49 protein-coding genes and 1 other annotated feature (2 of these 50 cut by a window edge) are annotated in these 57,671 nt (G+C 49.2%); of the genes, 25 read left to right on the top strand and 24 right to left on the bottom strand.

Annotated features, from left to right (window positions below):
* On the bottom strand, window positions 1-74 hold the 5' end (the start) of the coding sequence (locus M0415_RS16700) for a sigma-54 interaction domain-containing protein (protein ID WP_088212171.1). The gene continues 1,453 nt to the left of window position 1, outside the view; only the first 74 of its 1,527 coding nucleotides appear in the window; it begins with the start codon at window positions 72-74; its stop codon lies off the left edge, out of view.
* 165 nt (window positions 75-239) lie between these two features.
* Between M0415_RS16700 and M0415_RS16695 the strand changes: the two genes are divergently transcribed.
* The 3 genes from M0415_RS16695 to M0415_RS16685 are packed head-to-tail and all read left to right on the top strand — an operon-like array spanning window position 240 to window position 3,892.
* Window positions 240-1,793, top strand: coding sequence for a flavocytochrome c (locus tag M0415_RS16695; RefSeq protein WP_249554665.1), 1,554 nt, complete (start codon window positions 240-242; stop codon window positions 1,791-1,793).
* A 36-nt stretch (window positions 1,794-1,829) separates the two neighbouring features.
* Window positions 1,830-3,467: an HAL/PAL/TAL family ammonia-lyase gene (locus M0415_RS16690; protein WP_249554668.1), complete on the top strand. Its 1,638-nt coding sequence runs from the start codon at window positions 1,830-1,832 to the stop codon at window positions 3,465-3,467.
* Between the two features lie 41 nt (window positions 3,468-3,508).
* Window positions 3,509-3,892 (top strand): cytochrome c3 family protein, encoded by a 384-nt coding sequence (locus M0415_RS16685; RefSeq protein WP_088212168.1) that lies wholly within the window; start codon window positions 3,509-3,511, stop codon window positions 3,890-3,892.
* Window positions 3,893-4,113: 221 nt separating this feature from the next.
* Here M0415_RS16685 and M0415_RS16680 read toward each other — a convergent pair whose 3' ends face one another.
* Window positions 4,114-5,403 carry an alpha/beta fold hydrolase gene (locus M0415_RS16680; RefSeq protein ID WP_088212167.1) on the bottom strand — a complete coding sequence of 430 codons (1,290 nt, stop codon included), beginning with the start codon at window positions 5,401-5,403 and terminating at the stop codon, window positions 4,114-4,116.
* A 179-nt stretch (window positions 5,404-5,582) separates the two neighbouring features.
* Between M0415_RS16680 and M0415_RS16675 the strand changes: the two genes are divergently transcribed.
* The 10 genes from M0415_RS16675 (at window position 5,583) to M0415_RS16630 (ending at window position 15,475) form a co-directional block, all read left to right on the top strand.
* Window positions 5,583-6,227 (top strand): MBL fold metallo-hydrolase, encoded by a 645-nt coding sequence (locus tag M0415_RS16675; RefSeq protein ID WP_088212166.1) that lies wholly within the window; start codon window positions 5,583-5,585, stop codon window positions 6,225-6,227.
* Between the two features lie 226 nt (window positions 6,228-6,453).
* The gene (locus tag M0415_RS16670; protein WP_088212165.1) at window positions 6,454-7,467 is read left to right on the top strand and encodes an XdhC family protein; all 1,014 of its coding nucleotides are present in this window, start codon (window positions 6,454-6,456) and stop codon (window positions 7,465-7,467) included.
* Window positions 7,467-8,174 (top strand): nucleotidyltransferase family protein, encoded by a 708-nt coding sequence (locus M0415_RS16665; RefSeq protein WP_088212164.1) that lies wholly within the window; start codon window positions 7,467-7,469, stop codon window positions 8,172-8,174. Before M0415_RS16670 ends, M0415_RS16665 begins: the two co-directional genes overlap by 1 nt.
* A 3-nt stretch (window positions 8,175-8,177) precedes the next feature.
* A complete protein-coding gene (locus M0415_RS16660; protein WP_088212163.1) occupies window positions 8,178-8,675 on the top strand; it encodes a (2Fe-2S)-binding protein in 498 nt (165 codons plus the stop codon).
* Window position 8,676: 1 nt separating this feature from the next.
* Window positions 8,677-10,923 (top strand): xanthine dehydrogenase family protein molybdopterin-binding subunit, encoded by a 2,247-nt coding sequence (locus M0415_RS16655; protein WP_088212162.1) that lies wholly within the window; start codon window positions 8,677-8,679, stop codon window positions 10,921-10,923.
* Between the two features lie 370 nt (window positions 10,924-11,293).
* Window positions 11,294-11,785 carry a DUF1097 domain-containing protein gene (locus M0415_RS16650; protein WP_011622224.1) on the top strand — a complete coding sequence of 164 codons (492 nt, stop codon included), beginning with the start codon at window positions 11,294-11,296 and terminating at the stop codon, window positions 11,783-11,785.
* Between the two features lie 114 nt (window positions 11,786-11,899).
* The gene (locus M0415_RS16645; RefSeq protein ID WP_088212161.1) at window positions 11,900-13,354 is read left to right on the top strand and encodes a methyl-accepting chemotaxis protein; all 1,455 of its coding nucleotides are present in this window, start codon (window positions 11,900-11,902) and stop codon (window positions 13,352-13,354) included.
* 397 nt (window positions 13,355-13,751) lie between these two features.
* Complete coding sequence (locus M0415_RS16640) at window positions 13,752-14,159, top strand: hypothetical protein (RefSeq protein ID WP_088212160.1); 408 nt, start codon at window positions 13,752-13,754, stop codon at window positions 14,157-14,159.
* Between the two features lie 213 nt (window positions 14,160-14,372).
* On the top strand, window positions 14,373-14,915 hold the full coding sequence (locus tag M0415_RS16635; RefSeq protein ID WP_088212159.1) for a GNAT family N-acetyltransferase: 543 nt from the start codon (window positions 14,373-14,375) through the stop codon (window positions 14,913-14,915).
* 128 nt (window positions 14,916-15,043) lie between these two features.
* Window positions 15,044-15,475 (top strand): nuclear transport factor 2 family protein, encoded by a 432-nt coding sequence (locus M0415_RS16630; RefSeq protein WP_088212158.1) that lies wholly within the window; start codon window positions 15,044-15,046, stop codon window positions 15,473-15,475.
* Window positions 15,476-15,712: 237 nt separating this feature from the next.
* On the opposite strand, the gene xthA is transcribed toward M0415_RS16630, so the two are convergent.
* The 11 genes from xthA to M0415_RS16575 form a co-directional block, all read right to left on the bottom strand.
* Window positions 15,713-16,525, bottom strand: a complete 813-nt coding sequence (gene xthA / locus M0415_RS16625; protein WP_088212157.1) for an exodeoxyribonuclease III — start codon at window positions 16,523-16,525, stop codon at window positions 15,713-15,715.
* The gene (locus tag M0415_RS16620) at window positions 16,525-16,824 is read right to left on the bottom strand and encodes a YciI family protein (RefSeq protein ID WP_011072939.1); all 300 of its coding nucleotides are present in this window, start codon (window positions 16,822-16,824) and stop codon (window positions 16,525-16,527) included. The genes xthA and M0415_RS16620 overlap by 1 nt, the downstream gene beginning before the upstream one ends.
* Window positions 16,824-17,369 carry a septation protein A gene (locus tag M0415_RS16615; RefSeq protein ID WP_011716559.1) on the bottom strand — a complete coding sequence of 182 codons (546 nt, stop codon included), beginning with the start codon at window positions 17,367-17,369 and terminating at the stop codon, window positions 16,824-16,826. Before M0415_RS16615 ends, M0415_RS16620 begins: the two co-directional genes overlap by 1 nt.
* Before the next feature lie 163 nt (window positions 17,370-17,532).
* Window positions 17,533-18,552 (bottom strand): siderophore-iron reductase FhuF, encoded by a 1,020-nt coding sequence (fhuF, locus tag M0415_RS16610; protein WP_088212156.1) that lies wholly within the window; start codon window positions 18,550-18,552, stop codon window positions 17,533-17,535.
* A gap of 88 nt (window positions 18,553-18,640) precedes the next feature.
* Entirely contained in the window at window positions 18,641-20,854 is a 2,214-nt protein-coding gene (locus M0415_RS16605; RefSeq protein ID WP_176399963.1) for a TonB-dependent siderophore receptor, read from the bottom strand.
* A gap of 84 nt (window positions 20,855-20,938) precedes the next feature.
* Window positions 20,939-22,834 (bottom strand): putrebactin synthase, encoded by a 1,896-nt coding sequence (pubC, locus tag M0415_RS16600; protein ID WP_088212155.1) that lies wholly within the window; start codon window positions 22,832-22,834, stop codon window positions 20,939-20,941.
* Complete coding sequence (locus M0415_RS16595) at window positions 22,831-23,487, bottom strand: GNAT family N-acetyltransferase (protein ID WP_088212154.1); 657 nt, start codon at window positions 23,485-23,487, stop codon at window positions 22,831-22,833. Before M0415_RS16595 ends, pubC begins: the two co-directional genes overlap by 4 nt.
* Window positions 23,487-24,977 carry a lysine N(6)-hydroxylase/L-ornithine N(5)-oxygenase family protein gene (locus tag M0415_RS16590; protein WP_249554669.1) on the bottom strand — a complete coding sequence of 497 codons (1,491 nt, stop codon included), beginning with the start codon at window positions 24,975-24,977 and terminating at the stop codon, window positions 23,487-23,489. The genes M0415_RS16595 and M0415_RS16590 overlap by 1 nt, the downstream gene beginning before the upstream one ends.
* A gap of 579 nt (window positions 24,978-25,556) precedes the next feature.
* Entirely contained in the window at window positions 25,557-25,838 is a 282-nt protein-coding gene (locus M0415_RS16585; RefSeq protein ID WP_088212152.1) for a DUF2798 domain-containing protein, read from the bottom strand.
* A gap of 181 nt (window positions 25,839-26,019) precedes the next feature.
* A complete protein-coding gene (locus M0415_RS16580) occupies window positions 26,020-26,445 on the bottom strand; it encodes a glycerate kinase (protein WP_088212151.1) in 426 nt (141 codons plus the stop codon).
* A gap of 230 nt (window positions 26,446-26,675) precedes the next feature.
* On the bottom strand, window positions 26,676-28,604 hold the full coding sequence (locus M0415_RS16575; RefSeq protein WP_176399962.1) for a TonB-dependent receptor domain-containing protein: 1,929 nt from the start codon (window positions 28,602-28,604) through the stop codon (window positions 26,676-26,678).
* Window positions 28,605-28,893: 289 nt separating this feature from the next.
* On the opposite strand from M0415_RS16575, the gene M0415_RS16570 reads away from it, so the two are divergent.
* Window positions 28,894-29,949 carry an alpha/beta hydrolase gene (locus tag M0415_RS16570; RefSeq protein ID WP_088212149.1) on the top strand — a complete coding sequence of 352 codons (1,056 nt, stop codon included), beginning with the start codon at window positions 28,894-28,896 and terminating at the stop codon, window positions 29,947-29,949.
* Between the two features lie 100 nt (window positions 29,950-30,049).
* On the opposite strand, the gene trpA is transcribed toward M0415_RS16570, so the two are convergent.
* From trpA to M0415_RS16540, 6 genes are all read right to left on the bottom strand, one after another.
* Window positions 30,050-30,886 carry a tryptophan synthase subunit alpha gene (trpA, locus tag M0415_RS16565; protein ID WP_088212148.1) on the bottom strand — a complete coding sequence of 279 codons (837 nt, stop codon included), beginning with the start codon at window positions 30,884-30,886 and terminating at the stop codon, window positions 30,050-30,052.
* A 5-nt stretch (window positions 30,887-30,891) separates the two neighbouring features.
* Entirely contained in the window at window positions 30,892-32,082 is a 1,191-nt protein-coding gene (gene trpB, locus M0415_RS16560; protein ID WP_011622240.1) for a tryptophan synthase subunit beta, read from the bottom strand.
* Between the two features lie 108 nt (window positions 32,083-32,190).
* Window positions 32,191-33,600: a bifunctional indole-3-glycerol-phosphate synthase TrpC/phosphoribosylanthranilate isomerase TrpF gene (trpCF, locus tag M0415_RS16555; protein WP_425383220.1), complete on the bottom strand. Its 1,410-nt coding sequence runs from the start codon at window positions 33,598-33,600 to the stop codon at window positions 32,191-32,193.
* A 77-nt stretch (window positions 33,601-33,677) separates the two neighbouring features.
* Window positions 33,678-34,721, bottom strand: a complete 1,044-nt coding sequence (gene trpD, locus M0415_RS16550; protein WP_088212146.1) for an anthranilate phosphoribosyltransferase — start codon at window positions 34,719-34,721, stop codon at window positions 33,678-33,680.
* Window positions 34,721-35,329: an aminodeoxychorismate/anthranilate synthase component II gene (locus tag M0415_RS16545; protein ID WP_088212145.1), complete on the bottom strand. Its 609-nt coding sequence runs from the start codon at window positions 35,327-35,329 to the stop codon at window positions 34,721-34,723. The genes trpD and M0415_RS16545 overlap by 1 nt, the downstream gene beginning before the upstream one ends.
* Before the next feature lie 16 nt (window positions 35,330-35,345).
* A complete protein-coding gene (locus M0415_RS16540) occupies window positions 35,346-37,031 on the bottom strand; it encodes an anthranilate synthase component 1 (protein WP_088212144.1) in 1,686 nt (561 codons plus the stop codon).
* Between the two features lie 51 nt (window positions 37,032-37,082).
* Window positions 37,083-37,190 (bottom strand) — a sequence feature (Trp leader region).
* Window positions 37,191-37,400: 210 nt separating this feature from the next.
* On the opposite strand from M0415_RS16540, the gene rnm reads away from it, so the two are divergent.
* The 5 genes from rnm to rluB all read left to right on the top strand — a co-directional run bounded on the left by rnm (window position 37,401) and on the right by rluB (window position 41,324).
* Entirely contained in the window at window positions 37,401-38,261 is an 861-nt protein-coding gene (rnm, locus tag M0415_RS16535; protein WP_088212143.1) for an RNase RNM, read from the top strand.
* Complete coding sequence (locus M0415_RS16530) at window positions 38,258-38,878, top strand: L-threonylcarbamoyladenylate synthase (protein WP_086904495.1); 621 nt, start codon at window positions 38,258-38,260, stop codon at window positions 38,876-38,878. Before rnm ends, M0415_RS16530 begins: the two co-directional genes overlap by 4 nt.
* Before the next feature lie 189 nt (window positions 38,879-39,067).
* The gene (locus M0415_RS16525) at window positions 39,068-39,856 is read left to right on the top strand and encodes a segregation and condensation protein A (protein WP_011622247.1); all 789 of its coding nucleotides are present in this window, start codon (window positions 39,068-39,070) and stop codon (window positions 39,854-39,856) included.
* A 3-nt stretch (window positions 39,857-39,859) separates the two neighbouring features.
* Window positions 39,860-40,456 (top strand): SMC-Scp complex subunit ScpB, encoded by a 597-nt coding sequence (gene scpB, locus M0415_RS16520; RefSeq protein ID WP_011622248.1) that lies wholly within the window; start codon window positions 39,860-39,862, stop codon window positions 40,454-40,456.
* Window positions 40,449-41,324: a 23S rRNA pseudouridine(2605) synthase RluB gene (gene rluB / locus M0415_RS16515; RefSeq protein ID WP_011716577.1), complete on the top strand. Its 876-nt coding sequence runs from the start codon at window positions 40,449-40,451 to the stop codon at window positions 41,322-41,324. Before scpB ends, rluB begins: the two co-directional genes overlap by 8 nt.
* 134 nt (window positions 41,325-41,458) lie before the next feature.
* Here rluB and M0415_RS16510 read toward each other — a convergent pair whose 3' ends face one another.
* A complete protein-coding gene (locus M0415_RS16510) occupies window positions 41,459-42,196 on the bottom strand; it encodes a YciK family oxidoreductase (RefSeq protein ID WP_088212142.1) in 738 nt (245 codons plus the stop codon).
* Window positions 42,197-42,457: 261 nt separating this feature from the next.
* Here M0415_RS16510 and M0415_RS16505 point away from each other — a divergent pair, with 261 nt between their 5' ends.
* The 3 genes from M0415_RS16505 to M0415_RS16495 all read left to right on the top strand — a co-directional run bounded on the left by M0415_RS16505 (window position 42,458) and on the right by M0415_RS16495 (window position 47,283).
* A complete protein-coding gene (locus tag M0415_RS16505; RefSeq protein ID WP_249554671.1) occupies window positions 42,458-44,941 on the top strand; it encodes a VolA/Pla-1 family phospholipase in 2,484 nt (827 codons plus the stop codon).
* Window positions 44,942-45,053: 112 nt separating this feature from the next.
* The gene (gene sohB / locus M0415_RS16500) at window positions 45,054-46,070 is read left to right on the top strand and encodes a protease SohB (RefSeq protein WP_088212140.1); all 1,017 of its coding nucleotides are present in this window, start codon (window positions 45,054-45,056) and stop codon (window positions 46,068-46,070) included.
* Window positions 46,071-46,263: 193 nt separating this feature from the next.
* Entirely contained in the window at window positions 46,264-47,283 is a 1,020-nt protein-coding gene (locus M0415_RS16495) for an AraC family transcriptional regulator (RefSeq protein ID WP_088212139.1), read from the top strand.
* 151 nt (window positions 47,284-47,434) lie between these two features.
* On the opposite strand, the gene M0415_RS16490 is transcribed toward M0415_RS16495, so the two are convergent.
* Window positions 47,435-48,619, bottom strand: a complete 1,185-nt coding sequence (locus tag M0415_RS16490; RefSeq protein ID WP_088212138.1) for an SO2930 family diheme c-type cytochrome — start codon at window positions 48,617-48,619, stop codon at window positions 47,435-47,437.
* 138 nt (window positions 48,620-48,757) lie between these two features.
* Window positions 48,758-51,493: an SO2930 family diheme c-type cytochrome gene (locus M0415_RS16485; protein ID WP_249554673.1), complete on the bottom strand. Its 2,736-nt coding sequence runs from the start codon at window positions 51,491-51,493 to the stop codon at window positions 48,758-48,760.
* 437 nt (window positions 51,494-51,930) lie between these two features.
* Here M0415_RS16485 and mprF point away from each other — a divergent pair, with 437 nt between their 5' ends.
* Both mprF and M0415_RS16475 read left to right on the top strand, forming a co-directional pair.
* Window positions 51,931-54,483 carry a bifunctional lysylphosphatidylglycerol flippase/synthetase MprF gene (gene mprF / locus M0415_RS16480; protein ID WP_088212136.1) on the top strand — a complete coding sequence of 851 codons (2,553 nt, stop codon included), beginning with the start codon at window positions 51,931-51,933 and terminating at the stop codon, window positions 54,481-54,483.
* Window positions 54,484-54,490: 7 nt separating this feature from the next.
* Window positions 54,491-55,222, top strand: coding sequence for an AcvB/VirJ family lysyl-phosphatidylglycerol hydrolase (locus tag M0415_RS16475; RefSeq protein ID WP_088212135.1), 732 nt, complete (start codon window positions 54,491-54,493; stop codon window positions 55,220-55,222).
* A 101-nt stretch (window positions 55,223-55,323) separates the two neighbouring features.
* Here the strand turns inward: M0415_RS16475 and M0415_RS16470 are convergent, their stop codons facing one another.
* On the bottom strand, window positions 55,324-56,391 hold the full coding sequence (locus M0415_RS16470; RefSeq protein WP_069455216.1) for a DUF3083 family protein: 1,068 nt from the start codon (window positions 56,389-56,391) through the stop codon (window positions 55,324-55,326).
* 144 nt (window positions 56,392-56,535) lie between these two features.
* Window positions 56,536-57,135 carry an arylesterase gene (locus M0415_RS16465; protein ID WP_011716589.1) on the bottom strand — a complete coding sequence of 200 codons (600 nt, stop codon included), beginning with the start codon at window positions 57,133-57,135 and terminating at the stop codon, window positions 56,536-56,538.
* A 52-nt stretch (window positions 57,136-57,187) separates the two neighbouring features.
* On the opposite strand from M0415_RS16465, the gene M0415_RS16460 reads away from it, so the two are divergent.
* Window positions 57,188-57,671 carry the 5' portion of an ABC transporter ATP-binding protein gene (locus tag M0415_RS16460; protein WP_088212134.1) on the top strand. The gene runs 266 nt beyond the window's last position, so 484 of the gene's 750 nt are visible here — the first part of the coding sequence; its start codon is at window positions 57,188-57,190; its stop codon lies beyond the right edge, outside the window.

Genomic DNA, 57,671 nt, shown 5'->3' with positions numbered 1-57,671 from the left:
CTGTGCAACGATTTTTCGAGCTGCAGACTGCTACAGAGTCTTAGGGTTGATTCGTAATAGAAGTGTTTTTCCATTGATATTTCAAGTTAATCACTAAGTATCGTGATTGTAGATCTTTATATTTCGTGATTTTGTGCCTGCAATCAAAGTTCACCGCATAAATACCTCTTTTTAGGTGCTTGGCACAGCATCTGCACTTTCACGCTGACAAGTTCCAATGATTATTGAAGGAAATCAGCATGAGTAAAACCCAAGGTATTAATTCGGGGCGTCGACAATTATTAAAGGGCGGTATGGTCATGGCCGCAGGGCTCGGGGCGAGTATCGCGTTGCCTAGCTCTGCCAGCTGTGACTCGGCTCCTGTTAACTTCGATGAAATCGTAGATGTGCTCGTGGTAGGCAGCGGTTTTGCGGGTATGTCTGCGGCGTTGCAGGCCAGAGAAGCCGGCGTGAGCGTGATGGTTATCGATAAGATGCCCGTATTTGGTGGCAACTCGACCATCAACGGCGGCGCCATGGCGGTCGCGGGTTCTGCCCTACAGAAGCAGGCAGGGATTGAAGATTCGGTCGATGCCATGGTGGCGGACATGCTGCGGGCTGGTCGCGGCATGAACGATGTGGAAATGCTCAAACTGGTATGTAACGGCACCGCAGAATCCTGCCAGTGGCTGATCGATTACGGCGTGAACTGGAAACCTTTTGTACAGCACTTTGGCGGCCACTCGGTACAACGAGTGCTACAAACCGTTGAAAGTTCAGGCGCTGGCATTATTCGCCCCCTAATTAAAGCTGCCCGAGACAAGGGCGTCATCATGAAAAATCAGACCAAGCTCGAAGGCTTTGTACAAGATGAGGCCGGACGGGTGATCGGTGTCGAAGTTCGCGAAGGTTTTTATTTTCCCAATGAGCGCACGGGTAAAATACGTCGTATCGGCGCGCGCCGTGGCGTGATTATGGCGACTGGCGGTTTTGGTCGCGATATTGAATACCGTATGATGCAATTACCTGAGTTAAATAGTGATTTAGATTCAACCAACCATGCAGGTGCCACCTCTGAGGCGCTCAAGCAGATGATGCTCATTGGGGCCAATCCCATTCATTTAGACCAAATTCAGCTTGGCCCATGGGCATCCCCCGACGAGAAGGGCTTTGGCACGGCTTCCCAGTTCAACACTATCGCCACCTATCCCCACGGCATTGTGGTGGATGTGCGCACCGGAGAGCGTTTCTTCAATGAATTAGCCGACCGTAAAGCCCGTGCAGACGCCATCATGACCCGACGGGATGAGAAGGGGCAGCCTGTCTATCCCATTGGTTTTACTAATGCTGCCGGAGCCAGTAAGGCACAGACCTTAGATTGGGGTCTGAAATACAAGGTCATAAGCAAGGCCGAGACCTTAGACGAACTGGCCACGATTTACGGCATGCCAGCTAAGGCATTAAAGGCGCAGGTGGCGCGTTGGAATGAAGCGGTAAAAACAGGGGTAGATAAAGAGTTCGACCGCCCTATGCAGGAGGCGATAGTGCTCGATAAAGGGCCTTGGTATGCGGTGCGCATGTGGCCGAAGGTGCATTATTGCATGGGCGGCGTGAAGGTGAATACCCAATCCGAAGTGCTGCATTTGGTCAGCAATAAAGCCATTCCCGGATTATACGCCGCAGGCGAAGCCACGGGCGGTATCCACGGAGCGAGTCGATTAGGCGCCTGTGCCGTGGCTGAAGGGGTCGTCACTGGGCGTAATGCTGGTCGTAACTGCGCCGCGGCAAACGCTGTGACGCTCAAGCAAGCTTAGATTTTATTAAAAATAACAAAATGTTGGAGAATGATAATGAATAAATCCATGTTGATGGCCTCACTCACCTTGAGTCTACTTTCAGGCAGCGCGCTCGCGATGGAGCAAGTAGTACTCGACGGTAAACATTTAACCCAAGACCAAGCCTGGGCAATTGCCGATGGCGCAAAAGTGAAGATTGCACCTCAGGCCAAGACCCAACTCGTGAAAGCCAACGCGCTACTAATGGAAGCGGCCCGTCTGGGCAAACCTGTGTATGGCTTAACCGTGGGCGTTGGGCTAAACAAAGACCACAAGCTGTTCGATGCCAACGGCAAGTTGAGTGATGCGGTGCTCGACGCCTCTCGAAGCTTCAACCTCAGCACCCTGCGTGCCCACAGTGCCGGTGTCGGTGAAGCTGCGCCCATCCGCTTAACACGCTTAGCCTTAGCCGTACGGTTAAATACTATGCTAGCCGGACAAACCGGTGTGCAACCTGTGGTGGCCGAGCTTTATGAAGCCTATCTTAATCAGGGACTGACCCCTGTGATCCCAGCCAAAGGCACTGTAGGTGAGGCGGATATTCTGCTGTCATCCCATGTCGGTTTAGCCATGATTGGTGAATGGGAGGTATTCTACAAAGGTCAGCGTGTGAGCAGTAAAGAGGCGATGGCCGATGCAGGGATCACCCCCTTAGCACCTATGGGCAAAGACGCGCTATCGATTCTGTCTAACAATGCCTTTGCCGTCGCGTATGCCATGCAAGGTTACCGTGAGGCGAAGCAATTGTTGTCCGTATCGCCCACCGTCTTTGGTTTAAGCCTTGAGGGATTAAACGGTAACGTGGCGCCATTCTTGCCGCAAACCAACGACATCCGTCCATTCCCTTACATTAAATCGGCCACCAGTGACATTCTCAAGCAGCTCGATGGCAGTTATTTATGGCAGCTTAACGATGAGCGTCCATTACAGGATCCATTAAGCTTTAGAACCACGGCTTACACTTTTGCAGGCGCCGAGCAGGCTTTAGCCTCACTGGATGAAGTGATCAATATCCAAATCAACCATTCAGACGATAACCCAGCAGTGATTGTGGGCGCGTCGAACCAGTATGCCCAGTTCCCACAAGTGGCTAAATATATGGTTGAAGGACAGGGCGGTGTGTTCCCTACCACTAACTTTGAGCCGCTGCCTGTGGCACTCGCGGTGCAAAACCTGAGTGTCGCCCTGACCCATGTGTCCCACAACAGTGTGATGCGTACGATTCATCTGTCCGATGATCACTTTACTAAGCTGACGCGTTTCCTGAGTGCGCCGGAAAACCAAGGCCATGCCTTCGGTGCGATTCAAAAAGCCTTTGTGGATATGCAAGTGCGTAATAAGCAGTTAGCTACGCCAGTATCCTTCGATGGGATCTCTATCGCAGGAGGGATTGAAGATACCTTCACTAACCTTAAGTTGGCCTCGGACAACCTGATCCAAATCGTGGATAACACCCGAGTCATCTACGGTTTAGAACTGCTGCACTCTACTCAAGCGATTGATTTACGTAAGCAAGCTCACCCAGATCTGCAACTGGGCAAGGCCACGCAAGCCATGTACAAGTCCTACCGTGAAAAAGTGCCTTTTGTCGCCAAGGACCGTCCGTTTACCCCCGATATCCAAGCGTCAACTTACTTTATTGCAAACTATTAATCTACGATGCGGGGCGCGATGCCCCGCCTAGGAAGACTCTGATGTTAAAACCCGTATTTATTCTATTACTCGGTGTCATGCTGGCAACGCCTATGGCCGCTAATGCATTGAATATCAAGGATTACCATAAAGAGGTGATGACTGGGGCCGATGGTAAAGTCGATTGCGCGGCATGCCACGGTGATGCAAAACGTAAAACCGTTCCCGATGCAGCGACTTGCAGTAGCTGCCATGGTTCACCTGAGGAGGTGGCTAAGCTGACTGAGCGCCCAGCCGATGCGGGCCATTCGGTTGAGCCGAATCCCCATAACAGTCTGCACTACGGCACTGATCTGCCATGTACTTACTGCCATCAGGAACACAAAGAAAGTAAAGTCTATTGCAATCAATGCCATGAATTTACTTATCCTCAGATGAAACGTTAATTTCATCTCGATTAGAAACTCGCTCCCCTGCTTTTTTTGACTATCTTTGTCATGCACTCAACCCGGTTGAGTGCATTTTTTTAGGCAAAAAAAAGAGTAAGCCAATACGGATTACTCTTACGGAAAATTGGTCGTTGAATGTTGTAGCCAAAATCACTCATATGGATGAGGAGCCAGCACACAATGACAGCTTTTACTTAATTAACCCTTAAAATTAACATTTATCTTAAGCTGTCACCGCGGTTGAGACTGATGAGCTTATCTAAGATCCGCTCGCCATCCATTCGAATGCCATTGTGCTCATATTCCGAGGTTAACCAATATCTTAGATGCGCTACTTGTTTGGCCGTTTCTAGGCTGTAGTCCATCTCGACATACATATCTTCGCTGTAAATCGCGGCCGCAACCGGGACGCGGTTTTGGCTGAGCTGCTCAAGATTGTATAACGTCGGCCAGTCCGTCTTATGGGCAAGGAGATTGGCCGCGGCTTGGAGTGGGGCTAAATGGCTAAATTGCTCAAACATCCAAGGGTAAATCATCTCGCCAGTAAACAGGAAAGGCTTACCGACTTGATAGTTAAAGGCCGGATACTGCTCACGCACCCTATGGGCAGACCACTGTGACGCACTGTGTTGGCAGTAGATGGCCTCGTGTAACAGGGCAAAAATTGGGTTGGTGTTATAGTCGAGCAATTGGCCGAAATGATTTAAAAACAGTGGGTTGACATAATCACCTTGGGGCGAGTGCACCAGTGCTTGTTCAAGCAAATAGTAAACCGACTCTGGGCCTTGCTCCATGCCCAAGTTAATACCGAGCAGTTGCAACATTTCAACCGTGAGGCGCTCACCCGTGGCTAACTGCACTGGGTGCTCGAGTAAATGTTTGGCGAGGCGAGTCACGAGATGCTGCGCATCGTGGAAGCGCTGGAAGAAGTCCTTATTCTTGGCGAGCACGCGCTGATAGGTGGCCTGATAGACTTCATCACTGCTGCGCGTGAGGGAAGGTATGCCGCCGGTGATATAAGCTTCACTCACGCCCTGAGGCGCGGCGCTCAAATAATGTAGCACGCAGAAACCACCAAAGCTTTGACCTAGAATCGCCCACTTATCGGCGGGGCAGAGCTGGGCGCGAATTGATTCGGCATCACGGACGATATTGTCGGTCCTAAAATGGCTTAAATAATCGGCCTGCTGTTCAGGCGTTAAGTGCCCGAGGCTTTGGTAATTAATGGGGCTAGAAAGCCCAGTTCCCCGTTGGTCGAGCAATAATACTCTAAACTCTTTGAGTGCGCGGCGGATCCAACCGCTGTTATTCGCTGGGCGCATGGCAGCAAAGCCGGGGCCACCCTGAAAAAAGACGATATAAGGTAGTTTTTTATCTTTATTTTCAATGGCGCAGAGCTCCCGCGCGAACACACTGATCTGTTCACCAATCGGTTGTTGATAATCAAGTGGCAGGTTGAATGTGTGTTTTTTGGCGAGGACACCGGCGAGCATCATATCGGGTTTCATCAATTAACCTTAAGGGTAGGGTCTGTTGTTTATGGCAGATTGTATACAAAAGCCCTGTTGTCGCAAGTTAGGATTATTTGATTCGCCTTTGGTCAAGATCAATTTTTATTGTAAAAATTTGAGCCATGATAAGCCTCTTAGCGTAATCTATCGGCTATGGATAACACGAGATTGAAGCTATGAAGTACCAAATTATTCCTGTGACACCTTTCCAGCAGAATTGCAGCTTGATCTGGTGTGAAAAAACGAAGCGTGCCGCGGTTGTCGATCCGGGAGGGAATGTCGACCGTATTCTAGGCGAAATGAACAAATTGGGGCTCACGCTCGAAAAAATCTTACTCACTCATGGTCATATTGACCATGTGGGTGGCGCTAAATTATTAGCCCAGCAAACAAATGTGCCCATAGTGGGCCCCCATGTAGCGGATAAGTTTTGGATTGATAATCTGCCCAAACAGAGCCAAAACTTTGGGTTTCCCCATTGTGATGCCTTTGAGCCCGAGCAATATTTGCAGGATGGCGATGTAGTTACCGTGGGTGAGCAAAGCTTAAAAGTGTTGCATTGCCCTGGGCATACTCCGGGTCACGTGGCATTTTATTCTGCGGACGCGCATCTGGCTTGGGTGGGCGATATTCTGTTTAGAAGCTCGATTGGCCGTACGGATTTTCCGCAATCTAATCATCAGGATTTAATCCAATCCATCACCACTAAACTCTGGCCTTTAGGGGCGGATGTGGAATTTATTCCTGGCCATGGTCCTATGTCGACCTTTGGGGAAGAGCGCGAGCACAACCCCTTTGTCGCCGATCAATTATTACTCTAGGTAGACGCTTCTTCATCGCGACGCATGCCCATGCGTCGCGAGCAATCCATTTAGCCCATTAACTTTCGCTGGCCATTGCCGCCTATCTTCGTTTCGCTCGCCGCAATATTTTGTTCACCATTTCCCCTATCAATGCGAGTTCAGCTTTGTTAACTTGTTAAGTCGAATGTCATTTATTGGCTTCACTCATCTCTCTAGTCGCAGGTGCAAGCATGGAGTGTTGTGCATGGTTCAGCAAATTGAAGACTTATTAGAGCATTGGTTGCCCTTAGCCGATGATGCTTGGGTGCTGGCGGTGATCACCCATATTCAAGGCTCGTCCTACCGTAAACCCGGTGCCATGATGCTGTTCCATGAATTTGGCCAAGGCGCCGGAATATTAAGCGGTGGTTGTTTAGAGGCGGATCTGCGTCGCCATGCGCAAAATGCCATGCAGTCGCAACAGATTGCCTGCGTCACCTACGATGCGACGGATGAATCCGATGCCAGCTACCGCCTAGGTTGTGGTGGAAAAGTCGATATCATGTTGATCCCACTACTAAAAGAAAATCACGATCTAGGGCTTGTCGAAGTAGCAAAAGCGCTGCGTAAGAGGCAATCAGGTTTTTATCAATTGCCTCTCGCACCTGCGGGCAGCGATGCTCGCAGTTACTCGGCGCAGTTTTATTCGGTGGATAACGCACCTTTTCCCACTGCAGATTTTGCAAAATCAGGGATATTCAGCGCCCCCGAAGGGGATATGTTAATCATGCCCTTAAGACCGCGATTTCATTTAGGGATTTTTGGCGGCGGAATTGATGCCCAGCCTGTGGCGGCAATTGCCCATAGTTTAGGTTGGCAGGTAAGCGTATTTGATACTCGCACCGCGTATGCGCGAACTGCCGATTTTCCCCACGCCCATATCGTTAAGCAAGGCCTTGATGAGGTCGAAGGGCTTATCGCGCAGTTGGACTGTGCCGTTGTGATGCACCATAACTTGAACTTGGATGCCGCAACGCTTAAAGCCATTCAAGCTTATGATCTTAAATATGTTGCGCTCTTGGGGCCTGCCCATAGGCGGGACAAAGTGTTGGCGATGGCCGACCTCAGTACAGACTCATTTAGCGGTTACTTCTCGGCGCCTGCGGGACTTGCTCTTGGCGGCGAGTTACCCAGCGCTGTGGCATTGAGCATTTTAGCCCAATGCCATGGGGTGCTACACGGCGCGCCATGTTCGACCCTCGATGGGATCATGCCTTAATGCTGAGTCGCCAACGGCTGTTAATTGTCGTGCTGGCCGCGGGTGAGAGCCGGCGATTTCAGGGGATTAAACTGGCGCAGCCATTATCCACGCCCTCGAGTGCAAATAGCGGGCAAAGCATCTTACAAGGCCATATCGACCGTCTGGCTCGTTTTACCTCGGCGCCATTGGTAATGGGTGCATCCAACAATCAAGTCAGCGCTTCGCTGCTGGTGGTGCTTGGTGCCCATGCTAACGAGCTGCTTTCTCAACTTGAGGCTCTTGGGGCGAATCAATTCACGCTACTGCATAATGCCGACTGGCAGACAGGCCTGTCATCGTCGCTGCGAGTCGCGGCGGATTATGCAAAAGCGCAGCAGTTTGATGGCATGTTACTCACCTTAGCGGATCAGGTCGCGCTGACATTTGAAGACTATCGGCAGTTGATTGAGACTTGGCAGATGAGTCAGCAATCTGTGGCCGCGCTTTATCATCACGAAGCAGGGACCTTGAATGGACAAGATAAGTTGGATGAATTAGGCGCCCCTGCTATTTTTAATGCCTCAATACTCGATTTATTAACGGATTTGACCGGCGATCGCGGCGCCAAATCCATCTTAAAACAACTGGCAAATGTGGGTGAGTTAGTGGCTGTTCCCTTACCCCATGCCGCGATTGATATTGATACTAAAGCCGATCTTGCGTCGTGGTTGGCACTTAAGGAGTGAGTTATGGCAATACCATCCTCGGAGGCGGCAAAGGACCAGAGTCTTGTGATGCCATCCCAAAACCTGACCATTAACGGCAGATCTTTTACCTTAAATGCGGATCCGAATATGCCCATCCTCTGGGCGTTACGGGATATTTTAGGCTTAACGGGCACTAAGTATGGCTGTGGGGCCGGGCTCTGCGGCGCGTGTACCGTGCATTTAGATGGTCAGCCTGTGCGCGCCTGTTTAACCAGCGTATCCCAGGCGCAAGGCAAACAACTGACCACGATTGAAGGGCTGGATAATCAAAAGCTTAAAAATGCTTGGGCCGAACACAATGTGCCCCAGTGTGGTTATTGTCAGGCCGGGCAATTAATGTCGGCGGCGGCCTTAGTCACTCAGCATCCCAAACCGTCGGCGGAGCAAATTGATGCTGCCATGTCGGGGAATTTGTGTCGCTGCGGTACCTATCCTCGGATAAAAGCGGCGCTGCAAAGCTATGCCAAAGAGGAGGGCTAAGATGAGTACATTCACCGCAGTTGAAAATATCAGTCGCCGCGATGTGTTAAAACTCTTCGGCGCCGTCGGGGGGGGCCTCGCACTGGGGGCGAGTGGCCTCAGTTGGAGTCCCATGGCATTGGCGCAGGATCAGCAGGCGCGGCTCAATCTATTTATCGCCATCGGTGAGGATGACAAGGTCTATTTGACCTGCCACCGCTCCGAAATGGGTCAGGGGATCCGCACGGGGATTTTACAAATCTTGGCCGAAGAGCTGGAGGCCGATTGGGATAAAATTGTGCCTATTCAAGGGCTCGCCGATAAACGCTACGCCAGCCAAAATACCGATGGTAGCCGCAGTATCCGCGAAAACTATGACCGCATGCGTGAGATGGGCGCGATGGCTCGAACCATGCTTGAGCAAGCCGCCGCCGCCCGCTGGAAAGTCCCCGTGAGTGAGGTGCAGGCCAAAGATCATCAAGTGCTGCATGCCAAATCTGGCCGTGCTGCGCGCTTTGGCGAATTAGCCCTCGATGCGGCGGGATTACCACTGCCCGCGGCCGATTCGCTGCGGTTAAAGGCGGTTAAGGATTTCAAGCAAATTGGGGCTTCGCGTCAGATAGTCGATATGCAGGCCATGCTCACGGGTAAGGCTGTCTATGGCTATGACATCCAAGTGGATAACATGCTTTATGCCTGCATTATGCGCCCACCCGTATTGGGGAGCGATGTGGCAAGTCTTGACGATAGTGCGGCGCGCAAAGTAGCGGGGGTGGTCGATGTATACCGTTTGCCAACGTCCAAGGGCGCTCCGGCTTTTCAAGCCTTAGGCGGCGTAGCTGTGGTGGCGACAAACACTTGGAGCGCGCTGCAGGGACGTAAAGCTTTGCAAGTGAGCTGGACTCAGTCTGCCAACAGCAGCCACGATTCTAAAACTTACCTTAAAGAGCTGGTGGACAAGGTACAAGCCCCTGGTAAGGTGGTGCGTCAAGTTGGGGATGAGGTCAAAGCCTGGCCGAAGGACGATACCCTCAAGGCGATTTATACCGTGCCTTACCTTATCCATTCCTCCATCGAACCGCCCGTAGCCACCGCCAATGTGACCGATAAGGGCTGCGAAATTTGGGCATCGACACAAACACCGCAGAGTACCCAGCAAAATGTGGCTGTGGCCTTAGGTATTGCCGAAGATGCGGTGAAAGTGAATGTGACGCTGCTGGGCGGCGGCTTTGGGCGCAAGTCCAAACCAGATTTTAGTGTGGAGGCGGCGCTACTCTCCAAACAATTTAAACGGCCGGTGAAGGTGAGTTGGAGCCGTGAGGATGAAATCCAAAACGGTTATTATCACGCCATCAGTGCCCAGTGTTATCAGGCCTTGTTCGATGCCAATAACAAACCCACGGCGCTACTGGCGCGTACAGGCTTCCCGTCGATCAGCTCCACCTTTGCCGAGGGCGTTGAGTATCCATCCGGCGGAGAGTTGGACTTAGGTTTTGTCGATGTGCCCTTAGCCCTGGCAAATTTACGCTACGAGGCCGTGAAGGCCAGCGCCCACAGCCGTATCGGTTGGATGCGCTCGGTATGTAACATTCAACATGGGTTTGGCGTGGGCAGTTTTGTCGATGAAATGGCCCATAAAGCCAAGTTATCTTGTCCCGATATGTGGCGTAGCTTACTGGGCCAAGCGAGGCGAGAGACCTTTGAGAACCAAGGCTTTAAATATGGCAACTATGGCGAAGACTTAAACCGTCATCCCGTTGATGTCGGCCGTTACCTCAAGGTGATTGAGGCGGTTGAACAAGCCCAAGCCAAGGCGCCTAAAGCGGGTAAGAATCAAGGTTGGGGCTTTGCCGTGCATCGCAGCTTTGTGAGTGTGGTGGCGGTGGCGATGCGGGTTGAGGTCGGTGAGGATAAACAACTTAAAGTGCTTAATGCCATTGCTGCGATTGATGCCGGCACTGTGGTTAACCCCGACAGGGTGAAAGCGCAGACCGAAGGCGCGATAGTCTTTGGGTTAAGCTTGGCGCTAATGGGGGAGATCAGTTACCAACAGGGTAAGGTGATGCAGTCTAACTTCCATGATTATCCGCTTCTACGTTTACCCCAAGTGCCAGAGATGGAGATCATCATTATCGACTCGGATGCACCGCCTGCGGGTGTGGGTGAGCCCGGCGTGCCGCCGGTGGCACCAAGCCTGACCAACGCGATATTTGCCGCAACAGGCCTTAGGATCCGTGATCTGCCGGTTAATAAACAGTTAAAGGTGTGATGCTGTAAACCACACCTAAGTGAGCAAAAAAGCGCCTAATAAGCGCTTTTTTCGTTTTTTTACCACAAATAAATTGCTTGTTAGCAAATTTACGGGCATTAATGCCGAAAATTAGCAATAGATCAGGTTTTTGTTACCAGAATAGAGGTAATTTAACCAATATGTTTACTCAAGTGACCTAAGGTATGCGGACTCGCGTACACATTCATTTGAATCGGTTCCTAGTCGGCCTGTGAGTCAGTTTTCGATTGCAGATCCTTACTAAAAATTGATCGACACGGAAGTGAAGGGCGCTATAACACCATAATACAGCCGCACCTTAAGCGCATTTGAGTATTAACTTCCGTGAAAACAATACAAAGGGGTCATCATGGAAAATCGTTGGCAAGTCGCTATTTCGGCGGGGCTATTAGCCGCTGTCTGGTGTGGTATCGCAGATGCCTTTCATCTCGTTACTTGGATTGGCTTTTTAGGTTGTAGCACCTTCTTTGCTCAGCCGAAGGCCGGTTTTCAAGGCGTGATGATGGCGTGGTGCACCAATCTCTCCGGTGTGTTTTGGGCTTGGCTCATTATCAGCGGTAGCAGTTTCTTCGTATCGCCTGTGGCAGGTTATCTGTTTACGGGTATCGCGACCTCGGCAATGTGCCTGCAGGCCAGTTATCAAAAATTAAGCTTTATTCCCGGCGCCTTTATTGGCTGTTGTATTACCTTTGCTATGGCAGGGGATGTCGCCAATATTGTGCCATCCTTAGTGTTGGGCGCGCTGTTAGGTTTTTGCATGAGTTTGTTAACGGCGCAGTTAGTTACTCTTCGCCAAAAATGGTCAGCATCAACAGGTTCTGAAATCGCCAGTGCCGATTAAATTCATCATTTTTTAATCTGCAGATGATGCCTATGCGGTAAAAAAGTGATGGAATAGATGAGCTATAATGCTGATTTAGTACCCGATAGCCTTTAGGTCTTAGGAAATATCAAGATGAAACAAATCCAGTTTCGCACCATTGATGCCATATTGATCAAATTCAGTCTCAACGGAAAGTTTTGGGTTGTCTGTTCTATGGTGGCGCTGATCACCGCTGCCGTTGCACTCGTCAATTACCAACATGCTCACCGCAACCTTGAAGCCGCTTCTTTGGCTCGGGTGCAGGCGACCGTCGAAGCCTTTGCCCAAGTCGCGAATGCGCAAAAGTTGCAGGGTGATGCCCTGTCACAGTTTGCCCGTGATAATGGTTTAAGTGTTGTCACTCGCCAAGCAGAGGCGCAGCGCCAAAGGGATAATGTAACCGCCAGTGCCAGCGTGGGAGCAGGCGGCGCACTCGAGCTGTCGCAAAATGTTGCTCAATGGGAAAGCGAGGGCCGCAGCGATGCCAACTTAATGTTTTGGCTCGCGTTAATCGGTTTATTGCCCTTATTCCAACTCAGTTATTGGATTTCAACTTCCCTCGGCGGTGGTTTGTGGGATATGTACATGGCCATCAAACGCTTAGCCGATGGCGACTTAAGTTTCAGATTAAACTTTTTCGGCACCGATGACTTCAGCTTAATCGCCCGCGAAATTGACCGCTGCGCCGATAACATGAGTGAAATGGTGAGCGCTATCCGCAGCAATGCGCAGACGCTCTCCCTCGCCGCCGATGAGTTTAATCAGCAGGCCAAAAGCAGTGGCCAGTTAATTGGTGCCCAGCATCAATTTTTAGACTCAGTTGCCGTGGCCATGGCGCAGATGACTTCGGCGATTGAAGAAGTGTCGGTCAATGCCAGCAACACCTCGCTCCAGACCAAAGATAACGCCAGCCAAATGAGTGCCAGCCAAGGACGTATTAGCCACACGGTGGACAGTATCGGGCAGCTCTCAACCAAGATTGGCGCGGCATTTTCATCGGTAGAACAGTTATCTAAGGATGCGGCGGGTATCGATGCTGTGGTGACAACCATCAACAGTATTTCTGAGCAGACCAATTTGCTGGCGCTGAATGCGGCGATTGAAGCTGCCCGTGCGGGTGAGCAAGGCCGCGGTTTTGCGGTGGTTGCCGATGAAGTCCGTACCTTAGCAGGACGTACTCAACAAGCGACAGTTGAGATCCAAGCGATGATCGAAGGATTGCAATCGGGCACTCGTCAGCTCTCCAATATCACCACTGAGATTGTGGATCGCGCCGATGAAGGCCGTAGCGCCATTATTGCCGTGGGCGACGATGTCGAGGGGATGGCGCAATCGGTTAATGCCGTATTCGATATGAGCAGCCAGATTGCCGCATCGGCGGAAGAGCAGAGCGTCGCCGCCCGAGATATCGCCGGTCAGCTTAATGAGATCCGTCATCAATCCGATACCATTAAACAAACGGCGCAGCGCAGTGTCACCCTAGCGCATGATTTGCAACATGCCTCGGTTGAACTTGAAGGGATCCTTAAGCAGTACCGCACTAGCTAAGCCTCGGCTTTTATGGATTGGTTCTCATTAGTATAAAAGCGAAACGGTGGTTCGCTGGCGAGGCTTAGTCGCCAAATCCAAATATTCAAATTCAAATGGCGGTTGCATCTAATGCAGTCGCCATTTTTTATGCTTATTTACATCCGATATCGTTATTGCCTTTGCTGCGACACGCCAAAGTTAACCAAGGCCTTACAGACTTTCATTTAACCGCTTAGCATTGAAACTACAACTTGGTTTAAATTCAACTCATTGTTACTAAAAGGTAAAAACGTCATCAGTCTAAAGCGTGACTTTGGTTTCATTATCAAAATACCGTTGGAGAGGAGCTGAAACTGGGGTAGGTTATCAGCCCTATATGCCCCTGTGATTAGGGGCGAAGGGATGAGAGTAACATATGCAAAGGGTTGAGAGAGCCGCCTGCGTGGTTAAAGAGGCACTTGATGGCTACCGAGAGGAATTTGATGGCTTGGTGAGAGAATATGCGAATTTCTCCTATACCCAAGGGGAAGCTTACTGCGATTTTTTTGTTGATATAGCATCTATGATGAATGGTTCATGGCTATTAACGGCCGAGCTTGAGTCCGACACGATTGCTAATTTTAAATCCTTCGACTGGTACCGTATCTTGGCCATTGATGAAGCGCATACGCCAGAAGATGAATTGATCACATTATTACAGACGGCCTATAAAATCGGCTATCTCTGGTTAATAAAACGTTTGTCATTACTAAAACAGCAAATAGAGATGATTGAAATCCGGCTGTATCACAATGGCAGTCTTGATTATCAAGCTTTGAATTAGCGGGATGAGGTTGATTTGCCAAGCTCAATATCTGCCTTTTAAAAGTGATTTAGTTATGTCTCCTTTAGCCGACTATTGCCTACTGTCGCAAAAGTCTAATGGCCTTATTTCACTATCTATTCGGTAGCTATGTTTTTGATAAACTAAATAAATCTCTTTGCATATAGTGACTCCGTGTGCATTTCCAACTTAAACAGTAAATGGATAGCTTTAATGTTAGGAATAAAAATTGAAACAGAGCGTTTAGTTCTTAGAGCATTTAATGAAGATGACTCGACAGCATTATTTGACATTTTTTCCGATCCTGAGGTGATGAAATATTGGAATACTCCCCCTTGGAAAACATTCGATGATGCCGCTGCATTTATAAATAATAGTTCCGACTCCATGTGTGATTCCCGCGGAATGACATTAGGGGTTTATAAAAAACATAGTGGCGAACTGCTAGGTAAAGTGATGCTCTTTAATTATGACAAAGAGTCAAAGCGAGCTGAAATTGGATTTGGAATAAGCCCCAAATATTGGGGAAAAGGCATCGTTTCCGAGGCTGGGACAGCATTAATTAAATTTGCATTCAATACATTAGGTTTGCGTCGAATTGAAGCCGAGATTGACCCAGAGAATGTTTCTTCTGCCAAGGTGTTGGAGCGTATGGGGTTTATCAAAGAAGGTCATCTAAGGCAGCGCTGGGAGGTGAGTAGCATTATCTCGGATTCTGCTCTTTATGGGCTACTTGCTGAAGATTTAAGAGCCTAAGGGCAACTGATTTGAACAAGTGGTTAATGTCAGAAATATCCGTGGTTTGACTCTATATTGTCATGGACTCTTTAGTGCCCCTCTAGATGGAATTTTGTTTAAAAATCAGTATATATACAGGAAAAATGATGGAAAAGGATGCATTAGTTAAGCTTGCCATTGAATACTTTAAGAAAGTTGATGCGGGTGATGCGAGTTACTTAGATTTATTTAGCGAAGAGGTCGACTTTTTCTTCCCCAAATTTGGACGCGCTATGGGTAAGGACAGCTTAGTTGAGTTTGGCAATCGCATCGGCAGTTCACTTAGCAGTATTTGGCATGATATCGACGGTTTTAACATCACTGTTTCTGGCAATAAAGTTATCGTTGAAGGGCAAGAAGGTGGGGTCATGAGTGATGGCACCGTTTGGCCAGACAACAAGATTTCAACTGGTCGTTTTTGCAGTGTTTTTGAGTTTACTGACCATCTTATTAGCCGCATGTACGTGTACGTCGACCCTGACTTCCCAAGCCTCGATGTAGCGAGGATCTCTGTATTGTCAGGTCAGCAACAGGCCTAATGAGTAGCATTGTGTAGGTGAGCAGTACGTTAAACCCTCATCGAGAACAAGTCATCGCAATGGAGTATGTAGTGACAACGAGAACGGAATTACTCAATACATTAAACGCGTTATCGGCGGCTGATCCAGATCATTATCCGGCAGTGACATTAGATGGGTACTTTATTGGACTCTATAACAAAAAAACATCGGCCTAGGCCGATGTTTTATATCGATTAAAGAATTCACTCGAGCGAGTTAGGCTTCTTTAAAGGTGCTCCAAATTGGCGCGTGATCTGAGGGTTTATCGATGCCGCGCAGATCGTAATCGACGTCGGATTCGACTAAACGAGCAGCCAGTGACGGCGTGGCTAAGATCACATCGATGCGTAGGCCACGGTTATCATCGAAGCCTTTGCTGCGGTAATCGAACCATGAATAACGCTCGCTGCGGTCGGGGTGCAGTTGACGGAAGGTATCCACCAATCCCCAATCCTGCAGGGTTTTGAGCCATTCACGCTCTTCGGGTTGGAAGCTGCATTTACCGGTTTTTAGCCAACGTTTGCGGTTGACTTCACCGATGCCGATATCCAAATCTATGGGCGAAATATTGATATCCCCAATGATGGCGATATCTTCGTCGTTGCTATGATTTGCGTGCAAATGCGCCATTAAGTCCTGATAAAACTTACGCTTAGCAGGATACTTTGTCGGATGGTCAATGCTTTCGCCCTGAGGGAAATAACCATTCAGTACAGTTAGCGGTCGGCCATTGGCCTGAGCAAAGGTGCCGATAATCATGCGGCGCTGGGCATCTTCTTCATCGGTTGCAAACCCCTTTTGCACCTTAATTGGGGCGGCTTTGGAGAGCATGGCTACGCCATAGTGTGCCTTGCCACCGTGGTAATGCACGTGATAGCCCATGGCTTCGACTTCGGCGAGCGGGAAGGCTTCATCGTGCACTTTGGTTTCTTGCAGGCCGATAATGTCGGGCTGATGGCTGTCGATTAACGCTTGCAATTGATGCAGGCGAGAACGCAATCCATTGATATTGAAAGAAACGATTTTCATTAAGGGAGAACTCGTTTAAAGGGTTTAACCACAACGCTTTGATATACGCCCGCCGCGAAGTAAGGATCGGCATCAGCCCAGGCTTGAGCCGTGGCTAACGAATCGAAATCCGCAACCACTAATGAGCCGCTAAAACCCGCATCGCCTGGGTTTTCGCTATCGATAGCGGGGTGTGGACCCGCAACCAGCAAACGACCTTCATCGGCCAGTTCCTGTAAGCGAGCTAAATGCGCAGGGCGCGCCGCTAAACGTTTTTCTAAGCTGTTCTCAACATCCTGAGCTGAAATCATATACCACATTATTTGAGTTCCTTGCGTTGATCTTCGGGAAGATGTTTATAAAGGTAAAAGACGGTGATAACGGTATTTATCAGGGTTAAGGCGGTGAGGCCAAACACTTTAAAGTTCACCCAAGTTTCTAACGGCAGTCTAAAGGCGACATAGATATTGACTAGGCCACAGATGGCAAAAAAGCTCACCCAGTACCAAGTTACGTGTGCCCAAATCTTATCGGCCACCTTCATCTCTTTACCCAACATGGACTTTAAAATCGACTTGTTGAGTAGCTGGCTCACGCCAAGAGCTAGGGCAAATAAAGCATAAATAATAGTGACTTTCCACTTGATAAAGGCATCGTCATGGAACACTAAGGTGAGTGTGCCAAACACTGTCACCATAGCGAAGGTAATTAGGTGCATCTTCTCCAATTTTTTGTACAGCGCATAGGTCACGACTAATTGCAGTGCGGTGGCTGCGATTAAGGCGCCACTGGCGATATAAATATCGAAAAATTTATAGACGGCAAAAAAGATAATGAGGGGCAGAAAATCAAGCAGTTGTTTCATAAATAATCGTGTTAAGAAGACGTGGGCTTGAGTGTAGCACGGGGGGCTAGAGGGAAAAAGCCGTGAAAGGTGACCGATTGCTAACTGTTGCATTAAAGCGGCGGCAACGGCTGTTGCAATCCACCATGTAGCCCTTATAAGTAAGAGTGCCTGACCGATAAGGCTAAGCTTGCGCGGCACGTTTTGCTTGGGCGCGCGTGGCTAACGGGCAATCACCGCAGCGATGACTGTTGGTGAGTTGATACCTTAAGCAGCATACGCGGCGAATATTGTCAGCGTGAGGTGCTGAGTCGGGCAGCAGATTAATGCTGTTATAGAGTGGATTAGCCTCGCCATCTTCAAAGGATTTTGTGTTAAATAGCAGCGCCTTAAGGCGCTCAAATTCAATTTCTGGCAATGCCATTTCGCCTAAATACCAGTGAATAAGGTAGCCTAAATGGCTCCAATACAGCTTGGTGGGTGTTGGGCTTAAACCGGTTAATCGCTCAACACTAGGGACTAGATGGCTTTGAATCCACTTTATAAGTCGTTCGCGGTGGGGCGTTAAGACCGTGGTTTTAACTCTGGCGGCTTTATCCCGAGGAGTGGGAGTTAATTGAAACTCAAAACCTGCGACTCTGCCCGAATCGTGGGGCCTAAGGTAAAAATGCTCAGGCGCTATCTCAATTTGCTCAATCTGCTCAAGGGTGCTTGCGAGCGAGTGCGGCGCGTTAATAATCCATTCCAGCATAGGCGGCACTAACAGACCGAAATACCACTGCCCCCAGAGCGAGTGCAGGGCTTTGGAATTATGGCTATGGCTGAGCAATATCTGCTCGGGATTATTTTCTAATGGGCTGGAAGATGTGGTTTTTCCCAAAGGAGGGTAGGTCTTGGCAAAATCCAGTAATAGCTGCTGATACACGGCTGACTGACTCCAAGCATCAAAACTGAGTCCTTGGGGCTTAGTGGTAGCCACAAAGTGCTGTGCATAAAAAGGGGCGCGCAGCGCCAGTTGTTGATTAAACTCCTGGGCTACTTGCGTTAAATCTATTTGGCTCTTTGTTAAACCGAGTGCTGTTTGCTTGGCACTCGCAGTGTTTAAACTTTGCGAGCATTTGCTATGGCAGTGCTTGGTAGCACTCGGTTTAGTCTTACTGGAAAGCTTGACTAAGGCAGGGACTGATTCTCCTTGGCGCGCCATAATCACTCCTTAGGCTTGAATTGATTAAACTGCGGTGAGTCTACTCACCGCAGTTTTCATTGATGAACAACTGGTTAACGACAGCCTGTTAGAAGCGATAATCCAAATTCACGCTCATGCTGCGTGGGGCGCCGTATTGGAACTGGCTATATTGACCCACTTGGCTGTAATAGGTTTTATCTAAGGCGTTGTGCAAATTGGCGCTTAGCTTTAGCTGCTCGGTAAAGGCATAACTTGCCATTAAGCTGGCTAACGCGTAGGAGTCTTGCTCAACCTCGACTCTGCCTAAGGGCGAGTTCACGGTTTGATAGACTCGGCTTTGCCAATTGACCCCAGCGCCAAGCTGCAACTTGTTCCAATCGCCGCTAAAGGTATAAGTGGTAAAGAGTTTTAGCTGCTGGCGAGGGGTGGTGGTGTTGAGGCGATTGCCCTTAGGATCGTCGGTGCTGAATTGGGTGTAGCCGAAGTAGATATTCCAGTCATCGGTGATTTTGCCTGTGGATTCAAACTCAAAACCTTGGGTCTTCGTACCGTTAACCTCTCGATACACAGGAATAGTGGTGCCCGGCAACACATCACCAGTGCGTTCGCCAACATTATCTTGGCGAATTTCAAATACCGACAACGACATATCTAAGCTTTCATCCATCAAGCTGGCCTTAATGCCCGCCTCGTAGTTTTTGCCTTTGACGGGGTCGATGTAACTGGCATCGATGCGCTGCAAGGTTTGCGGCGCAAAAATATCCGTATAACTGGCGTAAAGGGAGTATTGCTCTCCGAGTGCGTAGGTCAGGCCAAAATAAGTGGTGAGCTCATTGTCGACCTTAAAATCATACTTGCTGCCAAAGTTATCTTGGTCGGTTTGCCACTGGTTCAGGCGCAGCCCCGCAAGCAATGCCAAGGCATCGGTCAGATTAAGCTGCGTGGCCACATAGGCGGCGCTTTGTTCGGTTTCGCCGAAGGATCCCGTGGTGTGAGTCTCCTTCCACTGAGGTTTTGGATACTGGAAGTTAGGATCGCGAAAATCCCCTAAGGGCGGTACGGCGGCCGTAGGATAATAGTAAGGGTTGGCAAACTCTTGGCGCTGACCCGTCCAACCAAAGGTGAGTTGGTGCTCTTGGCCAAACAGGGCAAACATTCCCTGTGCCCGTAAGTCGAGGTTATGTTGGGTACGGCTACCGTCGACATAGGCGATTGAGCCTGCGGTTGCGCCTATGTTTGTTACCGGATCGGGATAGCCTGTAGCCCAGAGTACATCGTATTTCAGTGCGTTATCGCCGTAACTGTAGGTGCCTTTTAGCTCCCAACCGTTATCAAAACGATGTTCAAGGCTGGCGAAGATATTGAGCCCTTGGGTATGCGCCGAGGCCCAATCGGGGGCGGTGGAGGTAGCGCGATCGTAATTTGTACGGCTGCCATCACTGTGGAACAGCGGCAGACCGCCGGACATTGTGCCTTCGGGGGTGGTGTCTTGATAATCCACTCCTAAAGTCAGCAGTGTGCTGGCGGTAATATCGGCTTCAACAATGCCATAGAGGGTGGTGCGTTGCTGCTCGTATCTGTCTTGGAAGGATTCTTTATCCTGATAGGCGGCGACAACACGGCCACGAATGCTACCACTGTCATTTAAGCCGCTGGATAAATCCACCATACCGCGCAGATTGTTCCATGAGCCGATACTCACTGAGGTGCTGCCCATAAATTCTTGTGTCGGGCGTTTACGAATAAGGTTAATCGCGGCCGAGGGATTACCCGCACCCGTCATTAACCCTGTGGCGCCACGGACAATTTCCACCCGCTCGTAGATGGCGGTATCGATAAGGTTATCGCCGTAGTTAAAACGGGTGTCATAGGTGGTGGGAACGCCATCATAAAGAATGCTAGTGACCGCAATCCCCCGCGAGCTGATGCTGTATCTGTCGTTGTCCATCGGCCGAGCATTGATGCCGGCCACGCTGGTCATGGCGTCGATCACGCTGTTTAGTTGTTGATCGTGCATCATTTGGCTAGTCACTGAGGTGACGGATTGCGGCGTCTCTAAATAGGACAAATCTAAGCCCGTTGCCGTATTCATCGCCTGGGTTTTGTAGCGCTTATCGTGGAGATCCTTAGCGCCAACGACATTAATGATTTCAATGTCTTTGGTGGATTTTTTCTGGGTGCCGCTGGCATCGGCATAAGCATAGGGCATGCTGAGTATGGCAGAGCAGAGGATAAGCTCAGGGCGGGTGATGGCGAGTTGGCAGTGCGCCGCGAGGCGGTTGAGGGGGAAGGTTTTCATAATAATGATCTTAAATTCCATTTAGGCTGTTTGATTGACTAGGTTGTTTTTGGGCACAGACGCGTGCCCAGAGTGGGCGCGGGCCCACTCAAGGTTAAAAGTGATTTAGGGGTTGGGTTTTAGCTTCTGATTTGCTGAGCCAAAGGCATGGCTTTGCCTAAAGGCGGCCAGCGGATTAACAATTTCGCCCGCAAAGCGCAGATTTTTTTCCCTGTCGGCAAGGTCAATCATCTGCTGGTTGTTATTAAGCTGAATGCGATTCAGGCAAGTGCGAACGAAGCTGTCTTTAAAGAGATCGTATTGTGCAAATTTGTCCGCCAACTGCGGATGCTGCGCTTGATAGTCGCGCACATTGTCTGCCACCAACTCCCAAAATTGCGTTTCGCTGACCTCGGTTTGCTTATCCAGAATGGGCGCTAAATAACGGAAAATACAGTCGAAAATATCGAGCAATATATAGTTGAGCTTCATCTCTTCCTCAAGCTCGACCGCAAGGCGCTGCACCTCTTGCGGCAGTGGCTCGCTACCGTTGAGTACTGCGACTTCTTCGCCGATATCCTTCATCAAAATTTTGACAGGGATGCCAGCATCGAGCACTAAAATCAGGTTCTCGCCATGAGGCATAAACACCAGATTGTAGGCAAAGAAGGCGTGCAATAGCGGTGATAAGTAGAGGTTGAGATAGCGCTTGACCCACTCCTTGGCGCTTAAGCCCGAGTGCGCGATTAAGGCGGCAAGCAGGGCTTGCTCCTGATGATCGACGTGTAATAGCGTCGCCATGGTCATCAGGGTTTGCTGCGGCTCAATATGCGGCAACGGACTCTCGCGCCACAGCGCCGACAGCATTTTCTTATAGGCGCTATCTTGGGTGAGTGCTTCTTCGTAATACCTGTGGTGATAACCGATTGCGGCGATTTCTTTTAGGATCACAAAACCTTGCTCGGCAAAATAGCTGTCGCTTTCGATAAGCTTGGCCACCCAAGCGTTGATCTGCGGGGTGCAGCTCATATACAGCGGCGAAAGCCCGCGCATAAAGCCCATGTTTAGGATAGAAAGCGCGGTTTTGACGTAGCATTTTTGCGGCGCAGTTAAGTTAAAGAAGGTGCGGATAGATTGTTGAACTTGGTAGCAATCTTGGCTTTCGCCGAGGTAAATAATGTCGCCACGGGCGATTTCGCCAGCAAAAGTGCGGGCAATTTTTTCGCGCCACTGCCAAGGATGAACGGGCATAAAATAAAAGCTATCGGCCGCTTGTCCCTTTGCGCTTAAGTGTTGTTGAAACTCGGTGAACTGTTCGCCAAGCTCCTGTTTTAACAAGCTATCATGGTCCAATCCTTCGAGGGCGGAGAAGGTGGTTTTGTCCTTACGCACCGCAATCCACACTAGCTTAAGCGCGCTGGCACTCTCGGGAGCAAATTGGTCATAGTCCTGCATATCAAAACCAATGCGGCCATTATTGGCGATAAACACTGGGTGCCCCTCGGTCATGCCCGCCTCAATCGTTTGATAGTCGGCTTTAGCGAGTGTTGCGACGGGGATGGCTTGATGGGCCAACTTGTAAGCCTTGCTGTAGAGGGTACTGGTGATTTCTTCAAGGTAAGTGGGCAGCAGAGTTTCACTCATGCCTAAGGCATCTTTCAGTTTGATAATCAAACTCATGGCATCGAGTGGCTTGTCTTGGCCCGCGCTGCTGACCCGAATCGACCCGGTTTCTATCTCAAGGTGGTCGAGCTGATAATGGCGCGCACTGAAGTAATAGGTGCAGTCCTTGAGCCTCAGTTCATAGTGATTGATACCTGCCGCTTGGCGGTAAATTTGTGGGGTGATGATCTTCTCATGGGTAAATTCGCAGAGAATTTTTTTCACCAAATGGCGATTGGCCGCCAGCCAATATTCCGGTATTAAGTGGGCGGGAACATGCGTGTGGGCAGCGGCCTCCAGAGCGGGGAATTCGGCTTGAGTGAATGGCTTAAGTAATGTGCGGTTAGTGGCTAAGTTCATCGGGTTACCTGCAAAGTGATAGGGTTAACTGCGGTTGCATGGGTTACTTGAGTTGCAGTGCGTTGCATAAAAGGGGCGCTGGTTTTTTGCGCTAATTGGCGACTCTGGGCGCTACAAAAACCGAGGAATGCGGCTTTGCTGCGCAGTTGAATGGCTTTTTGGTAGCGGATCCCAACTTGGCTGTTTAAGCGGTGGATTTTGTGATTTTGCTGATCCGGCTCGACAACCATTCGTTTAAAGGCAAGCTTTTCGAGAATGAGCTCAGCAATAGCCTGCATCACTTGACCGGACAAGCCATGAACAGGCTTACCCTCAAGCGGCGCGAGGATGAGGTGCATACCGCAATCGAGTCGCTCCACGGCATAGTGCTCACCCACTTCATCCTGGGCGGGATCGTACAACTCCACCATAAACAGCGGTTTGGCTTGCCATTCACCTATTAGCGCAACCTTGTGCTCGCTTGGCGCCAACGCCTCAGCAAGTGCATCGAGACTCATGCCCTGCATACCCCAAAAGCGGGCATAGTCTTGGTTAAACCAGCTCTGCAACATAGCGAGGTGTTGCGGGAGATTGAGCGGTTTAAACACAAACTCATCAATCACAATGGGTGTTGAGAGTGAGGCCGCACAGTGGCGACTCCAATGTCTGGCCATTACTGCGCCTCCTTGTGGGGTGCCATCAACACCGACACACTGCCGCCCGAAGGACTTATCCGCAGCGCAGTTTGTGGTTCAAGGCCGCGATGCTGCGCAGGTTGCACCGCCGAAGATATAGTCTTGCTTGGTGTGGCTGTTATGGCTGAATGGGTGCTGCTTGTGGGTTGGTTTTGCTGCGCGCGGATTTTGCTGGGATCGAAGGTTTGGAAGGCGATACTGTCTTCAATCGGATAGGGTGCGTAACCTAAAACCGCTTGCAGAATCGTCGCATTGCGGTAGCAGCCCATGCCCAGATCCGGTGAGCTGATGCCATGGGTATGCAGGCCCGCATTTTGGATAAAAATATCGCCTCTGATATCGATGCCATAATCCCGCTGAATGGCGAGTTGGCCGCGATCATCAAATTCAATTTGTGATTTAATTCCTTGAATAAATTCGGGTAAACGATATTGATAGCCAGTGCCTAACACTACGGCGCCCGTCTGTTGCTCGAGGGCATATTCCTGTTCGAGATGGTTGAATTTGAGGGTTAGCTTGTCGCCCGAGGTCTCTATCTTATCGAGTGCCACATTGGTCAGCAGTTGGCATTGGATATCGCTGACTAAGCGTTTTTGGTAAAGCAGGTCATAAATATCGTTGATTAACTCGGCATTGATCCCCTTGTAGAGAGATTTTTGATTTGCAATCAAGCGGCTGCGTTTCTCTGGCGTCAGTTCGTGGAAGTAATCCACATAATCTGGCGAAGTCATTTCTAGGGTGAGTTTGGTGTATTCCAGCGGATAGAAGCGTGGCGAGCGGGTCATCCAATTTAATTGATAACCATAGGTATCAATATCTTGCAGCAGATCGTAAAAGATTTCCGCCGCGCTTTGACCACTGCCGATCACGGTAATGGCGCTTTGGCTCTGCAGGTAAGTTTTCTGCTGCATATAGCTGGCGCTGTGCATCACGCGGGGATCGTGCATCGGGCAATTGTCTGGCACGTAGGGCGTGGTGCCCGTGCCGAGCACCAGTTTACGGCACAAATAGGTTTGGGGCTGGCCGCTGCGTCTATCAACCCCCGTAACATGGTAGATACCTTCACCGGCGTTGTAATCTAATTGGGTGACCTTAAAACCGAATCTCAGATTGGAGAGTTGCTTGCTAACCCATTGACAATACTGGTTATACTCATTCCGTGGCAGGAAAAAGTTTTCACGGATATAAAAGGGATACAGCCTGCCAGTTTGCTTGGCAAAATTCAGGTAACTATAGCGACTTGTGGGATCGGCCATGGTCACTAAGTCGGACATAAACGGCGTTTGCAGCCGAGAGGCGCTGAGCAGCATGCCGGGGTGCCAGTCAAACTCGGTTTTGGCATCTAAAAACAAACAGCTAAAGCCATCGATGGGTTCACTCAGGGCGGCCAATCCGAGATTGAACGGACCTATGCCGATACCGAGTAGATCGAAAATCCTGCGATCGTTTTCCTTTTTTGGGGTAGTCACTTACGCCTCCTTAAGTTCCAGCTGCCAACCGAAACTGTGGTTGTCATCATCGGCTGATGGGCAAGCCAGGAGTGGTTCTCTCTATCTCAGCCGAGTGAGTCATTCCCTTATCTTGCGGATCAGGATCGGTTCCATGTGTTGCGCATAAGCTGAGGATTACTGCCTCAGCGCAACGGCGAATAAATTAGCATTCTAAAAATTACAAATGCAAATCATTATCATTTGCAGGTTGTCGAAGGAGTCGTACTTTTGACTGGGAAATAAAGGGCTGAAATACGGTTTGTTAGCGAGGGAATTGCCGTAGCAAAAATGGTGTAAAACTTATGCTTAAGGTGATGTTTTAAAAATTATTTAAAATAAAACAGTTAATTATATTTGAGTTGAATAGGGATTTATTTCGGACTGATGGGATTGGAGGACGCAGGCTTAAGCAACGAAAGTGTGAGCCAATCTTGAGTGTAAATCGACTGTAAATCCGAGAGCTTGACTAGGTTATTAGATGATTTAGGGGTAAAGCGAGGAAAAACATAAAAGCCATTTTAGAAAATGGCTTTAGCAGCATTAAACACGGAGGTGAGTTTAAGGTAATTGCACAAAGGCGGCGGTTAACTTTCGCACTAAGGGGAGCACCATCAATAGAGTCGGGAAGGCGACAATCCAAGAGATAAACCATGCGCTAAACCAGAGCTCAACAAATTGCTCCGATGCACCGACACCGTTTAAGGTACTGATCCCTGAAACGATGCAACTCATTAAAATTGATAGAAAAAACGGCATCACAATCGTAACGTATTTAGCGGGTAATTTTGGAGTACCAAAAATCGTACGGTTTTTATTGGGTACAGAATCTAAGCTGGACATGTGGCCTCAATCGGATTTGCTCTGGCGAAAGAATGTATAGATTAGGCTTAATCATTAATACCTTAAGCACAACCTGTTCGCCATTCTAGAGACAAAGTGGCCTAAAAGCCATTGACGCTTAGCCATGATTCACCGTCTCGTTAGGCAAAGTCATGGTTTAGGGAGGGAGTCTAGCTTAGCCTTAATCTTGCCAGTTAGTCACCCATAATTCCCCAGTGACATTGACCCAATGACCGCGGGAGATCGGAGAGGTGCCCAGTTCGTTATCGAAGGGCAGGGGAAGGCTAGATTGCAATAGATACACAGTATCATCGGGCGTTTGGGTGATCTCAACGATTTGTCCGGATGCCTCAAAGTGACAATTATGTTTAGGGAAGTGCAGACTCTGGCGGTGTTCAATGATGTCGGTCTGCAGGTTTGCCTTGGCTAAGCGGCCGAAGAGTTCAACCTTAACCCACTGATTAACGGGAAAACGTTGTTTAGCCTGTTGATCGCTCCCCTGATAATAAAACCACACCGGGGCGCCATTATCCCATTGGGCGGCCACTTCACCTTGAAAACCACAACCCCAAGGGGTGACGTCGAGAATATAGATTTGATACTGCATAAAAAGTCCATTTACCATAACAAAACTGCCGATGTTACCGGCGCTATATTAACATCTCTTTCGCTAAGACATGCGACTCAGCGCTCAATATAAGCCTTGGGTTTGACAGTTTTAAGAAGCTGAGAGTTCTTACTTTGGCATCATTGGTTGTCGCAGTGTGGGAGGCGAGAAAGAAAAGGGCCAAATCCGATGATTTGGCCCTTCAGTGGCGAAACACTCATTGAAGGCGATTACAGCGTTAACGTCACCCCAGCGAACACGGCGCGTCCCGGCAGAATGGTTTCTGTGGTGCCGTCGGAGTCTTCAGCGGGTTGCTCGTTGGTAAAGTTGGTCATACCCGCGCGTAGCTTGATGTTTTCCGTTAACCGATAGCTGGTGCCAAAATCGAAGCGGCTATAGCCACTGCGTTTTATCGCGCTGCTATCTAAGTAGTCACCAAAATAGTTACCGCTGACATAGAGTTGCCAGTCATCAGTCATATGCCAATCGAGCTGAAGATTGGCGGTTTGATCGGGACGTCCATTTAACTCTGAGCCATCGCTTTTTTCTGTATCTAGATAGCTGTAGTTGCCTTTAAGACTGAGATCTTCGGTCAAATCGATTCGGCCCGTCAGTTCTATCCCCTGTAAGGTCACTTCGGACTCATTGTAATAAGTCCGGCTCGGGCTCACTCTATCCCAGGTCGATACTGTGATTAAGTCTTTGACTTTATTGTGGTAGGCCGTTGCCGAAATATCCCAAGTGTTATCGCTCATGAGTACTGAGAACTCATAGTTTACGCTGGTTTCTGGGTCGAGATCGGGATTACCAACCACGGAGCAGGCACCACCGCAACTGACTGATGCAAAAGTGGGCGATGACTCAAATAACGCCGGAGCCCTAAAGGCCGTGCCTACACCGCCTTTAAAGGTCAGTTTATCGGTGGCACGATAGACAATATAGGCGCGCGGGCTGAGGTTATTGCCATACTTTTCATTATCTTCGTAGCGGGCACCTAAGGTCAGCGTCCAGTCATCTAAGAAGTCGATTTCATCTTGAGCGAAGAGTGAGTATTGGTCGACGCTATCACCTTTGGTTGTGGGGTACTGAACTGGATCTTCAACCTCGGTCTTATGGTACTCGCCGCCTAAGGTAAAGTCCTGCTGCCATAGGCTGAAAAAGCTGGTGGCTTTGAAGCTAGTATTCTTTTCATCAATATGGCGTCCTAAAGGCGGCTGCAGGCTGTAACGGCTGTTGTAGTCGTAGAGCTTAGAATCTTCGAGATTGGCCTCTAACTGGGTTTGGCCCCATTGCCAGTCTGCCTTGTGGGTAAGGCCAAAGGTATTGCGCTCGATTTGCTGTTCGCGCTTTGATTTCTCAGCATAGGTCGTGAGAGGGACTTTGTCTTTATCATATTGATAATCAAAGTCTAATGTTTGATTGTCAGTCAACTGCCAAGTGAGTGCGCTGTAGAGTTTCTTGGTTTTACGCTCTTCTATGGTATCGAAGGTCGGTGTGATTTCGGGTAATTGCCAAAGATCCTGCTCTGCGGATTCGGCGGTGAGCATCAGCCCTAAGCTATCGGTCAATTTCCCCGAGGTAAACACGTTGTAGCGTTGTCTATCGCCGCCATCCCCTTCTTGCATTTGACTGTATTCGGCATCGAGGGTGAGCTGCCAATCCTCGGTCGGCGCCTTAGTGATCACGTTAATCACCCCGCCAACGGCGTCTGAGCCGTAGAGTGCCGACATTGGACCACGGACAATTTCGACCCGCGAGATTGCATCAATCGGAATTGCGGTAATGTCGAAGTTACCTCCGCGCCAAAGGCCGTTTGAGGAGGACACGCGTTTGCCGTTAACGAGCATTAGTACATAGGTTTCATCCATACCACGGACATAGAGGCTGTTACGTCCTGCGTTACCACTGACCACGTTGACACCGACACTGCCACGCAGCACGTCGCCGAGATCTTTTACGGGCAGCAACTTAATCTCTTCGGCATCGATGACAGAGATAGAGGCGGGCGCTGAACTTAACTGTTGGTCCTTAGCGCTGGCGGTGACCACTATGTGTTCGAGTTCTGTGTCATCGGCCTGTGCCGACAGGAGTGGTTGCAGTGAACAGGCGAGTGCTAACAGTGCGAAAGGAAAACGATTTAGCGTTTTATGGTTACTCAATTTCAATCCCCCGATATCCATTATCTAATTAATTAACAAAGCAAAAATGGTAAATCTTTGTAAATCGACTATTTCAACTGGTCGCCAAAATAGCACAATCACTCATTTCTTTGAATGATAATAATTGTCATTTACAATGTAATCGAAGATGATGTGATTCACGTCACTTAGCAGGATGGAGGAGGGGAAATATTGTCGCCTTGTCCCTCAATGCAGACTGCGCATTATTAGCGTCTTAAATGCATTTTCATCGAATATTCAATATCTTCCTAATAGGAAACAGTACCCAATGCGATACTTTTTAGTTGTAGTCGGTTTATTGATGGGGAGCGTGATATCACCGCCCACCGCGGCGGTGGAATATCAAAGCCAGCAATTGCAGTCCAAGCTGCTTAAGGAAACACGGCAGTATCTGATTGCACTTCCTGAGGGATATGCACAATCGACTGAGGCGTATCCCGTTGTTTATCTACTTGATGCAGATGAACAATTTGATCATATGGCAAGCTTGCTGCAATTTTTAAGTCAAGGCGCTATGCCGCAAATCCCCAAGATGATTATTGTTGGCATTAATAACACCGAAAGGATGCGGGATTACACTCCGACCCATACGCTGGTGTTGCCTAGTGGGAAAAAAGGCAATCCCAAATACCAGCAAACGGGTGGTGCGGGGCGATTTTTAGATTTTATCGAGCAGGAATTAGCGCCGAGCATACATAGTCAGCTGCGAACCAATGGCATTAATGTGTTGGTGGGCCACTCCTTTGGGGGCTTAGTGGCGATGGAAGCGCTACGTACCGACAGGCAACTTTTTTCGGCCTATATCGCCATTGATACTAGTCTGTGGTTTGACAGCCCACATTACCTCACTCAGCTCGAAAACCGAGTTGAAAAGGGCGATTTCAAGCAGAAACAACTCTTTATGGCGATTGCAAATAATCCCTTGTCACCGGGATTTGGCGTGTCTTCCTATCATAGAGATTTAAATTTGGCCTTTGCGGACAAGCTGACTAAAAGTCCCCCTCAAGGACTGAGTTTTGCGGCCAAATACTATCCCGACGAGACACATCAGAGTGTGAGTCACATAGGTTTATACGATGGTATTCGCCATCTGTTTAAAGACTTTGCCATCGATATCTATGCCGAGACATTTAGCAAGCAGCAAGTGATTGACCAATATCGATTATTATCGGAGCGCTTTGGCTTGAGGGTGACTCCACCTCAGCAATACCTCGAGCAGTTGATCCAATATAGCGAGAGACAACAGCTTAGCGATCGCAAACAAAGCCTTGAGTCATTGAAAGCGTATTTTGCAGGTGTTAAGTCAAATGAGGCACTGAGGTAAACCTGATTGTCGAACTGAGCTGGAGGCATTTTTAGCGCTTAGAAACAACTGAGCACAGGTGCAAACACGTCTGTGCTCAGATGGTCAGTGGTTTAATTAATTAGGTGGCCGCTTTCATGGCGCGGGTAAATTCGCCTAAAGTGGACAGTAACTTAGCTTCATCCTGTTGATGGGCTTCGATAATTTTAACCACGGCCGAGCCAGAAATCGCACCCGCTGCGCCCGCTTTGATGGCGGCGCTCACTTGAGCAGGCTCGGCGATCCCAAAGCCTAATAGCGGTGGCGGCGCATTAAATGCTTGCAGCTTAGCTAAAATATCTTCAACGGGCGTACCCGCCTTAGTGTCTGTGCCTGTCACACCGGCGCGGGACAATAGATAGGTATAGCCTTCGCCACTTTGGCTCACTTTTTCAAGGGTTTCGCTATCGGCATTGGGCGGCGCGATAAAAATTGGCGCGATACCATGGGCCTTAGCGGCTTGAATAAAAGGCGCGGCTTCTTCAACTGGCACATCGGCGATAAGCACTGAGTCCACGCCCGCTTGCTGCGCTTTAGCGTAAAAAGCATCGATGCCATTAGCGAATACGAGGTTCGCGTATAGCAATAATCCAATTGGCAGTTCAGGGTATTTAGCGCGAATTTGCGCTAATAGGTTGAAGCACTGCGTGGGCGTTGTACTCGCGGCGAGGGCTCTGAGGTTCGCGCCTTGGATCACCGGGCCATCGGCCAGCGGATCGGAGAAGGGAAAACCTAATTCCAGAGCATCGGCACCATTTTGCACTAAGGTATCGATAATTTTCAGCGACAACTTAGGGCTTGGATCGCCTAAGGTGACAAAGGGCACAAAGGCGCCGCGGCCTTCGGCTTTTAAACGGCTAAACGCTGCGTGATAACGGCCGCTTTGCTGAGGGATAGTTTGGGTTGCAGTGTTGCTCATCTTAGTTATTCCTCTTTACCGTTTAAAATGTCTGACACAGTGAAAATATCCTTATCACCTCGACCCGAGAGGTTAACGACCAAAATGGTTTCTTTGGTGCACTCTTTCGCTAGGCGCAGGGCATAGGCGAGGGCGTGGGCCGATTCGAGCGCGGGGATAATCCCTTCGCTACGAGCCAATAATTGGAAGGCTTCTAGGGCTTCATCATCGGTGGCCGATTCGTAGCGAGCACGGCCAATCGCGTTCAAATGGGCGTGTTGTGGGCCAACGGAGGGGAAGTCGAGGCCTGCTGAAATCGAATAAGACTCTTCGATTTGACCTTCGCTGTCCTGCATCAGGGGCGCCTTCATACCAAAGAAAATCCCAGTTTTGCCATGTTTGAGCGGCGCACCGTGCATATGGGTATCGATGCCTTTACCTGCGGGTTCTACCCCAATTAGCTCGACACTGGTTTCATCAATAAAGTCGGCAAACATACCGATGGCATTAGAGCCACCGCCGACACAGGCGATCACCGCATCGGGTAGACGACCTTCGCGCTCCAGCATTTGCTTCTTGGTTTCTTCGCCGATCATACGTTGGAACTCACGCACTATGGTCGGGAAAGGGTGCGGCCCTGCGGCTGTGCCTAATAGATAGTGGGCTTTTTCGTAGCTGCCGGACCAGTCGCGCATGGCCTCGTTACAGGCATCTTTTAAGGTGGCAGAACCTGAGGTGACAGGAATGACTTCTGCGCCCATCAAACGCATTCTAAATACGTTAGGTGATTGGCGGGCAACGTCTTTCGCGCCCATATACACTTTGCACTTTAATCCCAGCAGTGCACAGGCAAGGGCGGTGGCAACACCGTGTTGGCCTGCGCCGGTTTCGGCAATAATCTCCTTTTTACCCATGCGTTTAGCCAATAATGCTTGGCCCAATACCTGGTTGGTTTTATGGGCGCCGCCGTGGAGTAAATCTTCCCGCTTGAGGTAGATTTTCACCATAGGGTTAGGGCTTAAATTGCGGGTTAAGGTCAGTGCCGTTGGGCGACCAGCGTAGTTTTTCAGTAGGTCGGTAAACTCGGCTTGAAAGGATTCATCGGCCTGCGCTTCGACAAAGGCGTTTTCGAGTTGCTTGAGGGCGGGGACTAAAATCTGCGGCACATACATACCGCCGTATTCGCCGAAATAAGGGTTAAGCTTTAACTGTGACATACCTTGTTCCTTATCCTATTCATTTGTTTCGATGGCGTTTTAGGTTAACGCCATCGAGTTTCAATTCTTGCTAGCCTGTGCTTTGCACTGGTTTTTATAAAAGCTGGTCTAGAGTCGTAATTGACTAAATGCCGCTTGAATTTTCTCTGCCGACTTAACGCCGGGAGCCGTTTCGAGGCCAGAGTTAAAATCTAAGCCGTAAAATCCTTGGGCGTTGGCTCGGGCGGCATTGTCAGCATTGAGGCCGCCCGCGAGCATGGCCTCGGCTTTATGGGCAATGGGGAGTTGCCAATCAAAGGCTTGCCCCGTGCCACCAAAACCTGCGTCATTCTTGCTATCAAAAAGATAACGCTGCACCCCTCTTGGCATCGCAGCAAGCTCACCACTTTGAGCATCGACACTGACCGCCTTCCAAATTTGAGTGTTCAGTCCGGCCTGTTGCAGCAATTGGCTTAACTCGGCAATTTCCAACTCAGTCTCACTGCCATGCAGTTGCAGCGCGGCTAAGCCACATTCTTGGGCGATATTCGCCATGAATTCAGGCGTGCTGTTTACAAATACGCCGACAAACTCAATGGCGGGCAAGTTAGCGGCGCGGTATTGCTGTACTAACTGTTTGGCGGCATCTTGGGTGAGCGCGCGCGGTGATTTTTCAGCAAAAATAAGTCCTGCATACACGGCGCCGGCAGTGGCCGCCGCTTGAATATCTTCAAGGCGGGTGAGGCCGCAGACTTTATTGTGACCGAAGATCAATTTCCGGCAGGCTAAATCAATGTCTTCTTCGGCCATAATCGAGCTACCGACTAAGAAGCCATCGACTAACGGACTTAAGCGGCGCACTTGTTCGTTAGTGTAAATGCCCGATTCGCTGATCACTACTCGTTCGCTGCCGATATGCGGCGCAAGGGCTTCTGTGGTGGCCAAATCGGTACTTAAATCCCGTAAGTTGCGGTTATTAATGCCAATAATAGGTGCGTTTAAGGCGATGGCGCGTTTCAGTTCTTCCTCATTGCTGACTTCCGTCAGCACATCGAGTTGATACTTGGCCGCCTCGCTGGCAAGTTGCTGATATCGCTCATCATCGAGCACTGAAAGCATCAGCAGAATCGCATCGGCGCCCTGATGTGCCGCCAACTTGATTTGATATTCGTCAACAAAAAAGTCTTTACACAGAATCGGTTGGCTCACTTTTGCCCGTACTTTCGGGATATAGTCCATGTCTCCTTGGAAAAATTGCTCATCGGTTAATACCGAAATCCCAGCGGCATATTGGGTATAAATTGATGCGATGGCTTCGACATCAAAGTCTTTACGGATTAAGCCTTTGGATGGACTGGCTTTTTTACACTCTAAAATATAACCCGCCTTCGGGGCTTTTAAGGCGGCAAATAAACTACGGTCCGAAATCTTGGGGGTTAAGCTGTCTTCAGGAAAACGCAACTTAAGGGCGGCGATATGGGCGACCTTAGTATCGACGATACGGGTTAAAACGTTGGCTTTTGCGGTGCTGGTTTGCATGCTACCCCTTACATCCTGCGATGCTTGATTATCTTCCGAGCGATGCGCCTCGGGTTGTTGAACCTGTGCCATGGTCATTATTCCTGTGCTTCGCTGCTGACTTTAGCGAGTTGATTCAGTAATTCAAAGGCTTTGCCGCTTTTAATGGTATTGAGCGCAAGGGTGGTGCCAGCTTTGACTGAGTCCGATAGGCCACACAGATATAAGGCACAACCGGCATTAATGGCAACCGCATGGGTGTGGGCATCGCTGCCTTGTCCTTGCAAAATAGATTGAGTGATTTGGGCGTTTTGTGCAGGCTCTCCGCCTTCAAGCTCGCTAATTTGGGCTTGAGGCACGCCAAAATCCGCAGGCGTTAGTTGATACTCAATAATCTCACCGTCTTTGAGTTCGGCGACCTGCGTGCTGCCATGGAGCGCCACTTCATCTAAACCACTGCCGTGTACCACCATGGCTCTTTGCGTGCCGAGGGCTTGCAGTACGCGGGCGATGGGCGTCACCAGTTCAGGACTATAGACCCCAAGCAACATAAATTCTGGGCGCGCTGGGTTAATTAATGGCCCTAACACATTGAATAAGGTGCGAGTTTTCAGCGCTTGGCGCACGGGCACCGCATGTTTGACACCGCCATGGTAGTGGGGCGCAAACAGGAAACACAGGTTGAGTGATTCTAAGCAACGGCTCGCCAGCTCGGGTGACATGGTTAAATCGATGCCAAATTGGGCGAGTAAATCCGAAGAGCCCGATTTGCTCGAGACCGAGCGATTACCGTGTTTTGCAACCTTGGCGCCAGCAGCGGCGGCGACAAAGGCTGCTGTGGTGGAAATATTGATGGTATTAAAACCATCGCCACCGGTGCCAACGATATCGATAATCCCTTGGCTACGGCTTGAGGCTGGATAGGGGAATGGCTTGGCGGCGGCGCGCATCGCATCGGCGGCGCCACTTATTTCGGCAATGGTTTCACCGCGAATTTTAAGGGCCATTAACATTGCCGCCATCACTGCCTCATTCATTTCACCTTGGATAAGGGTGCTAAAGAGGCTGGCGGTTTGCTCGCGGGTCAATGCCTTACCCTGAAACAAAATATCGAGCAGGGGCTGAATCGATGTTGCGCTCATTATTGGGCTCCTGCGGTATTGTGGGCGATGTCTTGAGTCAAAAAGCGTAGGGTTTGGGTTAACAATGTGCTGCCCAAGGTGGTTAAGATGGATTCTGGATGAAACTGAAAACCGACCGCTCTGTGCTCGGAGTGCAAAATCGCCATTGGCATCTCTTCTGTGGTGGCAATCACTTCAAGACAATCGGGTACTTTTGTGGCGACTAAGCTGTGATAACGGGCGACAGGTAGCGGCGAAGGCAAGTTAGCAAACACGCCCGTACCATCATGGAAGGTGGGGCTGGCTTTACCATGAACCACGAAAGGCGCGCGCTCCACTTTACCACCGTAATATTCCACCATGGCTTGATGACCTAGACAGATCCCAAGCATAGGCACTTTGCCCGCGACTTTGTCGATCAACGCCATCATGGAACCCGCTTCATGGGGCGCACCTGGGCCTGGCGATAGGACTAAGGCGCTAGGCTCGGTTTCCGCTAACAGCTTGTCGGCGATATAGTCGGCGGCAACATCGTTACGGTAGATCACCACTTCACAGCCAAGGCTTCTAAATTGGTCGACTAAGTTGTAGGTAAAGGAGTCGAAGTTATCGAGTAAATAGAGTTTCATCTTGGGCTCCTTATCTTTATTGTTCAGTCGTAGTGGTCGCAGTTGCTTGCTGGCTTTCATCCAAGCCAGCGCCCATCTTGATGGCCGAAATCACTGCCTGCGCCTTTTGGCGGGTTTCATCGGCTTCACTCTGGGGATCGGAATCAAACACCACGCCAGCACCCGCTTGGATATGGGCCACGCCGTTTTTCACAAAGGCGGAGCGGATCACGATACAGGTGTCCATATCCCCAAGGGCGTTGAGGTAACCCACAGCGCCGCCGTAGCTGCCGCGGCGGGTCTTTTCTGCCTGACGCACCAATTGCGAGGCGCGCACTTTTGGGGCGCCAACTAGCGTGCCCATATTCATACAGGCCTGATAGGCGTGGAGTGCATCTAAGTCTTGGCGTAGTTGACCTGTAACGCGGCTGACTAAGTGCATCACGTGGGAATAACGGTCGACTTTAAGTAACTCGGCCACTTTGCGGCTACCACTTTGGCTGATACGGGCGATATCGTTACGGGCTAAATCGACCAACATTAAATGTTCGGAGAGCTCTTTTTTATCCAAACGCAATTCGAGTTCGATACGGCTATCGAGGTCGAAATCAATCTCGCCGCTGGCGGTTTTGCCGCGTTTACGGGTGCCTGCAATCGGGTACACTTCGACCTGATTATTGCTGGCTTCATATTTCAGCGCGCTCTCGGGCGAGGCGCCAAACAGGGTGAAGTCATGGCCCCTGAAATAAAACATATAGGGGCTGGGATTGGTTAATCGCAGTGCGCGGTAAGCTCCCAAGGTATTGGGGCAGGGCAGGCTAAAGTTACGTGAAGGCACGACTTGGAAGATGTCGCCAGCAATAATGTGTTCTTTTAAATCGATAACGGTTTGTTTGAAGTCCTCATCACTGACATTCACTTGCTCTTTGGCCGTTATGCCAATGAGGGCGGGCGCAGGCATTGCACTCTTAACTAAGGCTTCACATTGGGCGCGGATATTCTCTGCTCGCTCGGCTAAGGCTTGGGTCACCTCAATCTGTTTTGCAGAACCTTCACTAAAGTTGTGGGTGATGATCTCGGCGTGCTTTTGCTTGTGATCGATAAGAATTAAGGTTTCGGCGAGATAAAATAAATAATCAGGACAATCATTTGCCCCATTTGGCGCTTCTGGTAAAGGCTCGACGGTATCAATCAGATCGTAGGAGAGCACGCCTCCCAAAAATAAGTCTTCGAATGCCGGCGTCTGGCCACAATCGATATGCTTTACAAACAAGCGCAAACCATCGAGGGGTGAGGTGGATTTTAAGCGGGCATCTTCATCCTTAAGCTCAGTGTCCTTTTGCAGCGTGACCACTAAGTTGTGGCCATCGTGTTGGCATTGAGTTTGGCTTGAACGAGCACTAAAAAATTGCTCAATGGGGGCGAGTAAACTGATGCCATTGTCACTCAGTGCGCTAAAGCGTAAACGATAGCCGTCGCAGCGGATCATCAGCGCCGCATGGGTCATCACCATGCTCTTAAGATTTTCCTTGCTGTCGATTTCTGCCGATTCTAACAACATGGTATGGGGTACATCTTGGGTGATGTGCTGGTACAGGCGCAGTGGGTCGCTATGATATGCCAGCGTCGCCTTGAGCGTATGCGAACGTGCGAATGTCTGTTGAGACGGGGCAAAATGCGCGCCATCAACTTGGGTAACCTGATTAAATGTCTTTAGGGTCATGCTTATCTCGCTTTTTATCCGTTTACCGCGTTGCAGACATTTTTCGCACCAACAAAAAAGCCCGCATTTCTGCGGGCTTTTTTGTTGATTCTGTTACTTTCAAATGAGCACAGAGCTTCACACCACCCGCTAAGTTGGGAAGTGCCACCACCAAATGATGTTGAAAGAAGCGTTAATCTGAGTCATTCAAAAGGGCCTCAATAATTCGTTAGTTGAGCTATAGAAAACATGAGCCTGAGCCGAAAGTCAATTGAATATTTTTCAAAATGATGGATTCACGCCGCTAAATCACTGTACCGAATGCCATTCCTACTCGATAAAGTGTGAGATAAATGCACATTTCATCTTAAATTCACGTACAATAACGGCATGAATACTCAAAGCATATTGGCTGACTTGCACAGCCACACGACCGCATCCGACGGTCATCTCACGCCGTCCGAGCTGGTCGCCAGAGCCCTTGAAAAGGGCGTGCAGTTATTTGCGATTACGGATCACGATACGGTTGCAGGCTTAAGTGAAGCCCGTGCCTTCAATCAAGCGCAGGCCGAACCGTTAAAACTGATTTCTGGGGTTGAGATTTCAACCCGTTGGAATAGTTACGATATTCACATTGTGGCACTCAACTTTGATGAGACCCATGCCGAGTTATTAGGCTTTTTGGCACATCAGCGTGAGTTGCGTGAGCAGCGCGCCGAAGAAATCGGTCATCGCTTGGCTAAAGCCGGGATTGAAGGCGCCTATGAGGGCGCTAAAAAACTCGCCGCTGGCGCTGCCTTAAGCCGTGGTCACTATGCACGCTGGCTTGCCGATAATGGCCATGCGGTGGATATGCCAAGTGTGTTCAAACGTTATTTAGCTCGCGGTAAAACCGGTTATGTGCCCAACAATTGGGGCGATATGGCCAGTGCGATTGAGGTGATCCACAATGCGGGCGGCCTCGCCGTATTGGCCCATCCGAGCGGTTATAAGTTGTCGGCCAAGTGGTTAAAGCGGTTAGTACGAGAATTTAAAGAAGCAGGCGGGGATGCCATGGAAGTGGTACTCGGCCAACAAACGGTGGATGACAGGGCAAATTTAGTGGCGCTGAGTGTCCAAAATCAGTTGCTTGCATCGATAGGGAGTGATTTTCACTTTCCAAGCAATTGGATTGAACTAGGTAAAAACCTCTACCAGCCTCAAGGTATTGATTGGGTCTGGCAGTCGGGATCTTGGGTGGAACGACCATGAGTCAGTTTTTTTATGTACACGAAGTAAATCCACAGGTACGCCTGATCAGTCAAGCCGTGGCTGTGCTTAAGTCCGGCGGTGTGATTGTATATCCAACCGATTCGGGCTATGCCCTCGGTTGTATGATTGGCGAGAAAGATGCGATGACGCGCATTACCCGCATTCGTCAAATCGAGCATGACCATAATTTCTCGTTAATGTGCCGCGACTTATCCGAGTTAGCGACCTATGCCAAGGTGGATAATCAGGCCTACCGCATCTTAAAAAGCTGCACGCCTGGACCTTACACTTTCATCTTTAAGGCGAGCAAGGAAGTGCCCCGTCGTCTGCAAAATGACAAGAAGAAAACCATCGGTATCCGCGTGCCAGACAATGTGATTGCCTTAGCGCTGCTCGAAGCGTTAGATGCGCCGCTGATGTCGACCAGTTTGGTGATGCCTAATAGTGATTTTGCTGAATCGGATCCTGAGCACATTCGCGATCTGTTAGAACATCAAGTGGATGTGATCCTGCACGGTGGCTACTTAGGTGAAAAACCGACCACAGTCATCGATATGTCGGAAGATGGTTTCGAAGTGCTGCGTGAAGGCGCGGGTGATGTGACTCCCTTTCTCTAACCGCGATTTATCCTAAGAGATTAAGGCGATAAAACCATCATTTGACAGTATTATCGCCGCTCAATTGCGGGTATAATCGCGCGTTTGGCGTGGGGGCGCTTGCATAGCGAGCTTATGCCGCGCTCAGTACGGGTTCGAGTCAGTCATCTACAACCGTTTAAAAACGATTGTTTTACATGGGGATAGCGGATGCAGGGCACGCAACAAAGTTTACCCTTAGCCGTTGTTCGCGGTCAGGCGATGACCGAAATGCCGCAGGATTTGTTTATTCCACCTGAGGCGTTAGAAGTGTTCTTGGAGTCCTTCGAAGGGCCGCTCGACTTACTTTTGTATTTGATCCGTAAACAAAAATTAGATGTTGTCGATTTACCCATTTCGCAGATCACCGCGCAATATCTAGAATATATCGCGATGCTCACTCAGGCGCGTATCGAACTGGCCTCGGATTATTTGGTCATGGCGGCAACACTGGCTGAGATTAAATCCCGTCTGCTGCTGCCGCGTATGGTGGCGGAAGATGAAGTGGAGGAAGATCCGCGGGCCCAGTTGATCCGTCAATTGAAGGCCTATGAGGTTATCAAAGAAGCCTCGCAAAAAATTGATGATTTACCTCGGCTTGAACGCGATGTGTTTCAAGCAACCGCGGCACCTTCACCGAATATCAAACCTTTGGTGATCCCGCCTGATGTATCGTTATTTGAAATCGCCCGCGCCTTTGGCGAAGTGCTTAAACGTATCGATGCCAACGAAGATCATCATGTTAAGCGTGAACAGTTATCGACCCGCGAGCGCATGAGCCAAATTTTAGCCATGCTTAATAGCGAGACGTTTACGCCCTTTGAGCGTTTATTTAGCGTCGAAGAAGGCCGTGCCGGAGTGGTGGTGACCTTTTTAGCGCTAATGGAATTGGTCAAAGAATTATTAGTGGAATTGTACCAAACAGAGCCGTTTTCAACTATTTACGTAAAGGCCTATTAATTGATGCAGATAAATCCAATTCAATTAAAACAGCTTATAGAAGCGAGTCTGTTTGTATTGGGGAAACCCTTGTCGGTGAAAATGTTGAAAGAAACCGTGTTGGCGGATTTCAGTGTTTCCAGAGACAAAATCAAAGCCGCATTGGAAGAGTTGCAGCAGGATTATCAGGAACGGGGTGTTCAACTTGTGAAAGTGGCTGGAGGTTATCGCTTCCAGACCTTGGAAGTCCTGAGTCCTTTTTTGCAGCCCCTGTGGCAGGAAAAAGCACCTAAGTATTCGCGGGCAACATTAGAGACCTTGGCGGTGATCGCCTATCGTCAACCCGTGACCCGTGGCGATATTGAGCAGGTGCGTGGTGTGGCCATTAGCAGCCATATCATTAAAAGTTTGTCAGATAGACATTGGATTAAAGTCGTTGGTCATAAAGAAGTCCCGGGGCGACCCGCACTCTACGCCACGACCTTAGAATTTTTAGCCTATTTTGGCTTAGATACCCTAGCGGATTTACCTGCGCTTACGGATACTGAGTCATTGCAGGCGGTATTTTCAGGTTTGAAAGTAACGCCTGAACAGTCAGAAGAGCAAGATACTAATGAGTGAAAAATTGCAGAAAGTCTTGGCCCGTGCAGGCCATGGCTCCCGTCGTGAGATGGAGGCATGGATTGCTGCAGGCCGAGTTAGTATTGATGGCGTGATTGCCAATCTTGGCGACCGTATCGAAGCCGATGCGAAGGTTCGTATTGATGGTAGAGCCGTATCGCTTAAGTCCGCCGACGATGTGATTTGCCGCGTACTCGCCTATCACAAACCCGAAGGTGAGATTTGTAGCCGTAAAGACCCTGAAGGTCGTCCAACCGTGTTTGACCGTTTGCCGAAAGTGCGTGACTCCCGTTGGGTTGCGGTCGGCCGTCTGGATATCAACACTTCAGGCTTATTGCTGTTTACCTCCGACGGTGAATTAGCAAACCGTTTAATGCACCCGTCTAACGAAGTCGAACGCGAATACGCGGTACGTACCTTTGGTGAAGTGCCTGAGGCTGCGGTACAACGTCTGCGTACCGGCGTAATGTTGGAAGACGGTATGGCGCAGTTCGATGCCATTAAAGCCGCGGGCGGTGAGGGCATGAACCAATGGTGGCACGTATGTTTACGTGAAGGCCGCAACCGCGAAGTGCGTCGTTTATGGGAATCCCAAGAGGTGCAAGTCAGCCGTCTTATCCGTGTGCGTTACGGTATGGTGGAATTGCCTAAATCTCTGCCACGTGGTGGCTGGGTTGAATTGCCAATTGAGCAAGTTAACTACCTGCGCCAATTAGCGGGTCTTGAACCTGAAACTCGCACTATGCTGGCTGCCGATAAACACAGTGTGGCCCGTGCTCAGGTGAAGAGCGCTAAAATTCGCCGCGCTGTACGCAAGCATAAAGTGACAGCAACGCCTAAGGCTAAGCCAACACGTCAGCGCAGTTAATATCATTCGAGTGATGTTAAGTCTCTCTGTAAAAAGGCCGCATGCGGCCTTTTTTGCTTTCTGCGGCCGATAAAATAAAGGGAGCGTAGGGCTCCCTTTATTTTCTAGGTATCAATGCGTTAGAGCAGCACGGCCTATTGAGCGTTAAATTGCTGACCGTTAATGTCGCTAGAGTCCTGTCCCATTAAATAGAGATACGTTGGCATGATTTCTTCGGCCGTTTTTAAATCTAATGGATTTTCGGCAGGGTATGCTTTTGCACGCATTTCGGTGCGAGTCGCACCTGGATTAATGCTGTTAACGCGTACAGAAGTGCCATCACATTCGTGGGCGAGCACTTGCATCATGCCTTCGGTAGCAAATTTAGAGAAGGCATAGGGGCCCCAGTAGGCGCGGCCCTGACGGCCAACACTGCTTGAGGTAAAGATAATCGAGGCACTGGGTGCTTGGCGCATAATAGGCAACAGGGCCTTGGTCAGCATGACCTGTGAGGTGACGTTGACTTTCAGTACATCTTCGAGTGATGGAATATCGATGTGTTCAAATGGGCCTAAGGCGCCGAGTAAACTGGCGTTGTGCAACAGACCATCTAAGTGACCAAACTGCTCGCCAATGGTTTCGGCCATGTCGCGGTAGTTTTGTTCGGTGGCGCCTTTTAAATCCAACGGCACAATGGCTGGCGTTGGGTAACCCGCCTGTTCGATTACATCGTATACGGCTTCGAGTTTTTTGACGGTTTTACCGAGTAAAATCACGGTAGCACCGTGTTTGGCAAATTCAATGGCCGCCGCGCGACCGATACCTGCGCCAGCGCCTGTCACCAGGATGGTTTTACCTTGGAGTAAATCTTTTGCTGCTTGATATTCCAACATGAGCCTTTTATTCCTCTTGGCGAAAATGCCCGCCACTTCTAGAGTCGCCGAATTGCTAAACGCATGTTTCAAACAAATGAATGAAACTTTGTTATAAATAGCTAAAATGTTTGTGACAAACTTGTGGCTAACTCAATACTTTTACGTTAACTTGAAACGAGTTAGGGGCTAACATAAGCCCTATTAGTCATAGCTTTTGCGCTATTGTGACTAATTTCTTGGGGAAAACAAAACTATTACAACAAGATTTGGGGAAAAAAAATGAAAAGACTCATTTTGTGTGTTGCGATTGCATCAGCACTGGGCCTCACAGGATGTGGCGAGGACAGTTATAACGAACTCAAGGATAAGACAGAGCCGCTCATCCCTGAATCCCATATGGTGTTTGACCCCGCGAATGCTAAAGTGCCTTTGCCTAATGATTTGCTGTTCAGTGGCACCACGGATGGCACCTTATCAATCCCGGGTGAAAGTTCGGGGAACTATGTCGATCCACAAATTGCCCTTGGTGCCTTAGATGGATGGTCAACCACATCACCCATTTCAATCGATATCGATTTAGCAAAAGACCATGATGGTACCCAACTGACCCTGATGGCGGCATCGGTTGCTCAACCGGGCGCAGTGAGAATGTTTGAGGCCACTGTGGGTGGTCCGTTGTCATCGGATACTGAATGTACAACTAAACCGTCAGTCTCTGCCTGTAAAGTCGGTGCGGAATTACAATTTGGGGTGGATTTCGTCTCAACGGCATCGGGTAACAAAGTCGTTATTGTGCCACTCAAACCGCTTAAAGCTGGCCAGTCTTATATTTATGCAACAACCAAGTTAATCCAGGATTCAGAGGGACGTGGCATTGCCCCTTCAACGACCTATGGTACGTTGAAGATGGATATCAACACCTTACCCTTAGAAACGCCTGACCAATTGATGCTACAAACCTTAGTCAACAGCTATGAGAAAGGGATTGCAGCGGCACACAATGTCGATACTTCAACCATTACCTATTCAGGCTTGTTTACCACTCAATCGGTTGCAAACGTCTATGAAACCACAAAACTCTTGATGGCACAGGGCGCACCTTATGCCCCAAGTTTTGCGCAAATGCCAACGCCTGCGGGTTACACTGTGGCGCAGGCTGCAGGCTTAACGCCAGCAGATGGCGCGGCGTATGTAGTATCGAACCTAGCCGACGTTTATACCGCTAAGATTAAATTGCCAATTTACGGTGACTGCTCCTCAGTCAGCTGCCTGTCATCGGCAGGTCAGCCGCTGATCAATGGCCGCTGGAAAGCCCAAGGTGATAGCCCTGTTTCGGTATTATTAGCGCTGCAAGCGGGTACCTTAAGTCAAACCAACTTTGGTATGCAGGCGGTGGCCAATGGGATTGCGAACCCTGCCGATGCGTTAGCGAATCCTTCTTTGATGGCGGGTAAAACCTGGCTGCTCGATGATGGAACGGCTGCGGATAAAACCAAGCATTTAACCAAATTTAACCCCATCCCTGCGATTAAAGGTTATGAAACGGTACCTGTACTGATTTCTATGCCGAATGCGACCAAACTCGCGGCCTTCTATCAGCAACAAGGTTTAACCTTTACCCCACCGACTTCTGGTTGGCCAACGACGATTGCGCTGCATGGTTTAGGCGGTGGTAAGGAAATGTCATTAGCCTATGCGGGTAGCTATGCCGCTATGGGCGTGGCAACGGTGGCCATCGATATGCCTTTGCATGGTGCCCGCTCGTTTGATGCCAATGGGGATGGGATTTACGAAGTATCGGCAACCGACCCTTCCTTCGGTAACGTGATTGGTACACCTGATGCCTTTAAGAATGGTAATCCACTCGTCTTCGTGAATATCTCAAGCACGCTGTCGGTGCGGGATAACTTCCGTCAGGCCACCATGGATCACCTTGGCGTGCGTTTAGCCTTAACGGGTTTAGCGCAGGGGCTTGCACAGGCTGGTCAACCACAAGTATTCGATATTTCCAAGATTAGCGCGCAGGGCTTAAGTTTAGGTGCGATTGTCGGCACCGACTTTGCGACTTATGCCAGCACGGGCATGAAAAATCCAAGCACGGGCGAAGCGCTACCTAACCCTTATGCCATCAATGCGGTCTCTCTGGCAGCACCAGCGGGTGGTTTAGCGGGCGCGTTTGCCGGTTCTGCGACCTTTGGCCCAGTGCTGTTTAGCAATGTGACTGCCTCATCGACGTTCCAAGCATTAGTGGATAAAGCCAATACTGCGGGATACGAGCCAGGCAGCCCAGAATATGCGGCCTTAGTACAAGGGGTTTATGCGCAGTTTATTCCAACCTTTGCCTTTGCGGTGCAAACGGCGGTGGATTCGGCGGATCCGGTTAACCATGCAGGTATGTTGAAAGCAACGGGATTACCCGTGCACTTAATCGAAATCGCGGGTGATGGTAACGGTAACTTACCTGACCAAGTGTTACCTAATCGCGTCGATAACTTCCCGCTCTCAGGCACTGAGCCGTTGATCTCGGCAATCGGTCTGCCTTGTGTGGATGCAACCACCAAAGGTTCTGGTGCGGTGCGTTTTGCTAAGGGGCACCATAGCTCAATTGTTGACCCAAGTGAGAAGAGTTCAACGGATGGTATGGCTGCCGCGGCAACCGTTGAGATGCAGACGCAAGTGGCGACCTATGCTTCTACCGCAGGTAAAGGTGAAGCGACGATTTTCGTCACCGATCCAAGCGTGATTGCGACCTGTTCTAACTAGTCGCGTGTAAAATCCTAAAAACCCAGCCTTTGCTGGGTTTTTTTATGGCGCTTTAGACTGTTAGAATAGCGCGCACTAAACCGGATCACCTTAGGCCCCAACGGAGAGTACTTTGGAATTTCTATACGAATATGGCATGTTTTTAGCGAAAGCCGTGACAATAGTGGTTGCGCTTGTTGCTGTGATTATTGTGGTGCTCGCGTCCACGGTGAAGCACAAATCGGATAAAGGTGAACTGAGGATCACCAATCTTTCAGAAGAACTGGAAGAGCTTAAACACAGCTTGAAGGAAGAACTGCTGTCGAAGAAGCAGTTTAAAGCCTACGAAAAACAGCTGAAAGCGGACGAAAAGGCGAAGGAAAAAGCGGCCGAAGAAGACAGCAAAGGCAAAGTTTTTGTTATTGATTTTAAAGGCAGTATTGATGCCGCCGAAGTAGCTTCACTGCGGGAAGAAATCAGCGCGATTTTAACCATTGCCGAAAAGGGCGACGAAGTGGTGGTGAATGTCGAAAGTGGCGGTGGCATGGTGCATGGCTACGGTCTGGCCTCTAGCCAGCTTGACCGTCTGCGTCAGGCCGAAATCCCATTAACGATTTGCGTGGATAAGGTCGCTGCCAGCGGTGGTTATATGATGGCCTGTGTGGCAAACAAAGTGTATGCCGCGCCATTCGCCATCGTAGGTTCAATCGGTGTCGTTGCCCAGTTGCCTAACTTCAACCGTTTATTGAAGAAACATGAAATCGACTACGAGCAACACACGGCCGGTGATTTTAAGCGCACCTTAACCGTGTTTGGCGAAAATACTGACGAAGGCAGACAGAAGTTCCAACAGGAGCTGGAAGAAACCCATGTGTTGTTTAAAGCTTTCGTGAGCAAGTATCGTCCTCAGCTCGATTTGGCTAAGGTGGCCACGGGCGAACATTGGTACGGTCAACAGGCGGTTGAATTAGGTCTTATCGATGCGATTTCAACCAGTGATGATGTGTTAATGCAGTTAGCTGGCGAACGTACTGTGTACAAGTTGCGCTACCAAGTCCGTAAGAAGTTGGCAGATAAAATCGCCCATGGTGCGTCTTTATCGGTAAATGCGATTTTTAATCGATTAGTTGAGAAAAATCGTCCCATGTAAGCCGACGAGTTAACTCAATCCTGATGAAAACGCCTGCGAATATGCAGGCGTTTTTGTTTTGTCCGAGCGCGAAATAAAATAATACATTTTTTTAACATTAAGTTTGGTTTAAGACTATTCAAAATAAGCGAGATCTTATACAACTAATCACCTAGGGAATTAAAAGCTGAACAAATCAAATTAAGGATTTTCCATGTTACAGCGCGTCGACTACAAGACGAACCTGATGGTAGGTGATCAAACCTATCCCGCATTTGAGCTACGTAATATTCTCGATTTTATTGCCTCGCAGTTAGGCGAAAACGCCTTACAGCAAGTCTGTGAACATATCGGCGTTGGCCTAGCAGAGCTCAATCATTGCCAGTTTGTGTTTGTGTGGCAGGTAGAATATGCGATGGAGTTTTTACGTTTGCAGGGCGGCGACCCCGATATTGGCACTAAATTAGGCCTAAGCTATCGGGTGAGTAGTTTAGATGTGCTCTTGCCCCATCTGGCGCAGTTGACTTCTCTACAGGCCTGCCTGCAGTTTGTGGTCAATCATCCCCAACTGGTTGGCAGTTTTACCGACACCTTAGTGCGCCTAGAAGAAGACTGTGTTTGCATTCGTTGGCTAAATACTGGCCGTATCGACAAAGCACAATATGGATTTCAATTTCTGCACAGCATTGGTTCGCTGTTAGGGCTTGCCAGAGAGCTCACGGGGGAGGCGATAACGCTTAGGCAAATCCATTTGGCGGAACCTGTCCGCGATGAGCGTTTTTTAACTCAGGCAACGGGGGCTAGGGTGCAGTTTAATTGCGAATATTACGAATGGAGCATTTCCCTCAACCATCTCGCGCTTGCCATCCAGTATCCTTTCCCTGCCTACGCCGAAAAGACCGCGTCGGTATCAACCACATCCTTTATCGAAACCGTGCTGGGGGCAATCAACGAACATTTTCCCCAAGTGCTCCATTTAGATGACATGGCGACGCAACTGCATATGAGCGATCGCAGCTTTCGGCGTAAGCTGGCACAGCTTGGCTCGAGTTACCAACGTTTAGTCGATCAGGTGCGTTGCCAAAGGGCGGTCGAGTTGATTTTAGCTAACGAGTTGGATATTGAGGCGATTGCCGAGACCTTAGGTTACAGCGATGTTAGCCATTTCCGTCAATCCTTTAAGCATTGGATTGGCCATCCGCCTGGGTATTTTAGCCGGCTAAATGGTGGTTAACGGGCTGACTAAACAAGGCGATTGAGTGAACCTTGCCGTTAAAGCCGCTATTTTGCCGTTAAAACCATAGTTAAATCATTTGGTGGTTGTGTAGAGACACAGCCATTGCCTGTATCTCTTTCCTAAGCGTTGATAAGTGCTAGTCATCCATCTAAGTACAATTCCCTAAACTCGGTGCCAGTGAATCTATCCATTGACGAATTAATTCCACGCCTTCTTGGTGCTCAAGGTTGCGACCAATGGGCGGCATGCGATCTTTAGGTTCTGACAGCGTTTGGCGATAGAGCAGAATCGAGTGGTCGGCATTGCCGGGAACGATATCGTAATCGAGTCCTTTAGGGCCACCATCCCACCCCGGTGGTTGTTTGCAGATCCCATATTGATAGCTGGTATGGTCGATATAAAACCCAAGGCGTAAGCCGGAGATGCTGGCATAGCCTTTGGCGCTGTGGCAATGGGCGCAGTTAACATCTAAATAGCCCTTAGCACGGCTGGTTAAATCGGCTTGGAGGTTGTCTATGGCATAGGTTTTAGCGACTTGGCTTAACTCGGGTAACTGCTCAAGCTTGCCTTGCTTAGCCCACAGGCTGAGTTGATTGACGCTTTGCCCTTGGTCGATGATATCGCGATTCAAAAGATGGGCTTTAAGGCCTATCGGGATGATTTGACTGCTGTTATCTTGATTGATCTGGTGGCAAATTTTGCACTCGGCGCGGCTCGGTATGTTGTAATCAAAGCTTTGACTTTGGCCTTGATTAATCAGGGTATGATGCACGCTTGCGCTCGCGGTAAGCAGCTTTGCTTCACCTTGTTGCCATTGATAAACCAAACTCGTCCAGCCTTGGGAGCGTTTTATCAATAGCCGCGTTTCGATAAGGGTTTCGTTGGCTATGCCTGTTATAGCTGTATCCTGTGGCAGAGCAAAGGTTTTGACCAGCACGGCGCCAGTTGGAAACTCGAATGCCTCCTGCGCTTGGTATTGCATGCTGCTGCCTGCGGGTAAATAGATAAAGCGGTATTTACTGGCGTAATTAGAAAACAGCTGCGTAGCGAGCTGATAACCAAATCCCGGTGCTTGCGGCTGCGCGGTAGGGTTTTCGGGGTCGATAAAGAGCCCGTATTGACTTAATTCCGGGCAATCCTCTGCCATTAAGGCGGGCCAGTTAACTTGCCCAGTGGTATTCACGCACAGACTGGTGGGCGTTGTCGGTACAGTTGGTGTCGTCGGCGGAGTCGGCGTTTGGCCATTATCGCTGCTTTGGCTGTCACCGCCGCCACAGGCTGTTACTAACATCGTTAGGCTGAATATTGCGATGAGTGTTAGGCGGTTTTTCATTGGATTATCCGCTCTTTAAGCTGTTGCTTGAAATAAGAAGGCCTAAGTCGGCCTTCTCTGTCTGGATGTCGCTCAGTCTTGGAGTGGTAAGCAAGTGGGTGATTGCAAGCCTGCTTTCACCCATTGTTACCGTTAACGCTAGTGCGAGCAGCTTGCTGCAGGCAGGCGTTTAATCCATTCGCTGATCAGCGCCACGCCTTCATCATGGGATAGGCTGCGACCGATTTCAGGCATACGATCGCCCGGGGTCGTACTTTGCATTCTAAAGTGCATGATGGACTCAGCGGCATTGCCAGGCACTACGTCGAAACCTAAGTTTCCACCGCCATAGGCGACCGGCGATTTACAGGTACCGTGGGAGAAACCGGCATCATCACTGTAGCCACGCCAGTATTCGAGTTTAAGGCCGGTGTTAGAGGCGTTGCCCTCGGGTCTATGGCAATGGGCGCAGTTGATGTCGAGATAACCTTTTGCCGTTTGCATTAATGCGGTATCGCTTAAGCTTGCGACAGTGGCTTCATCACCATCGTGGTAGGCGGGCACTTGTGGTACTTGGCTCAGGTTTGGTAATCCCTGCAAAATACCTAGGCTTTCCCATTTCAGCAGTTGGTTCATGGTGCCATCTTGATAGCTGTAATTGCGGTTTAAATGGCGCGCCTTAGGACCAATAGGCACAAACACGGCGTTGCTGTTGTCATCGGCCTTAAACTGGTGGCACTGCTTACATTGGTTCATGCTCGGGACCATGTAATTAAAGGTGAGGCTTTCTCCTTTATGGCTTAAGGTTTGGCTGCTAATTGCACCGGCTTTCGCCAGCGTCGCATCTGTCTTGTCGGCATTCCACACATAGGGCAGGGCGCTCCAACCTGTTGGACGATGGATCAGCAAACGGGTTTCAATCAAACTCTCGATACTGATCCCACGCTTACTGGTATCGCTTGGCAAGGCAAAGGTTTTGACGATAACGCTACCCACTGGGAAATCAAACGCTTCGTTTTCGGAGTAACTGGCTTTTTGTCCCGAAGGCAAATACACAAAGCGGTATTTACTGGCGTAGTCGGTAAAGAGCTGAGTGTTAAGATCGTAAGGGACACCGCCCGAATTAGGCCCTGTCGTGGGGTTTTTGGCATCGCTGAACAGATTGTAATCCGACAGTTTAGGGCAGTTTGCTTTTAGCAGCGCATCCCAACTGACGTTTGAACCCGTCGCCTGACAAAGACTTTGGTCACCATCACCCACTAAACCGCCTTCGCCTTCACCGATAGTACCACCGCCGCCAACGAGCACGCCGCCATCACAGCCCGCGGTATTATCGTCAACCCCGCAGCCAAACACTTGGCCCGCGAAGGTGACTGTGTGCACGGGTAGGCTCACCTGGGTACATTTCAGCAGGTTGTTCTGGGTCTTCTCGTATTGCACGTCGGCGATACTGATGTCGGTGTTGCTGTTGGCATAGAGTCTGCCGTAGGACACATCACCGTTATCACTGGCGCAGACGTTATCGCTGCCATCTGTGGCAAAGGGTGCCTCTTTCAAACCTAGGTAAGCGGCGGTGCCGTTATTGGCAAGCATTTCCCCTAAGCCATCGTAGAGCACGCCGGGCAAGGTGCCGTGACTGATGACATACGCGCGGATAATATCTTGAATTAAATAGCCTTTAGGCTTGCTGCCATAGTCAGTGATCACGTTATCGTGCAAGTAGATATTGCGCGGCACTGGGCGCCAGCCATCTTCAATGGCTTGACCTGGTTGACCATAGTTGCCGACAAAGGAGGTCATATCGGGTTCTGCAATAAAGAAGCTGCTGACAGTCACCCCTAAGGTGTCGTGATGGGTAATTTCGTTATTGAAGATTTCCACATCGGCGGTCGACAGCACAATCACCCCAGTGCCTGGCGGCACTATATGCACACCAGCTGGGTTGGCCGAGGCGTTGGCGAAGTTAGGCGTGTTGTTGTCATACACTTTGTTGTTGAAAATCCGCACACTAGAGCCGTATCTGTGGTTGTTGATCGGCAAGTCGAACACTAAAATCCCGCCAGTGTTGCCCATGGCTTCGTTGTCATACACATCGGCATACTTAGAGTTTTCGACTTCGATCCCGGCAACGTTTTCTTTGGCGATATTGCGGCGTACCACAATATATTGGGATTGGCCCACATAAATCCCCGCATCGGCACTGCCGCGGACATAGCTGTCTTCAATCAAAATGTTTTCACACTCAACGGGATACAGACCATAGGCGCCGTTATCTTTGTCGAGCTCACCTTCCCACACCGCCCCCACGCGGCGCAGTATGATGCCATTGGTATTTTTAAGCTTGATACCGTTGTTTTTGGCTTCATTGACTGACAGATCTTGAATGGTAATGTTCAGCGCATTTTGCACGAAAATCCCATCCCCCGAGTTGGCTTGGGCGAAATTGAGGATAGTGTCCTTCATCCCGTAGCCCATGATAGTGACGTTTTTGGCATAACTGCCATCCCCATCCACGTCGCCATCGAACAGTAATGTTGAATCGATATTAAAGGTGCCCTTTGGTAGCACAATCACAGCGCCACTTTGCGCGTTGATTAAGGCTTCTTGAATACGGGTGGTGAGATTATCCCCCGGTAGGATTTTGATGGCGCCTTCGGGGAAGGTGGGGCCCGTTTCAGGGGGCTGAACCACGGGTGGCGTGACGACCTCTGGTGCTGGATCATCGTCAGAAAAACAACCCGTGAGATTAAAAGCCATCAGTAGGGCGACCCCAGTTGGCATTAGCCAATTCGCCTTAGCTTGAGTTTTATTCCTGTGGGAGTTACTCGGCCAAAGGTGGCGCGGTGTCGCCTTAACGCCCTTCTTTGCCAGTGGGTGTGTCGTCTTGTTGAACATAGGTGCTCCTGCTTTTTGTTATTATTTCGTTAACAGAATGCGCTAGGGGCAGCAAAAGGCAATGTGAAATATGGCCAAAATGGTGCAAGTCATCGCTGCGTTAAGGGGAGATGGTGTTACGCGACTCGATTTAAGCTCAACATACTTATCCCAAAATATGGGTGAGTGGTTGGGGGGACTGAATACCCTTACTGGTGTTTTTATGTTCAGATAAGGCGGTTGGATATTATTAATGCAAATTAAAACATACTTGTTACAAGATGAATAAAACATCATCTAGTTAACACTTAATTTGATTGCCACTCAAAAATCACTATGTTAAAAATCTTTCGCTAAAACAGTGCTTAATAATAAATTAAAGTTAATTCAGATTTAATGCTTTATCAATAATAGCCATTAACCTTGATTTGCCCCTTAAACAATATGTGGAGATGAAAATGGGGAGACGCATTCGGGTGATTATTAGCTTACTAATATTCACAGTCTCGTTATTGCTTTTGTATAACCTTGAACAGGATTATCAATTAAATGATATTTTGGCTGAGGTTAAATTATTTTCATTTTCACAGCTTGCGCTTGCCGTTGCATTGACTGTGACAAGCTACTTAATCTTGACCTTGTATGATTATCTTGCGATTAAACAACTTGGCTCATCATTAAGCTATCAAAAGGTCGCTCCCGTTTCATTTTTAGCCTTTACCTTTTCCAATACCATAGGATTTTCATTACTCACAGGCACTTCGATACGCTATAAGTTTTATTCAGAGTTAGGGTTAAGCGGAAATCAAATAACTCAAATAGTGCTCGCCTGCTCGGTGACTTTTTTCCTCGGGTTATTCTTCATTTGTGGTATCGCGCTGATTAACTTCCCGGTGCAGCAACTGGCTGATTTGCCATTGCCGACTTGGCTGTTTTCCTTGAGCCGTGTGTTTGGCGTTCTGATGTTGCTCGGTGTTGTAGGCTATTTTCTGTTCAGCCTGTGGCGTAAAAAAACGATATATTTTCGTGGGTTTGAGTTCGCGCCTCCCGTATTGTCTCAGTCGTTAAAGCAGTTTGTGGTTTCGACACTCGATTGGTTAGTGGTGGGAGCATTATTTTATTGCCTGCTGCCTGCGGTGGATGGGTTAAGTTACCTTCAAGTGCTCAGTATTTTCTTTGTGGCGAATGCGATCGGGGTCCTTGCCCATGTGCCTGGAGGGATTGGTGTTTTTGAATCTGTAGTAACAGTGACCTTATCCCAGTATTTACCCGTTGAGCAAATACTGGGCTCGGTGATTGTGTATCGGGTCATTTATTATATTGTGCCTTTTATGCTGGCCCTGATTTATTTTGTGGCAGGCTTGGTATTAAATAATAAGGATAAATTATCTAAGATAAATATTGATTTACATATTGTCAGGCAATTATTACCACCACTATTAAGCATCAGTGTGTTTTCTGTCGGTTTAGTTTTATTGCTGTCAGTGGTTAACCCTTCCATTGTGCACAAATATCATTGGCTAGGGGAGATAGTGCCACTGCCGATAGTCGAATTGTCGAGCTTAATATTGAGTGCCAGTGGTATTTCGCTACTGTTATTATCCCATGGCTTGTTTAAGCGTTATCAAAAAGCCTTTGTACTCACCCAAAAGCTATTATTAGTAGCCATTGTCTTTATTGTGCTTAAGGGCGCTGAATGGCAGATTTCTCTGGCACTCGGTCTTATCTATTTATTAATGCTGCCCTGTGAACAGGTGTTTTATCGCCAAGGTTCGATTGTGGGCGTTAAATATTCCTTCGGCTGGTTATTATCTCTCGCCGCAGCATTGTTTTTAATGGTGTGGGTGTTGTTTTTTGCCTACCAAGATGTGGATTATGACCATTCGCTCTGGTTAACCTTCTCGCAGGATAGCCATGTGTCCCGTGCGTTACGGGGCGGTGCGATAGCTCTCGCGATTCTACTCGGCTTTGCCATTCGCTATGTGCTTGCGGTGCGAAAACCCCATACCAGTCGCCTAGATAGCTCGGCCTTGTACTGCGCCATGGAGATTGTTGCCAATGCGCCGAGTAGCCACGGTTATCTTGCCTTAGTTCAAGATAAATCGCTGTTATTTAATGAAGAAAAAGATGCCTTCTTAATGTATGCCCGCGCCGGACATTGCTGGGTGGTGATGGGCGATCCTATCGGTAATCCAGATAAATTTGATGATCTCCTGTGGCAGTTTCGCGAGCTGTGTGACGCCTACGATGGCTGGCCAGTGTTTTATCAAGTGACGCAAAAGTATTTACCCCACTTTTTAGAGCAAGGGTTGAGCCTGTATAAACTCGGCGAAGAGGCCATAGTGTCCTTAGCGGAATTTGAGTTGCAGTCGAGTAAGTATCGCAGTTTGCGGCAGAGCCATGCCAAGGCATTAAGGGAAGGCTTGAGCTTTAAAGTTGTCGATGCCAGTGAAGTGCAGAGTCTATTGCCAACATTAGAGGCAATTTCAACCAGTTGGCTTAAGGCCAAACAGGGGCGAGAGAAGGGATTTTCGGTTGGTTATTTCTCCGCCGCTTACCTGTGCGCTACGCCAATGGCCTTAGTGTATTTGAATGGCGAGCTGGTGGCCTTTTCCAATGTGTGGGCCAGTGGCGCCAAAATAGAGTTCTCCGTTGATTTGATGCGTTATCTGCCGAATTTATCGGGCAGCAACATAATGGACTTTTTGTTTACTGAGCTATTGCTTTGGGGCAAACAACTAGGATATCAGCAGTTTAATCTTGGCATGGCGCCCATGTCAGGATTAACCGATAGAGCCTTGGTGCCGTTTTGGACCAAGCTTGCCAAAACGGTTTATAAGAAGGGGAATAAATTTTACAACTTTCAGGGGCTTAGAAGGTATAAGGATAAGTTTAATCCAAGATGGGAAGCTAAGTATTTGATTTGTTATGGCGGACTCTCTTTACCCGTAGTGGTGGGTAGTTTGGTGACCTTAACGAGTCGTGGTGCAACTGGCGTATTTAAAAAGTAGGTGCGAGATGACGAAATCCTTAATCAAGATACTGAGCGTTTTACTTTTATGTTCAACTGCTAACGCCTTTGCCGATGAGTTTACCGATAATCTGGGGCTGACCCTGTTGCCTGTCGAACCATCAACTCAGGTAAACGCTGCATCATCACATACCAAACCACCGCTGGTGATTTTTTTGAGTGGCGATGGCGGTTGGGCGACCCTTGATAAAGCCGTTGGGGGCATTTTACAGCAGCAGGGCTGGCCTGTGGTCGGCTGGAGCTCGCTGAAATACTATTGGAAACAAAAAGATCCTAAAGATGTCACCCAAGATACCTTAGCCATAATCGACAAGTACCAGGCGGAATTTGGCACGCAAAAAGTGATTTTGATTGGTTATTCCTTTGGGGCCGAAGTTATCCCCTTTGTGCTAAATGAGATGCCCGCCCGGTATCGGAAGAATGTCTTGGGGGCTGTGCTGCTCTCTCCTTCACAATCTTCGGATTTTGAAATCCACGTGAGCGAGATTGTCACCTCGGATAATCAATCGGCTCGTTACTTAACCTTGCCCGAAGTGAACAAACAAACCACTGTGCCTATGCTTTGCCTCTATGGTAAAGAGGACGATGCGCCGCTGCATTTATGCCCTGAGGTCAAGCAGCCCAATGTCACTGTGATGGAGTTAAGCGGTGGCCACAGTTTTGATGATGACTACGATAAAGTAGTCAAGCTGATAAAAGGTTGGCTAAAGCCAAGTTAGCGCTCTTTAGTGCAGAGCATCGTATGAGCCTAATGCTTTGGAATAAAAGATAGAAAGGGCGCAGATGCGCCCTTTGTTTTAGGTTGTGCTATAGCGAATGATTAGAGCTGGTAGCTAATGTGCTGGTGGAAGCGCACCACGAGATCTTCACGCTCTGGATCTAGCCCAATCTCGGCGGCAAAGGTTTTCAGCGCGGCTTCGACGTTATTCATAAAACGGCCATAGCCGGAGTCATCACAGTCCTTGGCGCCCGCGACGATAGTAAAATGCGCGGCTTCGACTAAGTTGTCGGCATCCCAGCGGCGGATCACTTGTTGCTCGGTTGCGTTCGGGTCAAAACCGATCATTTGCACTTCGGCCTTGCTGTCGAGTTTCTCAAACTTACTGTTCCGCACTAAGGGGGTTAAGCCGTTGGCGATCATAGCTAAACGCGTTAATTGCTTATTAGCTGCGGCCTTGAGGAAGTTATCTTCAAGATGTTGATATAACGGGCTAAAGTCCGTTGCGGAGTCGGGTAGTAAACCTTGTTTGAGTTTGCGACTCAGCGGCAGGCTGACGGTGACATAGGTGAGTGAGCTAACATTTTCCGGCAGGTCACATTTTCTGGCCTTGTATCTTGGTGCAATGGCTCTGAGTTTATAGCCGTAGGTTTCTTTATTACCTTTTGATTTAGCAAATAAATCATAGGATAAATGCTGGTGGTCGCGGATCTTCACTTTGAGATCTTTAATCGGCAGCTTAGGCATTAATTCGTTTAGGAGTTCTCGTACTCGGGTATGGAAATTGGCTGAGTTGCTGCGGATCTCATCGCCTGTCGCTAAAAACACAATACGCAGTTTGCGGGCGCGGTAGTTGTCTTCGGTAAACAGGTTTTGTGCCTCGTGATAGGCGGGATTGTAAAAAAACAGAATTTGTTCAGCGGTTTGGAAACAATAGGCTTCGGTGTGGTAACGCACGACTGGCAGTTTATCGTTAGTGATCACATGAACGTTACGGAGATCGTGTTGTTCTGCCAAGTTAAAAATAATGCGGCTTAAGGTTTGATAACAGCTATGGTAATCGGGGTATTGCGCCAGTAATTCATCCGTGACTTTAATTTCGGCGGTGATGTACTGGTTGGTACGAGCTTCCTTGGGTATGTACACTTTTTGCTGATGGCTAAGGGACATATTGACTCCTTGTTGGGTTAACCATTTGCTAACACGAATTTTACTGTTTATCTCAGGCGTTAATGTTGCGTTGGAGCATGTTTTTATCGCTTAAATGCAACTTTACATCAGCAAGCTGTTTATTAGCTTAAAATTGCAGCGATTTTATTGAGTTAATGCTTTTTCAATCCAAGGTTGCATCCAAGTGGCGATCTTCTCTTGGGCCTTTTCATTGGGATGAATTCCGTCCCTTTGCATCAACTCAGGGTGGGGAGCAATGTCCTGCATAAAGAAGGGAATTAATGCAATCTCCTCGTCTTTAGCAATCTCTTGATACACTTGGGTGAACTTTTGGGTATAGCGAGGGCCATAGTTAGGCGGTACCATGATTTCGGTCAGTAGCACTTTAGCACCGCTATTTTTCGCTAGGGTAATGATTTGGATTAGGTTATTTTTGAGTTGCGTCGGGGGGAATCCACGTAAACCATCGTTACCACCGAGTTCGACCACCACCAAATCGGGGGCCACGGAATCGAGCAGCGCAGGCAAACGACGCAAACCGCCCGCTGTGGTTTCACCGCTCACCGAACCATTGGTAAATTCATGCTCGGGTAAATTTTTTTGCAGCAGCGCCACCCAGCCTACTTGTTCCGACATGCCATAGCTGGCACCTAAGCTATCGCCGAGGATCAACACTTTCGCCGCCTGAACTGGCGTGGTTATAAACAGACTTAACAGGATGCAGGCGCTCACGGCCTTTGCCATCTGCTTGCATCTAAGCGATTGACGCAAGAACGATTTGTATAAGAAGGATCCTATGTCTAACGTCGTTTCAAAAAACAGTGCCATCAATGTTGTTAACCTCGAAAAATCGGTGACTACTCAGGAAGGTTCGCTCACTATCCTCAAGGGCATTAACTTAGATGTCAAGCAGGGGGAAAGTGTGGCGATATTAGGCCCCTCAGGTTCGGGCAAATCGACACTGCTTGGCTTACTCGCCGCGCTCGATACCCCCACGTCGGGGGAGATTTGGCTCGATGGCCAAGCCCTATCACCGCTCAATGAGGAACAGAAAGCCGCACTGCGTAAGCAGAAAGTGAGTTTTATTTTTCAATCTTTTATGTTAGTTGATACCTTAACTGCCCTCGAAAATGTGATGCTACCTGCCGAGCTTGCTGGGGTTAAAAATGCTAAGGAGAAGGCTGAGGCTATGCTGGGGCGTGTGGGGTTATCCCACCGTTTGACCCATTTACCTAAACAGCTATCCGGCGGCGAGCAGCAAAGGGTAGCCATTGCTCGCG

The organism is Shewanella sp. 10B, from assembly GCF_023475885.1.
Classification (GTDB): domain Bacteria; phylum Pseudomonadota; class Gammaproteobacteria; order Enterobacterales; family Shewanellaceae; genus Shewanella; species Shewanella mangrovisoli.
The sequence above is the reverse complement of the archived record's forward strand: the minus strand, read 5'-3'. Positions and strand labels throughout refer to the sequence as shown.

Excerpts from the sequence above, each read along its gene's own strand:
- M0415_RS16640 (WP_088212160.1), top strand. The coding sequence starts at position 13,752 with ATGCAAAGGGTTGAGAGAGCCGCCTGCGTGGTTAAAGAGGCACTTGAT.
- M0415_RS16635 (WP_088212159.1), top strand. The coding sequence starts at position 14,373 with ATGTTAGGAATAAAAATTGAAACAGAGCGTTTAGTTCTTAGAGCATTT.
- rnm (WP_088212143.1), top strand. The coding sequence starts at position 37,401 with ATGAATACTCAAAGCATATTGGCTGACTTGCACAGCCACACGACCGCA.
- M0415_RS16505 (WP_249554671.1), top strand. The coding sequence starts at position 42,458 with ATGAAAAGACTCATTTTGTGTGTTGCGATTGCATCAGCACTGGGCCTC.
- M0415_RS16650 (WP_011622224.1), top strand. The coding sequence starts at position 11,294 with ATGGAAAATCGTTGGCAAGTCGCTATTTCGGCGGGGCTATTAGCCGCT.
- M0415_RS16605 (WP_176399963.1), bottom strand. The coding sequence starts at position 20,854 with ATGGAATTTAAGATCATTATTATGAAAACCTTCCCCCTCAACCGCCTC.
- rluB (WP_011716577.1), top strand. The coding sequence starts at position 40,449 with ATGAGTGAAAAATTGCAGAAAGTCTTGGCCCGTGCAGGCCATGGCTCC.
- M0415_RS16490 (WP_088212138.1), bottom strand. The coding sequence starts at position 48,619 with ATGAAAAACCGCCTAACACTCATCGCAATATTCAGCCTAACGATGTTA.
- M0415_RS16695 (WP_249554665.1), top strand. The coding sequence starts at position 240 with ATGAGTAAAACCCAAGGTATTAATTCGGGGCGTCGACAATTATTAAAG.
- M0415_RS16670 (WP_088212165.1), top strand. The coding sequence starts at position 6,454 with ATGGTTCAGCAAATTGAAGACTTATTAGAGCATTGGTTGCCCTTAGCC.
- mprF (WP_088212136.1), top strand. The coding sequence starts at position 51,931 with ATGGGGAGACGCATTCGGGTGATTATTAGCTTACTAATATTCACAGTC.
- M0415_RS16615 (WP_011716559.1), bottom strand. The coding sequence starts at position 17,369 with ATGAAACAACTGCTTGATTTTCTGCCCCTCATTATCTTTTTTGCCGTC.
- trpD (WP_088212146.1), bottom strand. The coding sequence starts at position 34,721 with ATGAGCGCAACATCGATTCAGCCCCTGCTCGATATTTTGTTTCAGGGT.
- M0415_RS16645 (WP_088212161.1), top strand. The coding sequence starts at position 11,900 with ATGAAACAAATCCAGTTTCGCACCATTGATGCCATATTGATCAAATTC.
- pubC (WP_088212155.1), bottom strand. The coding sequence starts at position 22,834 with ATGAACTTAGCCACTAACCGCACATTACTTAAGCCATTCACTCAAGCC.
- trpA (WP_088212148.1), bottom strand. The coding sequence starts at position 30,886 with ATGAGCAACACTGCAACCCAAACTATCCCTCAGCAAAGCGGCCGTTAT.
- M0415_RS16690 (WP_249554668.1), top strand. The coding sequence starts at position 1,830 with ATGAATAAATCCATGTTGATGGCCTCACTCACCTTGAGTCTACTTTCA.
- M0415_RS16655 (WP_088212162.1), top strand. The coding sequence starts at position 8,677 with ATGAGTACATTCACCGCAGTTGAAAATATCAGTCGCCGCGATGTGTTA.
- M0415_RS16675 (WP_088212166.1), top strand. The coding sequence starts at position 5,583 with ATGAAGTACCAAATTATTCCTGTGACACCTTTCCAGCAGAATTGCAGC.
- xthA (WP_088212157.1), bottom strand. The coding sequence starts at position 16,525 with ATGAAAATCGTTTCTTTCAATATCAATGGATTGCGTTCTCGCCTGCAT.
- M0415_RS16545 (WP_088212145.1), bottom strand. The coding sequence starts at position 35,329 with ATGAAACTCTATTTACTCGATAACTTCGACTCCTTTACCTACAACTTA.
- fhuF (WP_088212156.1), bottom strand. The coding sequence starts at position 18,552 with ATGGCGCGCCAAGGAGAATCAGTCCCTGCCTTAGTCAAGCTTTCCAGT.
- trpB (WP_011622240.1), bottom strand. The coding sequence starts at position 32,082 with ATGTCACAGTTAAAGCTTAACCCTTATTTCGGCGAATACGGCGGTATG.
- M0415_RS16585 (WP_088212152.1), bottom strand. The coding sequence starts at position 25,838 with ATGTCCAGCTTAGATTCTGTACCCAATAAAAACCGTACGATTTTTGGT.
- M0415_RS16475 (WP_088212135.1), top strand. The coding sequence starts at position 54,491 with ATGACGAAATCCTTAATCAAGATACTGAGCGTTTTACTTTTATGTTCA.
- M0415_RS16680 (WP_088212167.1), bottom strand. The coding sequence starts at position 5,403 with ATGAAACCCGATATGATGCTCGCCGGTGTCCTCGCCAAAAAACACACA.
- M0415_RS16580 (WP_088212151.1), bottom strand. The coding sequence starts at position 26,445 with ATGCAGTATCAAATCTATATTCTCGACGTCACCCCTTGGGGTTGTGGT.
- M0415_RS16665 (WP_088212164.1), top strand. The coding sequence starts at position 7,467 with ATGCTGAGTCGCCAACGGCTGTTAATTGTCGTGCTGGCCGCGGGTGAG.
- M0415_RS16470 (WP_069455216.1), bottom strand. The coding sequence starts at position 56,391 with ATGTCCCTTAGCCATCAGCAAAAAGTGTACATACCCAAGGAAGCTCGT.
- M0415_RS16595 (WP_088212154.1), bottom strand. The coding sequence starts at position 23,487 with ATGGCCAGACATTGGAGTCGCCACTGTGCGGCCTCACTCTCAACACCC.
- M0415_RS16495 (WP_088212139.1), top strand. The coding sequence starts at position 46,264 with ATGTTACAGCGCGTCGACTACAAGACGAACCTGATGGTAGGTGATCAA.
- M0415_RS16685 (WP_088212168.1), top strand. The coding sequence starts at position 3,509 with ATGTTAAAACCCGTATTTATTCTATTACTCGGTGTCATGCTGGCAACG.
- M0415_RS16510 (WP_088212142.1), bottom strand. The coding sequence starts at position 42,196 with ATGTTGGAATATCAAGCAGCAAAAGATTTACTCCAAGGTAAAACCATC.
- M0415_RS16660 (WP_088212163.1), top strand. The coding sequence starts at position 8,178 with ATGGCAATACCATCCTCGGAGGCGGCAAAGGACCAGAGTCTTGTGATG.
- M0415_RS16540 (WP_088212144.1), bottom strand. The coding sequence starts at position 37,031 with ATGACCCTAAAGACATTTAATCAGGTTACCCAAGTTGATGGCGCGCAT.
- M0415_RS16570 (WP_088212149.1), top strand. The coding sequence starts at position 28,894 with ATGCGATACTTTTTAGTTGTAGTCGGTTTATTGATGGGGAGCGTGATA.
- M0415_RS16525 (WP_011622247.1), top strand. The coding sequence starts at position 39,068 with ATGCAGGGCACGCAACAAAGTTTACCCTTAGCCGTTGTTCGCGGTCAG.
- M0415_RS16620 (WP_011072939.1), bottom strand. The coding sequence starts at position 16,824 with ATGTGGTATATGATTTCAGCTCAGGATGTTGAGAACAGCTTAGAAAAA.
- trpCF (WP_425383220.1), bottom strand. The coding sequence starts at position 33,600 with ATGCAAACCAGCACCGCAAAAGCCAACGTTTTAACCCGTATCGTCGAT.
- M0415_RS16485 (WP_249554673.1), bottom strand. The coding sequence starts at position 51,493 with ATGTTCAACAAGACGACACACCCACTGGCAAAGAAGGGCGTTAAGGCG.
- scpB (WP_011622248.1), top strand. The coding sequence starts at position 39,860 with ATGCAGATAAATCCAATTCAATTAAAACAGCTTATAGAAGCGAGTCTG.
- M0415_RS16465 (WP_011716589.1), bottom strand. The coding sequence starts at position 57,135 with ATGGCAAAGGCCGTGAGCGCCTGCATCCTGTTAAGTCTGTTTATAACC.
- M0415_RS16530 (WP_086904495.1), top strand. The coding sequence starts at position 38,258 with ATGAGTCAGTTTTTTTATGTACACGAAGTAAATCCACAGGTACGCCTG.
- M0415_RS16630 (WP_088212158.1), top strand. The coding sequence starts at position 15,044 with ATGGAAAAGGATGCATTAGTTAAGCTTGCCATTGAATACTTTAAGAAA.